We start from the raw sequence: 57671 nt of genomic DNA, 5'->3' as shown, positions 1-57671 counted from the left end.
CGTCGCCTCGTTCATCGGAAGCCCACAAATTGAACTGCTCGATGGCCTTATCGAGGAGGCAAACGGCGCAACGTTCGTTCGTGCCGGACAAAAGGCGCTGCCGGTGAGTATCGGCCCCAGCAGTTTGAAGGCCGGCAGGGCCGTCGAGTTCGGCGTCCGGCCAGAACACGTCCGCTTGGGCGTCAATGGCATTGAAGGCCGGGTGCGAATTCTCCAGCCGATTGGGCCGGCGACCCATGTCACCATCGATACAGCGGCCGGAACGTTCATTGCGAGCGTGCCTGGTTTTCTGCGGGTCAAGCCAGGCGATGCCGTCAATATCGAGATCCAGGCGGCGAACCTGCACATGTTCGACAAGGAAACGGGATTGCGCGTTTGACGGCTCGGCCTTCAGGCGCCACGCCGGCAGTCAATCAAATTTCTCGTCGGTGTAAAAAAGAGGAACAACACTAATGTCCCACGACAGCAATCCATTCCCCTCATCTGATCAGGATAAACATGCGATTTGGGAAATGCTCGTACGCGAAGACGTCGACGGCTTCGTGAACGAGGACTGGTCTGTTTTTGGCAAATCGTTCAGACGCGGCGGCTTTTGTGGGTTGGATGCCAAGGGCTCGTTTGGTCCAGCCGATTGGCAGATCGGCTTTCCGACGGTTGAAGCCTATCGAGACGCCTGGCTCGACGATGCCCGCCGTTCTGCTGCAACGGCCTATGCGGAAGACCGTCGAGATGCTCTTTTCCGGGCTACGAACATGCTCGACATCCGGCGTGCAAGGGCACACGGCAACGGCACGAAAGACCTTTGATGACGCGATAGCACTCGAAGGCGGCGGTTTTCAGAAACTGAACTGGCAGTCGGTATTCTTCTGCACGAAGGAGGACGGGACGTGGAAGATCACGGGGTTCGTGGGCTTCCTGCCTTCTACGTCTCCCTCCTAGTGAGCCGATATGCAGGCGGTCGCCTACAACGCGCCCGCGGCCGGGATGCGATGACGCGCATCTCGCGTGCGCTCGGTACGGAAGATGCAACGATTGGTCCCCACGAACTGGCAAAATCGATCGGTGCCCCGACAGCGTTGAAGGACATTGGCATGCCCGAAGATGGACTGGACCGCGTCGCCAACATTGCCGTTTTGAATCCCTATGCCAATCCGCGTCCGCTTGACCGCAACCTGATACGCGCGCTGCTCGAAAACGCCTATCACGGCCATGTGCCGGCTTGAACTAAACAGATCCGGCATCATCCTGAGCCGGCACCATTTTTTCCTCCCAAGCAACAGCCGGCCAAAGTCTGCTGTGAAGGAACAGCCTGCTAAGTGATTTGACTTGAACTTCGGGAATCAGAGGCCAGGCGCAATTGTCAGTTGGACGCTCCTGAAGAATCTTCTGACTTCAACTTAGCGCCGTGCATGGCCGACGCTGCCGACGACGCCTTGTCGGACCAAGCCTGCGGCCAGTGCTTAAACGCTCTCCACGTTCCGCTTGCAGTTCACCGACAAGGGCATCGCGGCGTTCAATCAGGGCCAGGCCCGCGGCATTGAGATGACACTTCCAGCCTGGCGCGGAGACCTCCGCCAAAGCGGCCGCCTGCTCATCCAAGCCTCATCTTGAATAGGGGATTGACGGAGGCCGATCCGAATGCTTCTATTCTCGATATTTAATAAGGCGTCTCGATAATCGAGAACAACGAGAATGGGACATACGACTAAAGCCATGGTTCAGCCCACGATGCATGTCGGCATGACCGGCATATCCAAAACCTATGATGGCCATAGCTTCGTGGTTCGCGATCTCAACCTTGACATCGCGAAGGGCGAATTCCTGACACTTCTTGGTCCTTCGGGATCTGGCAAGACGACGACGTTGATGATGCTCGCCGGCTTCGAATATCCCTCAGGCGGTGAAATCACGCTGGACGGGCGGCCGATTCAGGACAAGCCGCCGGAAAAACGGAACATCGGCATGGTGTTTCAGAACTATGCCCTCTTCCCGCATATGACGGTCGCCGAGAATGTTGGCTATTCGTTGCGGGTGCGCGGCTCCTCCAGGCAGCAGATCGCCACGCGCGTCGGCGAAGCGCTGGCGATGGTCCAACTTTCGGACCTGGCGCAGCGCAAGCCCACGGCCTTGTCGGGCGGTCAGCAACAAAGGGTCGCGCTTGCCCGAGCGCTTGTCTTTGAACCCAGCCTGGTGCTGATGGATGAGCCGCTCGGCGCCCTGGACAAGAAGCTGCGCGAGGACTTGCAGCTCGAAATCCGCCTTATCGCCGATCGGCTTGACCTGACAGTCGTCTACGTGACGCACGATCAGCACGAAGCGCTGACGATGTCCGACCGGATCGCCATTTTCAACGACGGCCGCATCCAGCAAATCGGTTCGGCGCAAGATATCTACGGACACCCCGCGAGCCGCTTCGTGGCGGAGTTCGTTGGCGACAACAACTGCCTTGACGCGAAAGTCGTCTCGATCGAAGGCGACCTGGCGCGCGCAAGGCTCGCCGGCGGCCAGGAAATTTGGGCGCGCAGCAGCGTTCACACGAAGGTTGATCAACGAGCGACGATCGCCATCAGGCCGGAGAGCGTCCGCATTACCGGACAAAACCGCGCCGGGACGCTTAGTGGGCAAGTCAGCGACATCATTTACTGCGGCGACCAGTTCCGGATCCACGTCGAACTGCCGGGCGGGGAACGGTTGATTGCGAAGAGTTCATCATCGTTGGAAGTCCAGATGGAGATGGGCAGCCCTGTCCTTCTCGACTGGGAGCCGCACGATGCCTGGGCGCTTGACGGCAGATAACACAACCGAACATCCAGAGAGGAAGTCACATGTTACGAGCGAATTCGTTCAAGCATTCGTGCCTTGTTGGGCTTGTCCTGACCGCAGCGAGTTTTCCAGCCCTGGCAGACGGACTGACCGTCGTGTCCTGGGGTGGTGCCCTACAGGAGGCACAGACAAAGGCTTTGCTCGATCCATACGCGAAGGCGAAGAACCTCACCGTCACCCAGGACACCTGGAGCGGTGAACTGGCAAAGCTGCGTGCCATGGTCGATAGCGGCAATGTCGCATGGGACGTCATCGACGTCGATCCGCAAACAGGGGCGACCGCTTGCGACCAGGGCTTGCTTGAAAAAATTGGCGGTGATGCTGCCTTCAAGGCCGCTGGCCTTGTGGATGGTGCTCTGACTGAGTGCGCCGTGGGAACCAGCGTCTACGCCACGGTCCTGGCGTTCCAGAAGCAGGCATTCCCGACGGCGCCCACCAAACTGGCGGACATCTTTGACACCACCCACTTCCCAGGCAAACGCGGCTTTCGCAAGAGCCCGGTGGACACACTCGAAGTCGCGCTCATAGCGGATGGCGTCGCGCCATCGGACGTCTACAAGACACTTGCAACTCCGGCCGGTGTCGATCAAGCGTTCAAGAAGCTCGACACTATCAAAAAAGACATCGTCTGGTGGGAGGCTGGCGCACAACCGCCGCAGCTTCTCAAATCAGGCGAAGTCAAGTTGACCCTGGCCTGGAATGGCCGCATCGCCGACGCCAATACGAAGGAAAACGCCGATCTGGGGATTGCCTGGACCAATCAGATCCGTGGCTTTGATATGTGGGTTATCCCAACCGGCTCCAAGAACCTTGAAACTGCCAAGGACTTCGTCGCTTTCAGCGTCAAGCCAGACATCAACGCTGCCCTGAGCAATTACATCGCGTACGGGCCAACCGTAAAGGCAGCCAGCGCTCTGGTCGCCAAGGACGTGCTGCCGAACTTGCCGTCTGCCCCGCAAAACAGTGAGGGCGCCTTGGCCCAAGACGGATCTTTCTGGGCCAAGAATGGTGACGCGCTGAACGCCCGCTTCGCCAGCTGGGTTTCCCAGTAAACCGAGCAGCGGGGAGTTGTTTGATGACACTACCGTACGGCGACGTTGGCTTGGTAATGACGCAGACCGATACCTCTGCGCCAAAGGTTGCGTCGCCGACGGCTCATGTCGTTCACTCGACGATCAGGAGGGACAACAATCGGAGGGCAGTCATGGCTGCTCTTCCAGCGGCGCCCCTCCTGATTTTCCTACTTCTGTTCCTGGTGATCCCGATAGGCTCAATTCTTCATACGGCGGTATCGGACGGAGAGATCGCCAGAGCGCTGCCGCTGACAACGCAGGCGCTGAAGGCCTGGGACGAAGATAACCTTCCGGCCCCTGCTCTCTACATGACGCTTGGACAGGAACTCGAAGCCCCAGGACATGCTGGGTCGGTGCGCCCGCTAGGTCGTCGGGTGGGCTACGAATTGTCCCGCGGGATGAACGTCATCCTTAACGCGCAGCGGACGCTTTCGGAGGATTTCGATCGTGCCGACCCGCAGGCTTGGAAGGCCCAATTGATCAAGGCAGACCCGGCGTGGGACCAGAGCGGTGTATGGAGCATTATCAAGCACTATGATAGTCGCTACAGCGCCTTTTATTTGCGCTGGGCCATGGGCTTTTCCGTAAAGATCGAAGCCGATGGTCGACCGTCGCAGGAAACGAGCTATGATTTCCGGTCGATCTATCTCAGGACGATCCTGATCAGCCTTGTCGTGACGGGCCTCACAATCGTTATTGGATACCCGGTCGCGTATGTCATAGCCAATTCCAGTGGGCGGACAGCGGCAGTCCTCTTGTTCTTTATTCTCCTGCCGTTCTGGACCTCGCTCCTCGTGCGGACAATGTCGTGGATCGTTTTCCTTCAGACCAACGGTGTTCTCAACAATGCACTGGCGGGAACGGGGCTAATATCCGAGCCACTGCCCCTTCTTTACACGCGCATGGCGACGATCATCGCCATGATCCAGATCCAGCTGCCGTTCACCGTGTTGCCCATGATCAGCGTGATGCGGGCGATTCCGGCGAACCAGGTAAAGGCCGCCCGCAGCCTCGGCGCCGGCCCGCTGCTGGCACATGCGACGATTTTTCTTCCGCAGGCGGTTCCGGGCATTGCCGCCGGCGGACTTCTCACGTTCGTGCTATGCCTTGGCTTCTATTTGACGCCGGCATTGGTGGGTGGACCGTCCGATCAGATGGTGAGTTTCTTCATTGCCAGGTTTACCAATGAGGATCTGAATTGGGGGCTCGCTTCGGCGCTCAGCACCATCCTTATTTTCGGGGCAGGCCTCGTTGCTCTCCCGCTTGCGAGGCACGTCGCGCGTCACTCATCGGATCGGATATGAACATGGGGCACCGCGTCTATTCCGAGTTTCCGACTTACATTCGCATACCGCTCTATGTGTTTGTAGGGGTCGTTCTTCTGCTGCTGATGCTGCCGCTGGCGGTCGCTCTTCCGATCTCGTTCAATGCCGATCCCTGGTTCACCTACCCGTTCCGTGGGTTATCTCTTCGCTGGTTCGTACAGCTCTTTTCCTCGCCCCAATGGACCGGGGCAATGGTCAACAGTCTGGTGATTGCTACATCGACCACCGTCGTGGCCACGACCTTGGGTACGCTCGCAGCCATCGGGCTTGTCAATTCACGGTTTCCTTTCCGGACGGCCGTGATGGCGCTTGCCATCTCGCCGATGATCGTTCCCGTCGTCGTGCTGGGTCTCGGACTGTTCATTTTCTTTTCGCCGCTCGGCCTCAACTATTCCTACGCTGGCGTCGTTATTGCCCACACCATTCTGGCATCGCCCTTCGTTGTCATCACTGTCACGGCGACACTGACGCGCTTCGACTTCAACCTGATGCGGGCTGCGGCAGGTCTGGGCGCCGGCCGCGTGACGGCATTTCGAACCGTGATGCTTCCAATCATCGCGCCAGGCGTGGCTGCGGGGGCGGTCTTCGCCTTTGCCTCGTCATTCGACGAAGTGGTGATGGTGCTTTTCATTGCCGGACCTCAGCAGCGCACGCTGCCGAAGCAAATGTTCACGGGACTGCGTGAGCAACTCGATCCCACGATCCTCGCTGCGGCCGCGGTGATGATCATACTGACGAGTTGCCTGATGGCTGCAGTCTACAACGCCAACAAGAATAGGTAACGTGATGCTGCACATCATGTCGCAAGAGACCGGGACGATCGGGGCGGGGCAAGCCGGATTGTTCGCTGACGATTATCTTGAAGAGCCCTATTGGTGGTCGGCGGCGCCGCTGCCGGCAGCCGACGAGAATACGGAACCAGTCAGCCTTGGCGGCAGGGCTGATGTCGTCATCGTTGGCAGTGGCATTACGGGTCTGGTCGCCGCTCTGCATCTGGCCCGTGCGGGTTGTGACGTCGCCGTGGTCGATGCGCAGAGGATCGGCGAGGGCGCCGCACGCCGCAACGCCGGTTTCGTTGGCCGCACGCTCAAGCGGTCCGTTGAATGGCTGGCGGCAAAATCCGGGCGCGACCACGCGGTGCGGGTCTATCGCGAGCTTGATACGGCTCTCCGCGGCGTCCAGGCCTTCGTCGAGCGCGAGCGCATCGATTGCCACTACCAGACCTGTGGCCGATTCATTGCCGCCAATTCGAAAGCCCATTTTCAAGCTTTGATTGGGGAACTCGAACAGACGCGGCAAGCCGTGGGGTTCGACTATTCCGTTGTCGAGAAGCAGGACGTCCGTACGGAGATCGCCTCCGACGGCTACCATGGCGGCGCCGTCATTCCAGATCTCGGTTCGATCCATCCCGGGCTTTATCACGCAGGCCTTGTCCGCAAAGCGCTCGATGCCGGCGTCAGGCTGCACCCCCTCACGAATGTCTTGGGCGTCGCTCACGATACGAGTGGGAAGACCGTTCGAACGTCCAGGGGCGACATTGCGGCCCGTCATGTCATTGTCGTCACCAATGGTTATACAAGCCGCAATCTGAAATGGCTTGCGAGGCGGGTCATTCCTTTTCGCGGCTTTGTTATTGCAACCGAGCTGTTGCCCGTGGAAACGATCGACAAGGTGATGCCGCGCCGCCGCACCTATCTCGACACCAGGATGAACATCGATTTTATTCGCCCGGCACCTGACTCAAGCCGCATTCTGTTTGGCGGCATGACTGGTACGGCGAGCCCGACGGCGACGCCGCTCGCAGGCACGCTGCGCGATCGCCTTGTGAGAATTCTGCCCGACCTTGAGGGCGTCCGCCTCAGTCGTGCGTGGACTGGGCACTGCGCGGGAACTTTCGATTTCATGCCCCATATCGGCACGAAGGACGGCGTGCACTTCGCGCTTGGCTACAACTTCGCCGGCATTCCTCTTGGAACACATTTCGGGGAGAAGCTCGCTGCCCGCATTCTTCAACGGGGAGACATGTCTTCGGCCTTCGATATCGAAAAATTTCCGACGGCGCCATTCTTTAACGGCTCGCCGTGGTTCGTGCCCTTGGCTATGCGCTATTTCGACTGGCATGATGATCGAATCGCAAAAGGCTAGAGCGCATACATCATGGCAAAAACTCCGACGGACAAACCGGCCACTGAAAAGCCTCTCGAGCGTTACGTGCGTATTCTTGAGATCGTCGCCGGCTTTCCCGGCGGTATCTCAGGAACCTCCGTGGGCGAGATGCTCGATCTGCCGAAAGCCTCGGCCTATAGGCTGATGAAGAGCTTGGCTGATGTTGAATTGATCGAGCAGAGCGGCCCGAGCGCGGCCAATTTCAAGCTCGGGCGGCGGTTGGAGAGACTGCTCTTTTCAGGTGCGAGCGACGACTGGTTCAAGGCCGTTGCGCGCCCGACGTTGCAAGAGCTCTCAGAAGAAACCGGCCAGGCCTGCTTCATCGCGCGACTATCGGGCGACAGCGTTCGCAGCCTCGACATGGTTGCGCCCGGCGATCTGGTCAGGGCCTACATCGTTCCGGGGCACGAAATCCCAGCGCACGCCGGTGCCTCCGCCAAGGCGATCCTCGCCTTTCAGGATTCGAACTTCATCGCTTCGGTCCTCGACAGGCCGCTTAAGCGGTTCACGGCTGCGACCAAAGTCGACTTCGCCGCCCTCGTGGAAGAGCTGCAACTCGTACGCAAAACCGGCGTGGCCTACTGCATCGGAGAAGATGTTGACGGATTTGCAGCGATTGCCGCACCGATCAGAATCGATGGGCAGCGAACGCAGCATAGCCTGTGCGTGACGGGCACGATCAAGGGAATTATCGACACCAACCGAGAAATCAACGTCGCAGTGGTCAAGCGCCTGGCGGAGAAGCTTTCCAAGGTCCTGGAGAAAAAATTTCGGCATACGTTAAAAAGTACAGCCTGAATCCAGAAATCCTTGTTTGCGCGGCAGCGTTCGGTAGTAACCGACGCGCTCTTATGGCGTGTGTTATTATAAAAACCCTCTTTTTTGCGCAACGTCTGTCAAAGCCTTCGCGAGAGATATCTGACGAATATCATCACGGGCGCTCTTTTCAAAGAAATCAACGTGGAGCATGGAGATCTTGTGTTGACAGCAAGCGGCCGTCAGGTCTATTTTCTCGTTAATTGAATATTGGTATCGATTATCGAGAAAGGCAACCTCATGAGTGCGATCGACTGGCGGCAGGCCGCGTCAAATCTCAATCTCCGCAAACAGGCATTCATCGGCGGAAAATTTGTCGACGCGGTATCGGGTGGAGTGTTCGACGCGATCAATCCCGCCAATGGAACAACGCTTGCCCAGATAGCATCATGCGACGCGGCGGATGTCGACCTGGCGGTGCGCTCCGCACGCAACGCCTTCGACTCTGGTTCCTGGTCGCGGCGTTCGCCGAGCGAACGCAAGAAAGTGCTGCAGCGGTTCGCGGAGCTGATGCATCAACACGGCGATGAGCTCGCCCTGCTCGAGACCTTGAACATGGGCAAGCCGATCTCTGACGCACGCTCTGTCGACGTCCCGGCATCGGCCAATACGATCGCCTGGTACGCCGAGGCGATCGACAAGATCTACGACGAGATTGCTCCGACCGGCAGCGGTGCTCTGGGTATGATTACGCGTGAGCCTGTCGGCGTCGTGGCGGCCGTCGTCCCATGGAATTTTCCTTTGCTGATGGCATGCTGGAAACTCGGGCCAGCGCTGGCAGCAGGCAACTCAGTCATTCTCAAGCCTGCCGAGCAGTCACCGCTCTCCGCGATCAGGCTTGCGGAACTCGCGGCGGAGGCCGGCATCCCGGATGGCGTGTTCAACGTCGTCACCGGCCTTGGAGAGATTGCGGGCAAGGCGCTCGGCCTGCACATGGATGTGGATGCGGTCACGTTCACCGGCTCCACAGAAGTCGGCAAGCTTTTCATGAGCTATTCTGCCCAGTCGAACATGAAGCGCGTCGCGCTCGAATGCGGCGGCAAGACCCCACATATCGTCATGGCCGATTGTGGTAACCTGGATGAAGCCGCAACGGCGGCGGCCTATGGCATCTTCTTCAATCAGGGCGAAGTCTGTAACGCCGGCTCGCGTCTTTTGGTCGACGCCAAGATCAAGGACGTTTTTCTCGACAAGGTGATCGCGGTAGGGAAAACCCTCACGGTTGGCGATCCTCTCGCTCCCGCCACCAAACTTGGCGCGATGGTCAGTCAGGTCCAGATGGACCGCGTCCTCGATTACATCGATATCGGCTCCAAGGAAGGCGCGCAGCTCAGATCCGGCGGCAAGCGTGTCCTTCGCGAGACCGGCGGCTACTACATCGAGCCGACCGTTTTCGACAATGTCAGCAACAAGATGCGGATTGCACAGGAGGAGATTTTCGGCCCCGTCCTCGCCACCATCTCCTTTACCGGGGCGGAGGAGGCGGTCGCGCTCGCCAACGACACCATCTATGGCCTCGCCGCCGCGGTATGGACCGACAACATCGACGTCGCGCTGTCCACCGCTCGCCGGCTGAGAGCGGGCTCTGTCTGGGTCAACAACTTCGATGAGAGCAACATTACGATGCCCTTTGGCGGGTACAAGCAATCGGGCTTCGGACGGGACAAATCGCTACATGCGATCGACAAATACACCGAGCTAAAGGCAACCTGGATCAAGATCCGCGCCTAGCGATCGTCCTGGCTTCATCCCCTGACCGAGCACGCCCTTCCTCGTCCTTTGAGACGAGGGCACAGAAAGAGCCATGCATGCGCGATCCACGCTTCGACATCCTGTTCCAGCCAGTGCGGATCGGACCTGTTGTCGCTCGCAATCGATTCTATCAGGCGCCGCACTGCAACGGCATGGGCAATTTGCGACCGCAAGCCCATGCCGCGATGCGCGGTATCAAGGCCGAGGGCGGATGGGCGGTGGTCAACACCGAGCATTGTTCGGTTCATCCCTCTGGCGATCTTATGCCGGAGGTTCTGCAGATGCTGTGGGATGACGGCGACATTCCACCGCTTGCATTGATGGTCGAAGCGGTCCACGAGCACGGCTCACTCGCCGGCGTGCAACTCGCCTATCCCGCCTACTACAATGCCAATCGCATGACCCGCGACGTGCCGCTCGGCCCGATGGACCGACCGGTCAGCGGACACCATCCGGTCCAGGTTCGCGCCATGGACAAGTCCGACATCAAGGCACTGCTCGGATGGTGGAAGGCGGCCGCGCAGCGTGCGCGCAAGGCCGGCTTCGACATACTCAATGTCGACGGCAATTTTTCCACCATCGCCTTCCAGTTCATTTCGCCTCGCAATCAGCGCACCGACGAATATGGTGGCTCGCTGAAAAACCGGGTTCGTCTGCTGAAGGAATTGATCGAGGCGACGCGAGAGGGCGGCGGCGATGCCTGCGCGGTGAGCGTACGTCTGATCATTGATGAGATGTTTGGTCCCGATGGCCTTCGCGCTGCGGAGGAAGGGATAGAGGCCATCAGCCTGCTCGCCGAGCTGCCCGATCTATGGGATCTCGTGGTGGGAACCTGGGCCGACGATTCGCCAACCTCGCGCTTCGCATCGGAGAACGACCACGAGCCGTTCATGACCGGGATCAAGGGTGTCACCACCAAGCCGGTCGTCGGTGTCGGGCGCTTCACCTCACCCGACACCATGGCAAGTCTGATCCGTCGTGGCGTGCTTGACATGATTGGCGCGGCGCGCCCGTCGATCGCGGACCCCTTCCTGCCGAAGAAGATCGAGGAGGGACGTTACGAGGATATCCGCGAATGCATCGGTTGCAACATCTGCGTGTCGAGCCACTTTGCCATGACGAACCTGCGCTGCACGCAGAACCCGACCATGGGCGAGGAATGGCGCCGCAGCTGGCACCCCGAACGAATTTCCACCAGATCAAGCGATGCGACCGTGCTCGTGGTCGGCGGTGGGCCGGCGGGACTCGAATGCGCCCGGGCACTGGGTCAGCGCGGCTACCAGGTAACCTTGGCCGAGCGGCGGAGCCGTCTCGGTGGCCGCGTGACCCTCGAGGGCGAGCTGCCGGGCCTGCGCGAATGGCTGAGGGTTCGCGACTGGCGCGTCACCCAGCTCGACAAACTCACAAATGTCGGTGTCTACCTCGAAAGCGACCTCGGAGTGGCCGAAATTCTCGAATTCGATGCCGATGAGGTTGTGCTGGCGACAGGATCGCAATGGCGCGCCGATGGCGTGGGGCGCGCGGCGTTCAAGCCGCTTGCATTGTCGCCCAGCGTGCCCGTGTTCACACCGGACGACATCATGGGCGGCAATATCCCTTCAGGCCACATCATCGTCTATGACGACGATCACTACTACATGGGCGCTGTGATCGCTGAAAAACTGGCGCTTGCCGGCAGCAACGTCACATTGGTCACACCGGCGGCCGACGTCTCCTCCTTCACCATCAACACGCTGGAGAATATCCGGACGGCCAAACGGCTATATGAGCGAGGCGTCAGGATGGTTACGCACATGGCTCTCATCGGCACGCATGAAGGCCAGGCCCTCTTCGTCGATGCGAGAACCGGGGCCACGGAGAATCGAGAGGCCGACGCCCTTGTTCTCGTCACAGCTAGGCTGCCTCGCAACGAACTCTTTGCCGCGCTGACCGCGCGTCTTGTCGAGGGCAAGGCAGGTCGCTTACGCCGCGTCTCACGCATCGGGGATTGCGAAGCCCCGGCCGCCATTTACGCCGCCGTCTACTCAGGCCACCGTTTTGCTCAAGAATTCGAGAACGGCGACCCGATGTTGCGTCGCGAGCGGATCAACCTTGCCATCTAGAACCAAGTGATGAGCGACCTCATGTCAGCACCAGCGACACCAAATTCCGAAAAGCTCTATGCCCGTGCCCGCGAGGTCATGCCTGGCGGAAACACGCGCACGACCGTCTATCGCAAACCGCATCAGATCTATGCCTGGCGCGGCGACGGCTGCCGTATCACCGATGTCGATTGCCATGTCCGGATCGACGCCTTGGGGAACTTCACCTCTCTGATCCATGGCTATGGCAATCGCCAAATCGTTGAGGCGGCCACACGGCAGCTTGAAGCCGGGACGTGTTTCGGCATGCCCACCGAGAGCGAGATCCGACTGTCGGAAATCCTGTGCGAACGTCTGCCGTCCGTCGAGCAGCTTCGCTACACCAATTCCGGCACTGAAGCGGTGATGAACGCGATCAAGGCCGCGCGCGCCTATACCGGCCGACCGAAGATCGCAAAATGCGAGGGCGCCTACCACGGGACCTACGATCCGGCCGAGACAAGCCAGGACGCCAGCCCCGCCACCTGGGGTGATATCGACAGGCCAGGATCCGTGCCGACCGCCAAGGGGACACCCCAAGGTGTGCTTGATGATGTCGTCGTCATTCCCTTCAACAACACGCCTGTAGCCGAGGCAATCCTTCGCGCCAGCGGCAACAGCCTCGCGGCCGTCCTCGTCGATGTCATGCCCAATCGCGCGGGCCTGGTGCCGGCAAAGCCCGAATATCTGGCGATGCTGCGGCGGGTTACGCGCGAGCTTGGGGCGCTGCTGATCCTTGACGAGGTCATCACCTTTCGCCTTGGCTATCATGGTGCGCAGGGCCGGTTCGACATCGATCCGGATTTCACCACACTCGGCAAGATTATCGGTGGCGGCTTCGCGATCGGCGCCATTGGCGGCCGTGCGGAAGTGATGTCGGTGTTTGATCCGAGCAAGGGCCAGCCCGCGGTGCCGCATGGCGGCACCTTCAGTGCCAATCCCATGTCGATGTCTGCCGGGATAGCCGCTCTTGAAGAATTGACGCCTCCTGTATTCGAGAAGCTCGAGGCGCTCGGCGATCGCTTCGACGAGGGTCTTCATGCGTGTTTCACCCGTCATGGAATCAAGGGACAGGTTACCGGACTGGGCTCACTGCGCCGTGTCCACCTGACGGACGCACCGCTGAGCGACTACCGTTCCACTTTCGCCTCAGCAGATGGCGCCGCGCGGGTTTCGGCTCTCGCCAAGGCGTTGTTCGACGAAGGCGTGATCATTGCAGGCAATGGGTTGATGGCGTTCTCCGCCGCCATGGACGATGCGGATATCGACGAAATAGTGCGGGCCTTCGACCGAGCATTGCGGTCTGTCGCATGATGACGGCGGCAGGGAAACCTGGGACAATTAAGGAGCGGCACGTGAAAAGGCAAAAGGTCACCGTGACCAACAAGTGGGGGGCCGCGATCGGCTATTCCCGGGCCGTCCGCGCCGGAAACATCATTGTTGTATCGGGCACTTCCGCCTCTGGACCCGATGGGGCTCTTCACCCCGGCGACGCGGAACGGCAAACCATCGTGGTTCTGGAGCGCATCGGCGCCGCGCTGCGCGAACTCAACGCCTCGATCGAGGATGTCGTCGAGACGCGCATTTTCTTGCGCAACATGAGCGATTGGGAAGCGGTCGCCAAAGCCCACGGCTCCGTCTTCGGCGACATTCGGCCGGCAACGACGATGGTGCAGGCGGGAGCCCTTATCGACGATGGCCTTCTCGTCGAGATCGCCGCCACTGCCATCCTCGCAAGCTGAGAGAGAAGCCTATGTCGAAGGACACCATCATCACCTGCGCCGTGACCGGTAGCCTGACAAGGCCGCAAGACAACGCAAATCTGCCGGTGACGCCCGAACAAATCGCTATCTCGGCCCTGGAGGCCGCCGAAGCAGGCGCGGCGATTCTGCATCTTCACGTTCGCCATCCCGACGGTCGGCCGTCGATGGAACTCGATCACTACCGCGAACTCGTTCGTTTGATCCGCACCAAGAATACGGAGGTCATCCTGAATATCACCACCGGACCTGGCGGCCGGTTCCAGCCCGGTGAGGAGGACCCAAAGATTGCCGGCCCCCGGACGAATTTCGTGACGGCCGAACGTCGCGTCGAGCACATTCGCGATCTGCGGCCCGACATCTGCACCTTGGACCTTAACACGATGACGTTCGGCAGCGAGGTCGTCATCAACACTCCGCCCAACGTCAAGAAGATGGCTGAGATCATCTACGACTGTGGAGTCCGGCCCGAGTTCGAGCTTTTCGACAGCGGAGACATCAATCTCCTCAACGACTTTCTCGCAAGCGGCGTGTTTCGCGGCCCGCCGCTCGTAAGCCTTGTGCTTGGTGTGAAATACGGTTTCGCGACGACGCCGGAGACCATGATGTTCGCCCGCAACATGTTGCCCCGAGACGCCATCTGGACAGGCTTTGGCATCGGCCGCGCCGCTTACCCAATGCTCATGCAATCCTACCTGCTCGGTGGGCATGTGCGGATAGGCATGGAGGACACGATCCGGATGTCGCGGACTGAACTCGTGAAGAGCAATGCCGAGCTCGTCGAGAAAGCGAAATGGCTCCTGGAAAGGCTCGGCGCCACCATTGCCAGCCCGGCGTCAGCGCGCTCTCAGCTCGCATTGAAGGCTTAGCGTTCTGAAACGATGCCAATAACGGGAACAGGGAGGATCTAATATGAGGTCGAGATTTGCTTTTGTAGCGCTTGGGGTCGCCACGGCGGCCATCACCATGTCTGCTGGTGACCTAAAGGCGTCGCCGATTTCGGTCCAGGATGTGACTTCTACTGCAACGCTGCAGCTTCGCTCCAACGACGACTTTGTTTCCTCAAATTCATCGAGCGCAGCCAAGCCGTTCAGCGGGCATCTGGCTTTTGCCGAGGCAAGCATGGTGAGCGGCGATAAGCTTGCACCGGTGAATGGCAAGGACCTGCATGCATTTCCTGCTTTCGAAGTCAGTTTCACGACGGTCGGAAGCACTCTGGTACCCTCGTCCCAAGACATCCTGGGTGACTTCAAACCGATGGGAGGCGGGACTTATTGGCAGATATTGGTGCAGCCTGGAAAAGTGTGGTCGGAGCCGAGTGATCCACCGGGCTGGACGCGCGCGTCGTTCCCACTTGCAATTATGAATCCGGTGGAAGGCGGCGAGAGCCATAATGGCGTTGCTTTGTTCATGTACAAGGATGCGGATGTCACGCCTTTGCATATTCAAATAACCACCGGAACGACGCCCTTCCAGGCGGGCTCGGTTTTCAAGGCGGCAGCAACGTCTGTTTCCACGATGAAACCGATCTCGGCAGAGGACGTCCATTCCATTGAACAGGCCTTCAGCCTGCGAGAGGCCAGCCGCCTGCCGGTAAAATCCTGGGACAGCCTGCCGGTCAGCCTTAGCATAGCTCAAAGCGCTGAGTTCGGCGGCCGCATGCGAGATGACTGGAAGCTTGCGACCGCGGTTTTTGTGGATGGAACCATCTACATGAAAGGTTGCCAAACATCGGAGGGTCCGCTGCCTTACTGCGACAGGCAACGCTTCGGCGTGTGGTCGGCGACAAAATCCGCGGTTACGCGCATGGCCATGCTTCGTATGGCCGCCAAATATGGCGATCAGATCTTCACGACGAAGATCGACGATCTGCTACCCGCAGCAAAACGCTATCCGGCGTGGAAAGACGTCACCTTAGGCAGTGCCCTCAATATGGCGACCGGTGTCGGAAACGGCGCAGGGAAGCCAGAAGCGAATATCGGTGACGAGCCTTACGATGATTCATACATGGCATTTTACAACGACGGCGATTTCGAATCGAAACTAGAGAAAGCACTCGCACGCCCCCGATCCTACGGGTGGGGCGTCGACAAATTTGTTCGCTACAGGGACGAGGATTACTTCGTCCTCGGTGCGGCTTTGGACAGTCTACTTAAGGATAAGCAAGGCGCCGACAAAGACATCACTTCGATGTTGAGGCACGAAGTTTATCAAAAGATCAAGGTCTATGACTTGCCGGTCGCGACGACATTCGGTGCAAAAAAACAGCCGCTTGCGTTCGAGGGATTGTACGCAACCATCGACGACCTTGTTAAAATTGCCAAGCTGTTTAAAGACGGTGGCGCGGTCGCGGGCGACCAACTCCTTACCCCTCAGAAGACCCAAGAAGGCTTGACCAACCATAAGAAGTGGGGATTGCCGACCGGCCGGCCGAGAGGCTCGGGCGAGAGATACTTTAGTTCTTTCTGGATCGACGACTTCTCGTTTGATGGATGCGACGGAAATTTTGCGCGCTTCATGGGTTATGGGGGGCAAATCGTGGCTATGCTCCCCAACAACCTGATTGCTGTCCGGCTTTCATCGGCACCAACAGACGACGAGACCGTGAGTGACTTTTCTGGCTTAGTTCAGGCGTCGAATGCTATCGAAAAAATCTGCAACAACTGACAAGTGTGGCGGGCAGGGCGCTCAGCGCCCTGCCTTGAACGAGCGCTCCGTGCAGCGGTGATGTTGTTGGCTGGTCCACTAGATCGTCTCCTTGGTGGCCGACAAATCCAGGTGCTCAATGGAGCAGCGGCAAGCCTTCGGCAAGCTGCGTCTGCCGGAGGACATTGCACCGGCCGTACCCCACTCATGATAACGACCAGCCGTATGACGAGCTATTTCAAGCGCCTCGGGATCGGGGGCAAGGATATCGGTGACGAGCTTGATCGACTTGCCCAAAAAATCCCATCCCGCATGGACAGCTGGAGTAGATGAATGCCGAAAACAGCAAGTCAAGTCATGATGCTTCGCCGCCAGATTCTCTCGAGCGGCGAGCCCCTGCCAGTCCTGGCAGCCCCTGCCAGTCCTGGGATGCGGCACTTGGCAGACCTTCGATGTCACGTCACCGCAGACAGTACGAGTCGCCCGCCGCGGAAACGCCGTCGTGGGCGAGTGCATTGGCCGCTTCGCCACACGGATATATGCTTCTCCGTCCTATCTTGAGAAATACGGAACCCCCGAAGGCAAAGAGGACCTCCAAAGACATCATTTTGTCGCTACATCGAGGAACTGGTTCAGCTCGAAGCGGTCCGCTGTCCCGAAGATTTCATCCCAGCCAAAAACTTGCATTCGCCTCCAACAGCATGATTGCCCAATGTTTGCGGCCTCGGGCGGCGCGGGGATCGTCGCGCTTCCAGAATTCGCTCTCCGCGTGAACACGGGTCTGATCAACGTCCTGCCGGCCCTGGCAGGGGCACAGAGACGTTTGGCTTTCCGTTCATCAGGATATGGCGAATCTCTCCCGATTCGCGTGGCGAGCAGGTTTTTAAAGGAACTCATGACTAGCGATGAGGCAAAACTCGGCGACCGCTAGATGTGAAAAGCAGACCCAAAGTCATTGGGTCAAGCTCGCTCATGCGAAGTCGGGCGGTGAATGCTGGTCGCTTCTCGTGCCGCTGACGATGACAACCGCCGACTCTGAAGACGGGCGGGCTTTCAGGCCCACGTACCTTAACGGTCGTTGCGAAGCTCCGTGAGCCGCGAACGCGGCGATTGCTCCGCCTTGCTCTTCGTCGGGCGATTTGCGATATCGAGGGGCGAAGTGACCCCAGACCGTGCTGAAGACCCTAGGACCAATATCCGCACCTGCTGATCCAAGGAACGGCTCGAACGCGCAAACCCAATCCCCCTGCCGGGTCTGTTTTGAAATCTTCTCGCTCATTTAATTCTACATAATCGGTAGGCTTAATGCAGATAGTGCGTTTGCGAGAAGGAGTTTCGGATGTCAAAAAAGCTGGTGGTGGGACTATCGGGCAACCTGACCCGTCCGTCAAAGACCAAAGCCTTCGTCAGCCACATCGCCGGTGAAGTGGCGAGCCGCGCGGGTGCTGCTTTGAGCATTTTCGACATCGAGGACCTCGGCCCGTCTTTCCCGCTCGCAAAGAAACATGACGATCTCGATCCGGCGGCCCGCGCCATCGTCGAACAGGTACTGGGCGCCGATGCACTGGTGGTCGGCTCGCCGACCTTCAAGGGCAGCTATACCGGTCTGTTCAAGCATTTCTTCGACCTGCTCGACCCATCATCGCTGCGCGGCAAGCCGGTCATCCTCGCGGCGACCGGTGGCGGCGAGCGGCATTCGCTTGTTGTCGAGCACCAGTTGCGGCCGCTGTTCGGCTTCTTCGAGGCGCAGACCTTGCCGACCGCGATCTACGCCTCGGACAAGGACTTCGCCGATGGGGTGCTGGTGTCGGAGGCCGTCCAGGCGCGAGCCCGGCAGGCGGTGGCCGAGGCATGCCGCGTGGCCGGCGTGCCCTACAGCGTCGTCCGAGCCGCCTGAAACCACCGATCCGGGACGCAACATTCCTCCCGCATAGACCAGAAGGACGCCTGCAATGACCCGAGCCAGCAAGTCCGATAGCAAGCCGCGGCAGATCAAACTGGGCGCTTTCCTGCCTGGCGGCGGACAACATATCGCCGCCTGGCGCCATCCCGATGCGCCGGCCGACGGCGCCACCAATTTCGAGTTCCACAAGCAATTGGCGCTGACCGCCGAGCGCGGTCTGTTCGACGCCTACTTCCTGGCCGACAATCTGACCGTCGGCCTCGGCGCCCGCGAAGGCGGCAATGCCAAGATCGCCGGCTTCGAGCCGGTGACGCTGTTTGCCGCACTGGCGCCGCTGACCACGCATCTCGGCTTCATCGCCACGGCGTCCACCACCTATGAAGAGCCCTACACGCTGGCGCGCAAATTCGCTTCGCTCGATCTGTTGTCGAACGGCCGCGCCGGCTGGAACGTGGTGACCTCGGCCGGCGACGAAACCGCGCGCAATTTCAACCGCGACGTCCAGCCCAACCATGCCGAGCGCTATGCGCGGGCGCATGAGCATGTCGAGACTGTCAAGGCGCTGTGGGACAGCTGGGAGGATGACGCCTTCATCCGCGACAAGCAGTCGGGCCGCTTCTACGACAAGGACAAGTTGCACGACATCGACCACCAGGGCGAACATTTCAGCGTCAAGGGCCCACTCAATGTGCCGCGCCCGGTGCAAGGTCATCCGGTTGTCGTACAAGCCGGACAGTCAGAAGACGGACGCGGGCTTGCCGCGCATTCGGCCGAAGTGATCTTCACCGCCCATCAGAAGCTCGAGACGGCGCAGGAATTCTACCGCGATATCAAGGCGCGCGTGGCGGAAGTCGGCCGCGATCCCGACCAGGTGCTGATCATGCCCGGCGTCGCGCCCTTCGTCGGCCGCACCGAGGAAGAAGCCCGCGCCAAATACCAGCTGCTCAACGACCTCATCCTGCCCGAGGACGGTGTCGCGCTCCTCAACGGGCTCGCCGGCCAGACGCTCGACATCAGGGGTTATCCGCTCGATGGCCCGCTGCCGCCGAGCAAGGAAACCGAAGGCATGAAGAGCCGCCAGGCGCTGATCCGGCAGATTGCCGACGAGCACAACTTCACCATCCGCCAGCTTTACCAATGGGTGGCGACGGCGCGTGGCCACTACACCATCGTCGGCAGCGCGGTGCAGGTCGCCGACCAGCTGGAGGAATGGTTCACCAGCGAAGCGGCCGACGGCTTCAACATCCTGCCCCCCTGGCTGCCCGGCGCGCTCGACGATTTCGTCGACCTTGTCATTCCCGAATTGCAGCGGCGCGGCCTGTTCCGCACGGCCTACGAAGGCCGCACGTTGCGCGAAAACCTCGGTCTCAGGCGCCCGGAAAACCCATGGACCGTCGCTCGCTCGACCGTCCTTGCCGCCGAATGATCCTCCTAGCCGAAGGGTAGAACGATGACATTGCAACACATCGATCGGCCGATCGCGATCCGCTCCAGCCGCGGCGAAACCAGGCTTGGTCAGGATTTTCTGCACCTCGGCGGCCGAACGGCTGTCCGCCTTCTGAAGCGCTACGGCGTGCTCGTCGGCTTCCTGGCGCTCTGGCAGGTGGCGAGCAGTGTCGGGTGGGTCAACGCGGCGGTGCTGCCGCCGATCGACATGATCGTCGTTGCGCTCTGGAAGGGGCTCGCCGGCGGCAGCCTGCTCGGCGACATCGCCATCAGCCTGCAGCGCGCCGGCATTGCCTTTGCCGCGGCCGTCGCGGTCGCCATTCCGCTCGGCCTGTTCATGGGCCAGGTGCGCTCGGTCGAAACCGCGCTCGATCCAATCCTGCAGGTGTTCCGGCAGACTTCGGCGCTGGCGCTGTACCCGGTGTTCATCCTGCTCCTGGGGCTGGGCGAAACCTCCAAGATCTTCGTCATCTTCTGGGCGACCCTGTTTCCGCTGCTGCTCAACACCACCAGCGGCGTCAAGGAAGTCGATCCCAAGCTGCTCGAAATGGCGCGCGTCTATGGCGCAACCCGGCTCACCGTGTTTCGCCGCGTCGTGCTGCCAGGCGCCGTGCCGTCGATCTTCGTCGGCTTGCGGCTGAGCGCCACCACGGCGCTGCTGCTTTTGATCGCGTCCGAGATGATCGGTGCCAACAAGGGCATCGGCTTCCAGGTGATGAACGCGCAGTACAATTTCCAGATCCCGCTGATGTTTGCGGCAATCGTCATCCTCGCCGGTCTTGGCCTGATCGCCAACCAGGCATTGGTCACCCTGCAGCGGCGGCTCTGTCGCTGGAGCAATCCTGTCAACTGAGCAGTCCGCCCCTCACCGTTTACCTCCAGGAAGGACCCGACCATGAAAATCACTCGCCGTTCGCTGCTTGCCGGCGCGCCGCTTGCCGCAGGCCTCATCGCCGCCGGCCTGCCGCGCCTGGTCTTTGCGCAAGCCGCAGCCGTCAAGTTCCGCTACCTCGCCAGCCGTGGCAGCATCTCCCCGCATGAGCTGGCCGACGAGCTCGGCTACTTCAAAGCGCTCGGCGTCGAGCTGGAGAATGTCGGCTATTCCTCGGGCGGACCGGAATCGCTGTTTGCGCTGTCTTCCGGCAGCGTCGACATCGGCTCGGCCGCCACCGCGGCGGTGATCAACTCGATCTCGGGCGGCAACGACTTCGTCGCGGCGTATCCGAGCAACGGCATCAACAAGGATGTGAAGAGCGTCTTTTACGTGCTGGAAGACAGCCCGATCAAATCGATCGCCGACATTGCCGGCAAGACCATCTCGGTCAACACGCTCGGCGCCCATCTCGATTATACGGTGCGCGAAGCCCTGCACAGCGTCGGCCTGCCACCGGATGCCGCCAATCTCGTCGTCGTGCCCGGCCCGCAGCTCGAGCAGACCTTGCGCTCTCGCCAGGTTGATATTGCCGGGCTCGGCTATTGGCAGGCGACGTTCGCCGGCGCGCTGGTCGCCAATGGCGGCGTGCGCGGCGTGTTCGACGACACCCAGGTGCTCGGCGAACTCGCCGGCGGCTTCGTCGTGCTCAGGCGCGACTTCATTGCCGCCAACCCGGATGCGGCGCGCAACTTCGTCGAACAGTCGGCGCGCGCTTCAGACTGGTCGCGCCAGAACCCGGAGGAAGCTCGCAAGGTGCTGGCCAACATCCTCAACAAGCGCGGCGAAAACGGCGATCTCGCCCGCTACTGGACCGGCTTTGGCTTGCGTGAAGGTGCGAAGGCGAACGATCGCGACATCGATTTCTGGGTCGCCGTGCTGGAGCGCGACGGCCGTCTGGCGAAGGGCAAGCTGAAAGCTGCCGACATTCTGTACCGGCCCGGCGAAACCAAGACGAACTGAGCTGAGACCAGGAGCTGAAATGACTGGCGCCAACCGCGGCGGAGAGGTTTCGATCCGCGACCTCTCAAAATCCTTCAGCCTCGGCGGGCGCCAGCTTGCCGTGCTGCGGACGCTCAACCTCGACATTCGTTCGGGGGAATGCCTGGTCATTGTCGGCGCCAGCGGCTCCGGCAAGACCACGCTGCTGCGCATTCTTGCCGGGCTCGAGGCGGCCGACAGCGGCGGTGTCGTGATCGACGGCCAGCCGGTGCATGGTGTTGGCGCCGAGCGTGCCGTGATTTTCCAGGAACCGCGCCTCCTGCCCTGGCTGAGCGTGCTCGGCAACGTCGCCTTTGGCCTCGAAGTGCGCGGCGTGCCCAAGAGGCAAGCTGAGGAACGCGCACGCTTCTACGTCGCGCTGGTCGGCCTTGCCGAATTCGCCGATGCTTTTCCGAACCAGCTTTCAGGCGGCATGGCGCAGCGCGTCGGCATTGCCCGGGCACTCACCGTGCAGCCCGAGATCCTTCTGCTCGACGAGCCGCTGGGGGCGCTCGACGCCATGACCAAGATCGGCATGCAGGAGGAACTGGCGCGCATCTGGAGCGAGGAGAACGTCACCATGGTGATGGTCACCCACGATCTCGAAGAGGCGATCTATCTTGCCGACCGGGTGCTGATCCTGCCCAAGGAGAAGGGCGGCGCGGCAAGGCTGATCGACATCGACCTGCCACGCCCGCGCGAGCGCAGCCAAAGCCGCTTCGTGCGCTATCGCGAAGAATTGCTGCGGGAATTCGGCCTGCGTTGATCGAACAGCGGTTGGCGGATCCCCGCGCGGATTATCGCAAGGCAACACGACCGTCGTTGATCCACTCGCGGGGCCTGTTGCGCGTAAGAGCGGGATAAGCGGGATACCTTGGCGGGTTCGAGCCGCTTCAAGTTCGGCTGCCTTGGTGGCGGCGTCTGCGGGCGCACAAATCTCGCAAGAAAACAATAGCATCGACGGCACGAGCGATTTTTGCAGCAATTGCTGCAACGGATCGCTCCGCCGGCATCGTCGCCTGCAACAACTCATCAGAAAGCACCGCCAATTGGTAACCGCATCTGAGGGGCACATAGCGATGGACCACGCATGGCGGAAAACAAATTACGGCTGCCGCTTCGCACCCTCAGGCGCCCGAATTCGACGTGAGGTTCGCGGTCGAAGATAACGAAGCGTTGCCCGAGCGGAAGTACTGATTTTTCTCCAATCTGGCTGATATTGAAGAGCCATTTCCTGGATGTTGATGATCAATGGATACGTTGACGAGCATGCGGGTGTTTTGCACCGTCGCCGACCTGAAAAGCTTCACCGCTGCCGCGGATCGCCTCGGCATTTCGCCGGCAATGCCCAGCAAACACGTAATGCAGCTGGAGAGCCGCCTGGGCATCCGGTTGGTCAACCGGGAAGAGCCGAAGGGGCAGCCTCACAGAGTCTGGTGCACTTTATTTCAATCAAATCAAACAGATGCTTGAAGGGGCTTGCATCCCTTCAAGCAAAAGGTCTATCCCGTGGATGTAGTGATGACCTTCCCCGTCGCCGGGCGCGGTCCCCCACGAAAACGCCCTATCCCGGACGTCGCGTCGACGAGCGCGGCACCTGATTGACCTCGCATTAGGGAACTCTGCGTCCCGATTCAGCCGTTGTAACAAAACCCGCAACAGCGGTGCGACATGGTCGAGCGCCAACATATCACTTGGGCGCCGGTCCGGATCCGCTCGACGACGTTGGCGATATTGAAGTGCCCGTTCGCCGACTGCCGGACTTTCCTCCGGCGCGCCTCAGAAGGCGGCTCACGTCGAGAGGCTGGTCCAATATCGACGTATAAGGTTTGAACTCAACCGATGACCATGGCATCGCCAGATTGCGCAGGATGAGATCGGCACCGCTGAAGTCCTCGTGAGACGTAAACAGGCTGGCCGTGATAACCGTGCGCATCCCAACCCCACGAGCGGCCATAAGCCCGTTCCTTGAATCCTCGATACAAAGACACTCGGAGCCCCCTAGACCAAGGTCAGATAGCACCAGCCTATAAACTTCAGGATCAGGTTTTTTGGCGCGCACGTCCTCGCCCGTACGGATACTGGAAAACAGATCCAAGGATCGTGAGCCAAGCGTGCTATGAAGGAGCGACACCACATTTTGCCTGCTAGTCGTCGTCCCGATCGCGAGCATAACCCCTTCCTGCGTGGCATGCTCAATCAGCTCCGCCACGCCGGGCCTGAGGCTGACCAGGCCTTCCTTGAGCTTGACGTTATAGATTTCCGTTTTTCGTGCGTGCAGAAGATCTGGGTCGACATTGTGCCCCGCCATCTGCGCATACGAAACAATGCGCTCGCGGCCTCCTGTAGTGCCGAGCAAGTCCGTGTACAAGCTACGGTCCCAGACCCAGCCAAGCCCGGCCTCGGCGAAAGTCTGGTTGAAAGATTGACGGTGCAGCTCTTCAGTCTGTCAATCGGCCCGCAATTGGGACCCTGGATCGGCTCGCAAAAGGGACCCCTTTTTGAGGCACAAATGGTCAGCGCTCGCCGGGCGGAGCTGGTCAGGGTTGCGCAGCCCGGCGAGTGCGGATCGGCGTTATGGGGTGATCAGGCGCGGTTCTTGAAGCGCCAGGATTCCTTTCCGGTCTCGATGATCTCGCAGTGATGGGTGAGACGGTCGAGCAGCGCGGTGGTCATCTTGGGGTCGCCGAAGACGGCGGGCCATTCGCCGAATGCCAGGTTGGTGGTGACGATGATCGAGGTGCGCTCGTAGAGCCGGCTGATCAGATGGAAGAGCAACTGCCCACCGGCTTGTGCGAACGGGAGATAGCCGAGCTCGTCGAGCACGACGAAGTCGAGCCGGGTGAGGTAGTCGGCGATGCGGCCTTGCTTGCCACCGCGGTGCTCGGTCTCCAATCGATTGACCATATCGACGACGTTGAAGAAGCGGCCACGTGAGCCGTTGCGGATCAAGGCCCGGGCAATGGCGATGGCCAGATGCGACTTGCCGGTTCCTGTGCCGCCGATGAGGACGGCGTTGCGCTGATCGGCGACGAAGGTGCCGTTGGCAAGGTCGCGGACCAGCACCTCGTTGACCGGCGTGCCGTCGAAGTCGAACTCCTCGATGTCCTTGGCGAGCGGCAGCTTGGCGACGGTAAGCTGGTATTTGATAGAGCGGGCCTGCTTCTCGGCGATCTCGGCCGAGAGCAGATCGCCGACGATCTTCGGCGGCTCGTGCTGGCGCTTGATGCCTGTCGCCATGATCTCGTCGTAGGCGCTGCGCATGCCATAGAGCTTCAGCGTCCCCATAAGATCCAGAACCTGGGTGCGTTCCATCAGCTTGCCCTCCTGAGGCTGTCGTAGCGGGCGCAGTCGGCCTGCGGCTCATGCTGCAGGCGGAGCGCGTCCGGGGTGAGGATGGTGACGGCCGGCGCCGGATCGCGCCGACGCGTCAGGATATTGATGATGACGGCTGACGAGCAGACGTTCTGGTCGAGTGCCTCTTGGCAGGCCACCTCGACGGCATCGAGACCGTCGCTGAGAACGGCGGCCAGGATCGCCACCATCTGCCGATCGCCGTCGTCCGCGGACTTCAATCTGCGCCGGACCCGCTCCATTGCCCATGGCAGAACCCAGCCCTGGAACGGCGCGCCATTGCGCAACGCTCCGGGCTTGCGGGCAAGCACGGGGACATAGTGCCAGGGGTCGTAGATCGTCTCGCCGCGCCCGAACGAGCGGACATGTTCGGCGACGAGGCTGCCGTCCTGACGGATGACGATGCGATCGGCATAGGCCTGGACCTCGACGGGGCGGCCGACGGCCGTCGAGAGCACCGAGTATTTGTTGTTGTCGAAGCGCACCGTGCAGGTCTTCGACGCTGAGGCGGGGACCGTGTGGAATCCATCGAAGGGCCCACGATACTCGACAAGCTTGCCGCGCTCTTCCTCGAACACGTTCCAGATCGTGCGCTCCGGCTGGTCAATATGACGGTGCGCTTTCGTGTAGGCGATGCATTTGTCGAGGAGCCAAGCGTTGAGTTCCTCATAGGATTTGAAGCGCAGGCGCGGCGTGAAGAAGCGCTCCCGCACCAGGCCGACCTGGTTCTCGACCTGACTCTTCTCCCAGCCCGACGCCCGCGTGCAGGCGACCGGCTGCACCAGATAGTGGCTGCACATCTGCAAGAAGCGGCGATTATATTGCCGGTCCTTGCCGACGAACACCGTCTCCACCGCCGTCTTCATGTTGTCGTAGATGCCGCGCGTGCAGGCGCCACCGAAGAAGGCGAAGGCCCGATCGTGGGCGTCGAACACCATCTCCTGCGTCTCGCGCGGATAGGCCCTCACGAACATCATGCGGCTGTGGCAGAGTCGGACATGGGCGACCTTCACGGTCATCGTCACGCCGTTGATCAGAACGATCTCGTGGCTCCAGTCGAACTGGTAGGCCTCGCCCGGCGGGAAGAACAATGGCACATAGGCTTCCGCCGTCGCTGATCCCTGCGCCTTCGCCCAGCTCTTGGCGTATCGGCGAACCGCATCGTAGCTGCCGTCGTATCCGAGACCGCGAAGCTCCTCAAAGATCCGGATCAGCGTTAGCCGCTCGCGCCCAAACTTGCTGTGATTGCCGTTCAAAAATCCATCGAGCTGACCCTGCCAGGGACCGATCTTCGGCATCGGCTGCCGCTCGCGCTCGTAGCGGAACTCAGTCGCATCAGATCGCAGAACCTTGCGGACGACCTTCCGGGAGATCCGCAATTCGCGGCAAATCTCCTTGATCGACTTCCCATGAACCAGCGACAGCCGGCGTATCTTTGCAATCGTCTCCACAACCAACATCCAAAACAAATGCCTCCGATGAACCCGGAGGCAGTGTGACAACCCTGCGTTACAGGGGTCCTTTTTGGACGCCGATCACCCCTGAAACGGGGTCCTTATTCCACGCCGAAACACAACAGAACCGTTCACGATCATGCTACGGGACGGGGCATTGGTCCCTGTCGCAGCCGATACGACAGCGCTGGCAGCATTGCGGCGGGCGGGCGTGCTGCTCATGGCTTCATGCGAAAACGGCGTTTGCGGGACCTGCGAATGCGGGATGCTGGAAGGTCAACCGATCCACCGCGATGCTTTCTTGTCCAAGCAGGCTCGGGACAGCCGATTTATCCCATGCGTGTCTCGCGCGAAAGGTGTGCTCAAGCTCGATCTTTGAAGGCAAGGACCTCAGTCGCTGCGTAAGATTTTCGCTTCTAACGCCGCTACCACGAAGGCCCGTCTCGCTACCGGCGTCTGGGCTTCACCACGCAGAACCTGAAGACATGCATCCATCGCCAGTTTTCGCTTCTTCGTCTGATGAATGAAACTCCGCAGCAGGATCGTGGCTGCGTCGTTCACATCGAATATGACGCGCTCACGGTCATGCCGGCCAACTTGCACCACCACGGGCCGGACGAACCTGCTCGACATGCAATTACACTCTCAGTTCTGACCATGACACGATTTTCGCGTATCATGACGTTGGGACAATTTATACATTTCTGACTAGGGCCAGAACAGAACTAGCAGTTGCCCAATCAAGCAGGCCGCTATGTTCCGGCCTTGTTGCGCAAGAAAGCACCGCGGAATTCTGNGCTCACGGTCATGCCGGCCAACTTGCACCACCACGGGCCGGACGAACCTGCTCGACATGCAATTACACTCTCAGTTCCGACCTCGACACGGTCTTCGCGTATCATGACGTAGGATCAATTTATACATGTATTGGCTGGTGCCCGAAGAGAACCTGCAGTTGCTCAATCTCAGTACAAATTGCCTGTCCAATTTCAGCCGGTCGCCATATCCCGATGGGTTCCGGTCTTCTTGTGCAACAAAGCACAGCGGAGTTCTGTCGCGTCCGGAGGTGAAATGGCGCTTGGTCCCATGGGCGGGCTTTCCTGAAGCCCGCGCCTTCCCTCCTGGGTGTCAGCCTTGACGCGGCCGCTGCCGCAATGCCGACGCTTATGGGGCGCTGCGCGCGGATGCCGGAAGGAAGAGGGCGGGCGGGCCGCAGGGGCGGGGGAAGATCCGGGAGAGAGACCCGCAACGCCCGCCGAGCAGCTCGGGTCGGGAATAGGCCGACGGACCTGCGCGCAATCCCGTCTAATCCCTTGCAAAAAGAGCTTCCATCCTGGAACGACGGCTACTTGCTGACAAGGCGCATGATGGTATCGATATTGAACTGCAGCCTTGTATCGAGAGCTTCGCGCGACATCAGATCACGCTCGTAGATGATGGAGCCGGTAAAGCGATTGGTGAAGTAGTAGTAGCCGATGGCGGCGATCGTGATGTTCAATTGAACCGGATCGACGCCGTCCCGAAACACGCCCTGCTTTGCGCCGCGCTCCAGAAGCGTCTCGACCATCGTGACCAGACGTCGGCTGATGTCCTGAACGACCTTGGACTTCTTGAGGTGGCGCGCCTTGTGCAGGTTTTCGCTGTTCACCATGGTGAGGAATTCCGGATTGTCGAGATAATACTTCCAGGTGAAGCGCACCAGCCTTTCCAGCGCTTCCTTGGGGTCGAGATGATCGAGTTCCAGCTTTTGCTCGGCTGTTCGAATGTCGACATAGGCGTCTTCGAGCACGCGCTGGAACAGGCTCTCCTTGCTGTCGAAATAATGGTAGATCATGCGTTTGTTGGCTTTTGCGCGCGCGGCTATGTCGTCCACCCTGGCGCCGCCCAAACCCTTCTTGGCGAATTCCTGCTTGGCGGCCGCGAGTATCCGCTTCTGGGTTGCCTCCGCATCGCGAATTCTTGGCTTCCTTGTCTTCGCGGCCAACATCTTTTTTCCTAACTGGTCCGTTTCGAATCCGACATTTGACCATCGATATGGCGCACTAACTAGATTGTGACCAGAGCGACCAGCGAATTGTCAAAAGGCACTCCGCGGCGGCCAGGAGCCGGCCGGCAGCATTGGTCTGGTTCACGACGACCATCGGCGATCTGCTGCATTTTTCGAAGGCTTCCGGTTCCCGCCTGCCTCTGAAGTCAAAGGCCAGTTCAACTAACTCAATAGTTACATAGAGGCACCCCGCAGCGCAATCGGGCGTGTCACCAATGTCCCGAGGCAAGGCCGCCACCGCGGCAGGAGTCCTGTTGACAAGGCAGTTCTAAAAAAGTAACTAGATAGTGCGTAAAGGTTCAATTAGGTGCGCGTCTTGGGAGGGCGCTCGCTCGAATTCAGGTCAGCAGGGAGAGAGAAAATGTCGTTCATCAAGAAATTCATCGAGCAGGAAACCATCAATCGTCGCAATCTGCTTCTTGCGTCGGCGTTCGGGCTTGGCGGTGCTGCGGCACTTCGCGCCCTGGGTGCGACCCCGGCGCGGGCGGCGGCCACGGACCCGGCGATCGCCTGGAGCTACCGCGATCGTACCAATCCGTACTGGAACTCAATCGTGTCGGGCGGCGAAGCCTTTGTCGAAAGCATCGGCAAGCCCAAGAGCGCACTCGTCAACCTCATCAATGAAGGGTCGAGCGAGAAGTCGCTTGCAGACGTGAAGGCACTTCTTGGCAAGGAGGGCAGCAACCTCGCGCTTGCCATCGACGCGAACGATGCGCCGAACTGCCGCCCCGTAGTCGAGGCGGTCGCCGCGGCCGGTGCCTATGTCTCCACCATCTGGAACAAGACCGACGACCTGCACCCATGGGATTTCGGCGACAATTACGTGTCGCACATGACCTGGTCGGACGAGGGGCCGGCTGAAAAGACCGCCCGCATCCTGTTTGACGCCATGGGCGGCAAGGGTGGCGTCGTTCATCTCGGCGGCATCGCGTCCAACAATCCTGCGATCGAGCGCCTGAACGGTTTGAAGAATGCGCTCAAGGACTATCCGAATATTCAGCTGCTCGACGCCCAGCCTGCCGACTGGGACACGCAGAAGGCAAACCAGATCATGGCCAGCTTCCTGACCCGATACGGCGACTCTATCAAGGGCGTGCATTGCGCCAACGACACGATCGCCTACGGCGTCATAGAGGCGCTGCGTGCCGAAGGCATCGAAGGCATGCCGATCGTTTCCTATGATGGCAACCAGCAGGCTGTGGAACTCGTGGCCAAGGGCGAGATCTTGGCCACCGTCTTCACCAATCCCCATTGGGGCGGCGGCATCACGGCGGCGCTTGCCTATTATGCGGCGACCGGCGCGTTCAAGCCTTCGGCCGAACCCAAGGAGCATCGCGAATTCTACGGCCCGACCGTCCTCATTACGCGCAAGGACGCGGCGGAGTTCAAGGCGAAGTACCTCGACAGCACGCCGAAATACGACTGGAAGGACTTCTGGGGTCCGGGCAACGGCCAGATTAAATACAAATAATCAGCCCGCAGGCGGACGCGCGCCGACCACGGTGCGCGTTCCGATCCGGCGGCCTGCCATTTGCTTGCGACGGCGATCCGTTTCACCGTCCCTTGCCTGCGGGAGACGTGCGTGGACAATTTCTTGACCAGGGACAATCTGCAGAAATGGGCACCGCTTCTGGTGCTGCTTGCGCTCGTCCTGTTTTTCTCGCTCGCCAATCCGAACTTCCTCTCCATGCGCAATTTCGCGCGCATTTCCATTCTGTCGACGCCGTCGCTGATGATCGGCGTCGGCGTGACCTTCATCATCCTCATGGGATCGATCGACCTCTCCATGGAAGGGGCCGTGGCCGTCTGCGCCGTGCTGTTCGCGACAATGTTCACGGCATTGGGCGGAAGCCTGGCAGGATGGGGATGGCTGGCGATCGTTGGGGCGCTGTTCGTTGGAGCCCTGTTCGGCCTGATCAATGGGCTGGTGCATGTCGGTCTGAAAATACCCTCCTTCATGGCGAGCCTGTCGATGGGCTTCGTCGGCATCGGCCTGTCACTGCTGATTACCGGCGGCGACAGGATCCGCGTCGAAGATCCGCTCTTTCGCTCGCTGCTTACCTATCGGCTGGGTGGCTTTCCGCTAATGGTCTATGTCGCGCTGGCGGCGCTGGCCATTGCCGGCTTTATCCAGGGGCGCACCAAGATCGGACGCAATTTCTATGCCGTCGGTGGCGGCGAGGACCTCGCCCACGCATCCGGCCTGAACGTGGCCAGGGTGCGCGTCATCGGCTTCGCCATTGCCGGGGTTTTCTACGCACTCGGCGCGATGCTGGCTGTGGCGCAGATCGGCATTGCCGAGACAGTTACCGGACGCAACCTGATGTTCGTCTCCATCACGTCAGTCGTGGTGGGCGGCACCGCGCTTTGGGGAGGCGCCGGCGGCGTTTGGAACACACTCGTCGGTGTCCTCATCGTCAATGTCATCGGCAACGGCATGGTGGTCATGGGATTGCCAAGCTACATCCAGGACGGTGTGCTCGGCCTGCTGGTCATCATCGCGGTCTATCTGTCGACCGACCGTCGCTTTCTGTCTTTCGTGAAGTGACGCGCCAATGTTCGAGCTTCAGAAAGTCGAGAAGAAATTCCCCGGCGTGCACGCGCTGAAAAGCATCGACTTCACCATCAAGCGCGGCGAGATCGTCGGCCTTGTCGGCGAGAACGGTGCCGGCAAATCGACGCTGATGAAAGTAATCTACGGCGCCTATCAGCATGATGGTGGGCAGGTGCTCGTGGATGGACGGGCGGTGCGCTTCCACAACCCGCGCCAGGCCATGGATATGGGCGTCGGCATGGTGTTCCAGGAGCAGTCGCTGATCCCTAACCTGACCGTCATGGAAAACATCTTCCTCGGGTTCGAGCAGCAGTTCGTGCGCCTGGGCGTCGTCAACTGGAAGAAAATGGCGACGGCGGCGCGTCAGCAGCTCGACAAGGTCAAGCTTTCGATCGATCCGGCAACGGTCACCTCGAAATTGTCCTTCGCACAGCGCCAGCTGGTGGAGCTCGCCAAGGTGCTGACACTGGAAGAGCGTGTGCAGGGCGATCTCGTCNCAAGGAGGAAATCGAACTTCTGTTCAGCCTCGTCAGGGACCTGCGCAACCGCGCCTCATTCATCTTCGTCTCGCATCGGCTGGACGAGGTCATCGAGCTATCTGACCGCATCTATGTGATGAAGGACGGCGCCGTGGTCGACGTCGTCGATGGCAAGGATGCTGACGTCGCGTCGATCCAGCACAAGATGGTCGGGCGCAACATCAGCAAGGAATATTACCGCGAGGAGAAACAGAAGCCCTTCGATGCCGCAAAGGCTCTGCTCGAAGTCGATGCGATCAGCCTTGCCGGTCGCTACAAGGACATTTCGCTCAAGCTGCATGCAGGCGAGGTTCTCTGTCTGGTCGGTGTCGAGGGTTCGGGGCGCGAAGCGATCTTGCGCACCATCTTCGGCCTGCAGAAGCCGCATCTCGGCCACGTCACCATCAAGGGCAGGCGGGTCGAGACCTTCAGTGCCGCGCACGGGGTGGAGTGCGGTGTCGGCTATGTGCCGCGCGAGCGCAAGGTCGAGGGCATGGTCGGTGGCATGACCGTCTACGAGAACATCACGCTGTCGCAGATGCGCAACTATTCGAATGCAGGCGTGTTGGAGATCGCCAGGGAGAGGGAGCTTGCCCGCGACTGGATCAAGCGGCTTTCGATCAAGGCATCTTCAGAGAATGTCGATTGCGCCAACCTCTCTGGCGGCAATCAGCAGAAGGTGGTGCTCGCCAAGTGGCGGAGCGGCGGGTCCGACATCATCCTTCTCGACCATCCGACGCGCGGCCTGGACATCGGCGCCAAGGAGGACGTCTACGATATGGTGCGCGACATGTGCGGTGCCGGCGTCGGCATCATCCTGGTCGCAGATACGCTCGAGGAGGCAATCGGCCTCAGCCACACCATTGCCGTCATCAGGGATGGCGAGATCCGCAAATGGTACGACAGCCCACCCGGTGGCAAGCCGTCTCTCTACGATCTCATCCACTACATGACATGACCCAGGAGCGCGCAATGTCATTTGGTCGCCTCAAGCGACACTTTCCGTGGATCACGCTGGTGGTTCTGGTGCTCATCGTCGGTATCATCCACCCGAGTTTCCTGCGGCCGCAAAACCTGATCGAGCTCGCCGGAGACATCGTGCCGCTGTTCATCATGGCGCTTGGCATGACGCTCGTCATCTATATCGGCGGCATCGATCTTTCCGCCCAGTCGGTGGCGAACATGACGACCGTGCTCGCGACCATATCGCTGCCAATGTTCGGCGTGTTCAGCGGTGTGCTCGTCATCCTGGCGGGGTTGGCGTTCGGCGCCCTTTCCGGCTTTGTGACAACACGGCTCAAAGTGCCGTCCTTCATTGCCACGCTCGCGGTAGGGGGCCTGGCGTTGTCCGTCGGGCAATATGCTTCCAGCCAGCGCGCGCTCTACATGGATGCCGGCGAACGCGACCGCGCCTTCGGCTGGATGGTCGGCAGCGGATGGAGTGGCGTGCCCCATGAACTGATCCTGGCTCTGGTTCTGGTCGTGCTCGCCTGGTTCCTGCAGAACCGCACCACGACGGGGCGTGCCCTAAAGGCGATCGGCGCCGGCGAGCCTGCCGCCGTCGCTTCCGGCCTAAAGGTCGAGCGCTACAAGATCCTGGCTTTTGCCTTCTCCGGCATGCTCGCCGCGATTGCCGGGCTGCTCTTTTCCGTCAAGCTTTCTGGCGGTTCGCCGACGCTTGCCGAAGGTTTTCTGCTGCCGGCGATCGTCGCCGTCCTGGTCGGTGGCACCCCGCTGACCGGCGGCGTCGGCGGTGTGCTGGGCGGATTCAAGCGATCGTCGCAACACCGATTGTGTTCACTCATGGCAACAACTCGTCAAGCGCTTCTGCCGGCGTTTTCCAACNGCATTGAGGGCCGCTGCCACGGCGGCGATCTCGTCGGCGCTGTGAATGCTCAGGTCGGTGCCTTTCGGGAAGTACTGACGCAGCAGCCCATTGGTGTTCTCGTTGGTGCCGCGCTGCCATGGGCTTTGCGGATCGCAGAAGTAGACCCGCACACCCGCATCGATCGTGAGACGATCGTGCTGGGCCATTTCGGCTCCCTGATCCCAGGTCAGCGAACGGCGTAGCTCTTCGGGCAAGGTGATGATGGTGCGCGTAATCGCGTCACGCACGGCCTCAGCTCCATGTCCCGCGAGCGCAGGTCCGTTCTTCGTGCGCGGAGCTTCGCCATGCCCCACGAGCCGGGGAAGATGCAGTAGCATCGTGAAGCGCGTCGTGCGCTCGACCAACGTGCCGATCGCCGAGCTGCCAAGACCGAGGATGAGGTCTCCCTCCCAATGTCCCGGCACCGCTCGATCGGCCGCTTCGGCGGGACGCTGACTGATCATGATCTCCGGTGAGACAAAGCCCTTGCCTCGCCTACGTACGCGCGCCCTGGGGACCCGTAATACACGTCCTGTTCGCAAGCAGGCCGTCAGCTCGCGGCGCAGCACTCCACGGCCTTGAACGAAGAGGGCCTGATAGATGGCTTCGTGGCTGATGCGCATCGTCTTGTCGTCCGGGAAGTCGATCGGCAAGCGTCGGGCAATCTGCTCCGGGCTCCAGGCCCTGGCCCATCGCCGATCCTTTCGCGGGCCATGCCGGCGGCCCTTCCACGTAACGGTGGGACCATGAACGAGAGCGCCGCTCGGGGCCACGACAACGCCAGCAAGTCTCTCCTCCACATAAGTGCGCAAGGTTGCGTTGAACGCAAGCTTGGTCGGCTTGGGCCGACGGGCCGATCGATCCGCATGCCACTGAGCAGTCGTCGCCCGATACTCCAACCCGCCGCTGCGGGTGGCCGCGTTGCGCCGCAGTTCACGGGAAATTGTCGAGGCGGACCGACCGAGCCGGCGCCCAATCTCCTGCATGGAATGGCCCTGTACCCTGAGAAGTGCGATCTCTTCGCGCTCCACCAATGACAGGTACCGCCCAGAGAGCGGCTTCGCCGAGGATCTGAACATCGCTGGTGGCATACCGCCCGCCTTTCGGAACCATCTGGTTCCTACAGGCTGCGACACTCCGGCTTCGAGCGCAGCATCTTCGCTGCCCAGCCCCGCGGCGATCGCCCGCCAGAATCTAATCTGTTCATCGCGCCCCGCCACAGGCGGCCGTCCTGGTGAAGGCAATGGCGCTCGTCCAGACCGTGCCGATCGCCGCTTTCGAATGCTCATCGCAACCTCCAACTTCAGAGTGTTGCGACGACCGCTTGAATCCGCCCNTGCCGATCGCCGCTTTCGAATGCTCATCGCAACCTCCAACTTCAGAGTGTTGCGACGACCGCTTGAATCCGCCCTGAACACCTTGGTCGGTGTGTTGATCGTGGCGGTCGTGCGCGCCAGCATGCTGTATTTCGGGGTTCCGGCGACGAGCCAGCAGATCGTCTTCGGCATCGTGCTGATTGCCGCGATCGCGCTGACGATCGACCGTTCCAAAATGCGCATCGTGAAGTAGGATCGACCATGGCAACTATGACGGCGGCGGTCCTGGTCGCGCCGCGACGCTTCGAGATCAGGGAACTGCCTGTCCCGGTTTGTGGACCAGATGATGTCCTCATCAAGGTCGATCGCTGTGGGATCTGCGGCACCGACATCCACATGTTCAATGGCCATTATGCCACTGAGCGGCTACCCATCGTCCCTGGCCACGAATTCACCGGCACGATCAGCCGGATGGGCGACAGGGCAGGCCCATTTGTCCTCGGCCAGCGGGTGGTGGCCGACATCAATATTGGCTGCGGCGGATGTTACTACTGCCGCAGGAACGAGGTGCTCAACTGCGCCGAGGTTCGCCAGGTCGGCATCTCGCGCGACGGTGCGTTCGCGCAATATGTCTCGATACCAGGTCGTCTGGTCATTCCTGCGCCCGACGATGCTGCGCCGTCCATGCTGGCGCTGACCGAGCCGGTCGCCTGCGTCGTGCGCGCAGCGCGCAAGGCCGATGTGCGATTTGGCCAGTCCGTCGTTATTCTCGGCGCCGGGCCGATAGGCAACCTTCACATCCAGATGATGCGGCTGGTCGGAGCTGCGCCAATCATCGTGGTTGAACTTTCTCCGGAGCGTGCTCGGCTCGCCGTGGAGGCAGGCGCCGACGCCGTTGTGAGCGATCCCTCCCGGGTCAAGGAGACCGTGCTCGCCATGACCGGCGGACGTGGTGCAGACATCGTCATCGAAAGCGTCGGACTGCCGCAACTCTACGCTCAAGCCTTTGACCTTATTCGACCTGGCGGCCACGTTGCCGCTTTCGGCATAACTGGTCCTGGTGACAGCATTCCGCTCGCGCTGCTCGACACCGTGCTCAAGGAAAACTCGGTCAAGGGATCGGTTGCAGGCATGGGAGTGGACATGCACGACGCCTTGACCCTGCTGCTGCATGGTCGGTTCGATGTCGCGCCTTTCGTGGGCGCCACCTACGAACTCAGTGCGATCCAGGAGGCGTTCGAGACGCTGAAGGACCGGCCGGATGTTCTCAAGACGCAAATCGCGATCTGAGCGGCAGGGAGCGCACGGCGGCGACGCTTGAAATAACCAAATAGTTACTTATAGTGTGATCGCGGCGACGACCGGAGGACAAAACCATGGAAAATCGACCCGCCAATTCTTTGCTGCCTCCTGAGCCACGGACGTTCGGTTTCTTCGTCGACGGCAAAGTCGTGGAGGCAGGGTCGCGTCCATATTTCGAGCGGCAGAGCCCAGGGCATAGCGTTGCGGTCACCCGCATCCCGAAATGCACCAGGGATGATCTCGATCTGGCGGTTGCCGCGGCGCGGCGGGCCTTCGAGGACGGGCGCTGGTCGCGCATCCCCTCGGTTGAACGGGCGAGCGTGCTGCTACGGGCCGCGCAGATCATTCGGCGGCGCGCCGAGGAGATCGCCCTTTGGGAAACGCTGGAGAATGGCAAACCGATCAGCCAGGCCCGCGCCGAGGTCGACGGTTGCGCCGGCATCTTCGAATACGCGGCAGGTGCCGCCCGCGCACTGCATGGCGATGCTTTCAACAATCTGGGCGACCGCCTGTTTGGGCTGGTCACGCGGGAGCCTATTGGGGTTGTCGGTCTGATCACGCCCTGGAATTTTCCCTTCCTCATCCTGTGCGAGCGCGTGCCGTTCATTCTTGCAGCCGGCTGCACCATCGTCGCCAAGCCATCCGAAGTAACCTCGGCGACGACGCTGATCCTCGCCGAAGTGTTGGCGGAAGCCGGCCTGCCGGCGGGCTGTTACAATGTGGTCACCGGGTCGGGCAGCACGATCGGCCAGGCGATGACGGAGCATATGGACATCGACATGCTGTCATTCACGGGCTCGACCTCGGTTGGCCGGCGCTGCGTCCAGGCGGCCACCGGAAACTTCAAGAAACTCGGTCTGGAACTCGGCGGCAAGAATCCGCAGATCGTCTTTGCCGACGCCGATCTCGAGGATGCCGCCGATGGCGTCGCCTTCGGCATCGGCTTCAACACCGGCCAGTGCTGCGTCAGCGGCAGTCGGCTCATCGTCGAGCGCTCGGTGGCGCGCGCGTTCGAAGAGATGGTCGCGGCGAAATTCGCCAAGGTAAAGGTCGGCGACCCGCTCGATCCGGAAACACAGGTCGGCGCCATCACCACGGCCGCGCAGAACGACACCATCATGACCTATATCGCCAAGGGCAGGGCGGAGGGCGCAAGGCTGGTCTGCGGTGGCGATCAGCTTGACTTCGGCCGCGGCCATTACATCGCGCCGACTCTGTTCGGCGATGTTACCGGCGACATGGCGATCGCGCGCGACGAAATCTTCGGGCCGGTGCTCAGCATCATGCCGTTCGATACGGTCGAGGAGGCGATTGCCATCGCCAACGACACCGTCTACGGGCTGGCGGCCAGCGTGTGGACCAAGAACATAGACAAGGCGCTGACGGTGACGCGGCGCGTGCGCGCGGGGCGCTTCTGGGTTAACACGACGCTTGCCGGCGGACCGGAATTGCCGCTTGGTGGCTTCAAACAGTCCGGCTGGGGTCGCGAAGCCGGGATATACGGTGTCGAGGAATACACCCAGATCAAGTCCGTGCACATCGAACTCGGCAAGCGTGAGCCTTGGGTGTCGTGACAAGCGAACGCGGATACGACTTCGTGATCGTTGGCGGCGGCTCGGCGGGCTGCGTGCTGGCTGCGCGCCTCTCGGAAAATGCGGATGCACGCGTGCTTCTGCTTGAGGCCGGCGGCCGCGACACCAATCCTTACATTCACATGCCAGTCGGCTTTGCCAAGATGACCTCCGGCCCTTTGACCTGGGGATTGAAGACCGCGCCGCAGAAGCATGCCAACCAGCGCGAGATTCCCTATGCCCAGGCCAAGGTGATCGGCGGTGGATCGTCCATCAACGCCGAGGTTTATACACGCGGTCATCCCGCCGACTACGACCGCTGGGCGCGCGACGAAGGGGCCGAGGCATGGTCGTTCTCCGACGTGCAGCCCTATTTCCTGCGTTCGGAAGGCAACACCGTGTTTTCGGGCGAGATGCACGGCACTGACGGTCCGCTCGGCGTTTCGAACATCCCGGACCCGCAGCCGACGACCCGCGCCTTCGTGCAGGCGTGCCAGGAATTTGGCATGCCCTACAATCCTGATTTCAACGGCACGGCCCAGGAAGGCGCCGGCATCTACCAGACGACCACCAGGAACGCGCGTCGCTGTTCCGCGGCGGTCGGCTATCTCAAGCCAGCTGAGAGCCGCTCCAATTTGACCGTCGAGACCGGATGCCTTGTCGACCGTATCCTGTTCAAGGGGGTTCGTGCGATCGGGGTGGCGTACCGCCGTGGCGGCGAGGCGCGAATTGCGCGCGCCGACAGCGAGGTGCTGGTCACTGCTGGGGCAATCGGCTCGCCAAAGATCATGATGCTGTCGGGAGTTGGCCCGGCGGCGCACCTGAAGCACCACGGCATCGAGGTGGTCCATGACTTGCCCGGTGTGGGCGAGAACCTCACCGATCACTATGGCGTCGACATTGTCGCGGAACTGAAGGGCCCGACCAGTCTGGACAAGTACAACAAGCTTCATTGGATGGTTTGGGCCGGTCTCCAGTACCTGCTGTTCAAGAGCGGGCCGGTGACGTCAAACGTCGTCGAGGGCGGCGCGTTCTGGCATAGTGACCGATCGTCCGCCATTCCTGACCTACAGTTTCATTTCCTCGCTGGCGCTGGCGCCGAGGATGGCGTTCCGAGCGTCCCGTCGGGTTCCGGCATAACGCTCAATTCCTATACGCTGCGGCCGAAAAGCCGTGGCACTGTCCGGTTGCGCTCGTCCGATCCTGCCGACAAGCCGATCGTCGATCCGAACTTTCTTGCCGATCCCGACGATCTGAAAATCTCGGCGGAAGGCGTGCGCATCAGCCGCGAGATTTTCCAGCAGCCTTCGCTGCAGAAATACATCGAGCGCCTGCATCTGCCGGGCGACAATGTTAAAACGCAGAAGGATTATGAAGACTATGCGCGCCGCTATGGCCGCACATCCTACCATCCGACCTGTACCTGCAGGATGGGCCTCGATGCCATGGCAGTGGTGGACCCGAAACTTCGCGTGCGGGGGATGGAAAACATCCGCATCTGCGATTCGTCGGTCATGCCCAGCCTGGTCGGCTCGAACACCAATGCCGCGACAATCATGATTGGCGAAAGGGCAGCCGACCTCATCCGCGGCAACAGGTAAGTTCCCCGGAAATCTGGTGACGACCGCCCAGGTCGCCGCTTTCTTACCGAAGCTGCCATGGCAGTGGACGTCCCTGCGCGAAGCGGTCGAACGTCCAAAGGAATCGGGGGCGCGATCAATCCCAGACGGGTGCCCACGGCACCAAATCAGAGCCTATGATGCGCTTGTTCGTATGGGTGAGTGCATCGATGCGCGCCATGTCGACGCTGGATAGCGTGAAATCCATGATGTCGAAATTCGACCGGATATTCTCCGGCTTGGTCGACATGGTGTTCACCGAAACGCCTTTCTGCAGGATCCAGCGCAGCACCACCTGGCCGGCGGATTTGCCATAGGCTTTGCCGATTTCAGCGAACTGCGGATATTTGAAGACTTCGCCGCGGGCAACGGAGGTGAATGACGACAGCGGAATGCCGGTCTCGTTAGCCGCCCGAAGTAGGATGTCCTGGTTGAGAAGTGGGTGGAACTCGACCTGATTGGTGACGATCGGGCCGTCGAGGATGGCGCGTGCATCGCGCATCATGACGGCAGTGAAATTCGACAGGCCGATATGGCGTGCTAGGCCCTTGTCCTGCGCGCTCCGAAGCAGCCTTAGGGGGGACGCAAGGTCGCCGTCGAGCGGCGGCCAGTGCAGGAGCAGCGCATCGACATAGTCCAGCCGCAGATCCTTCAAGCTCTTTTCGACGGAGGTCAGGAAGAGAGCTTCGCCGTAATTGTCGGGGTGGACCTTTGTGGTGATGCATAGATCCTGGCGCGGCAGGTCGGTCTGGGCGAGGCCTTCTCCGACCTCGGCTTCGTTGCCGTACATCTGGGCAGTGTCGAACGCCCGGTAACCGGCATTGAGCGCAATGGCGATCGCAGCCATGCAGGCGTCATCGCGCAGCGGGAACGTGCCGAAAGCCCGCTGATGCGTCTTCTGAAAAAAGATGTTCACGGCTTGGTCTCCGGCATCGTCAGCGCCTCCAATAAATAACCGAATAGTTACTTGTACCATTTTTGATCCCTTTGGCAAGACGCGTGCGTGCCGGCCTCGGGGCGATTTTGCTGCGTGCCTTGCGCGACCGGCGGATATCGATCTTGACCAAGTCTGACGATATGATAATAACTAAATAGTTACTTGATATAGCACAGGCAGGCGGATCATGTCCAAGGTTACAAGTGCAGCAAACGCGGCGAAGGCGGTCATGGATGGCGCGATTGTCGCTGTCAATTCGTCGAGCGGGCTGTGCTGTCCCGATCTGGTGCTGAAGGCGCTTGGCGAGCGCTATCGTGATGAGCGCCATCCGACCGGACTGACGATGGTCCACCCGATCGCAGCAGGCGATATGTTCGGCACCAAAGGCATCGACCATCTGGCGCAGGACGGCATGATCGACACCATCATCGGTGGGTCCTACCCGTCGGGACCGTCCTCGTCCGAGCCGCCGCTGATCTGGCAGATGCTCGGCGAAGACCGGATCGCTGCCTACAACGTCCCAAGTGGCATCATCTTCGACATCCTGCGTGAAGCGGCCGGACATCGGCCGGGCGTTATAACCAAGGTCGGCCTCGAAACATTTGTCGATCCCAGCCTGGACGGCTGCGCCATGAACGCACGCGCGCGGGCACGGCCAATCGTGCGCAAGATCGAATTCGAGGGCGACGAGTGGCTGTATTTCCCGTCGATCAAGCCGGATGTCGCGATCATTCGAGCCACGACTGCCGACGAACGCGGCAACCTGACGTTCGAGCATGAAGGTGCCTATCTTGGCGCGATGGAGCTTGCGCTTGCCGCCCACAATTGTGGCGGGGTGGTGATTGCCCAGGTCAAGAACGTCGCCCAGGCCGGCACACTGCGCCCGCATGACGTGCGTGTGCCGGGCGTTCTGGTCGACATGATCGTCGAGGACCCCGAGCAGATGCAGACCACCGCGACATCTTACGATCCGGCCATTTCAGGCGAATTGTTCAGGCCGCTCGATACGTTCCGGCTGCCAGCCTTCGATGCGGCCAAGACGATGGCGCGCCGGGTTGCGATGGAGCTGCAACGGGGATGGGTCGTCAATATCGGCTTCGGCATTTCGGCCAACGTGCCGCGTATCTTCCTTGAGGAGGGCCGCCACGGCGAAGTGACCTGGGTGATCGAGCAGGGCGCCGTCGGCGGTATTCCTCTGCTCGATTTCAAGTTCGGCTGCTCGGCAAATGCCGAGGCGTTCGTCGCCTCACCGCACCAGTTCACCTATTTTCAGGCAGCGGGCTTCGACGCGTCCTTGCTCTCATTTCTGCAAATCGGTGCCGACGGATCGGTCAATGTCTCGAAACTGTCGGCGCGGCCGCACGTAACCGCAGGCGCCGGCGGCTTCGTGGACATCACCGCACGGGCGAAGAAGATCGTCTTTTGCGGCTATTTCAATGCCGGAGCAAAGCTCTCGGTCAGCAACGGAAAACTCTCCATCGACAAGGAAGGCAAGGTGCCCAAGCTGGTGCCCTCCGTCGAGCAGGTGTCTTTTTCCGGAAAGCGCGCAACAGCGCAGGGGCAGGATGTGACCTATGTCACCGAGCGCTGCGTGCTTCGGCTGATCGACGGCAAGGTCACGGTGACCGAGGTCGCACCTGGAATTGATCTGAACCGGGACATCCTTGCCCAGGCAGCGTTTCCGCTGGCGGTTGCCGACACCATTCGCCCGATGTCGGGACATCTTTTCATGCCCGATCGCATGGATGGCCATTTTCGTCTCGCTGCGGCTGCCGAGTGATGCCGGATAGCCGGATCGGTCTTGAGATCGATAGCCGTGTCGCGGTGGTGACGCTCGACCGTGCCGAAAAGCGCAACGCGCTGGATGCGGCGATGATCGAGGGGCTTGCAGCAGCCTGCAGGACCATCGAGCACCATGCGGCGGTCAGGGTCGTGATCCTGACCGGCGCGGGCAACAGGGCCTTTTCGGCGGGCGGCGACATCCAGGCCTGGAGCGACAAGGCGCCGGATGATTTCGGTCGCTTCTGGCTGCGCGAAGGGCATGATGCCTTCGCGGCCGTCGCCCGGCTTAGGCAGCCGGTGATTGCCGTCCTCAACGGCGATGTGTTCGGCGGCGGACTGGAATTGGCGGCTTGCGCGGACCTGCGGATTGCCGAACAGCATGTCAGGATCGCGCTGCCGGAAACCGGGCTCGGGATCATTCCGGGCTGGTCGGGCACGCAACGCGCATCCCGCCGTTTCGGCGCGCAACTGGTGCGGCGAATGGCGCTGTTCGGCGAGGTCTTCGATGCGGACGTAGCGCTTCGTCTCGGCATCGTCGATCATATCGTGGAGAGTGGTGCGGGAATTGTCGCGGCACGACAGATCGCCGCGCAGGTCTGCGGTCGCGCGCCGCTGGCGACCGAACTGACAAAGATGCTCGTCAACGCCGCCGAAGGTGAGGAAACTGAACGCGTTCTCGAAGCGATTGCCGGCATTGCGGCGGCGCGATCGGAGGACCTCCAGGAAGGATTGGCTGCCTTTCGCGATAAACGGCCTGCGCGTTTTTGAGGACGGCCAATTTGCCGGGCGGCAAATGCCTGGCCGAGACCTAGAAAATATCGTGACAGGGGGACGAGTTCCGATGATCCGCCATTTTGTGCTGCTGCGTTTTCGCGCCGATGTGAGCGCCGAAACCAAATCCGGGCTCTATGGGCAATTGCGCGGCTTGCAGGACCATCTGCCGGGCATCGTCGCGTTTCACGGCGGACCGAATGTCAGCGTGGAAACGGATCTGATCCGCGGCAACCTCGACGCATTCTGGGTCGACTTCGCAGATGAGTATGCGCGTGATGAATATCTTCGCGACCAAAAGCATCAGGAGGTCGGTGCACGAATCGTGGCCCACACCGAAGGCGGCATTGACGGCGTGACGGTGGTCGATCTTCGATTCTAATGATAGGTCGACTGACCGGCGCGATGCGACCTAGCGATAGACCATCAGCTTGTTCTCTCCGGACTGGACCGTTTCGCCGCGCTGGTTTGTGACGACAAAGCGCAGCGCCAGGATCCCTCGCGCTAAGTGCCGGGTCTCCCGTTTGTTCGCAACGACAATGCGTGTGCGTATCTCATCGCCGGCAAGGACGGGTGCCACGAACGTCCAGTCCCAGCCCAGCGAAGCGATCGCCCGAAACCCGGCCTGTGCCCGGTTCTTCAATCCGTCCACCAGCGACAGCACCAGCAATCCATGCGCAACGCGAGCCCGGAAGCCGTGGCGTTGCGCGCCAGCCGTGCTCAGGTGGATTTCGAAACGATCGCCTGTCAGCTCAGCGAAAGCGTCGATCATCTGCTCTGTGACGGCCACCGCACCGGTCTCGAACCAATCGCCGACGGCGACCTCCCCATAGGACAGGCCTCGGGCTGTGAGCTGGCGGCTCGGCGCGCTCTCGGCTGTCATGTCGGCACCGGGGCATCCTCCCGGATAAGCTTGCGCTGCTTTAGGTCGGCCCAGAACGCGGTCGGGATTGGATGGCTGAACCAAGCGAGGTTCTGGGACAACTGCTCCACCGTTCGTGTGCCGGCGCAGAAGGAGGGAATTGCGGGGTGGGCCACGACGAATTGCAGTGCGGCTGCGGGGAGGGGCACGTTGTGGTCGCGGCAGACGGCCTCGATCCTGGCGACCTTGTCCATGACCGCCAAGGGCGCCGGTGCGTAATTATATTTGGCGCCGTCGACCGCGCCTGTGGCCAGGATGCCGGAGTTGAAGCCGCCGCCAACGATCACCGCGACATTGCGCTCTTCGCAAAGCGGCAGGAACTCGTTGAGCGCATCCTGCTCCAGGAGCGTATACCGCCCTGCCAGCAGGAAGCAGTCGAAGTCGCGTTGCCTGAGCGCTTCGAGGCAAACCTCCCACTCGTTGACCCCAACGCCGATCGCCTTGACCAGGCCTTCCCCGCGCAGTTTTTCCAGCGCGCGCCAGCAGCCGTCCATTGCTTGCCTGAACACTTCGGGCTGGGCGTCGCCACGCGTAAAGCGATCGATGTCATGGATGAACAGCATGTCGATATGCTCCAGCCCCAGGCGCTGAAGCGAATCCTCGAACGACCGCATCGTTCCATCATAGCTATAGTCGAAGATCATCTTGTTGGCCGCGGCGTTCTTCCATGGCGAAAAGTCGATCTCGGATCGCTTCTTCGCCTTCAGCAAGCGTCCGACCTTCGACGCGAGTACGAAATCCGAACGGTTCTTCCAACGCAGTGAATGGCCGACGCGCAGTTCTGAAAGTCCGTGGCCGTACATGGGGGCGGTGTCGTAAAATCGGACACCGGCGTTCCAGGCATGCTGGACCATGACATCGGCCGTGGTTTCGTCGATTTCCCTAAGAAAGTTCCCGATCGGCGCGGTGCCGAAGGCGAACGCCGTGACATCGAGATCGACCCGGCCGAACCTGCGCCTGTCTGAAGGCTTCATCTAATTCCTCCCGTTAGTAACCATCTGGTTATTTTTTATCGTAACTTTATACGCCGGGCAAGTCGTTGTTGCGAAGGTTGATTGGACGCTTCGATTTTCCGCGCTTGACGGGGAAGCCGCATCCGCGTTAGGAGTAACTAGATAGTTACAAATGATGGACGCGATGCTTATCACAGACACCCAGCGCCAGGTGCGGGACATGGCCCGCCAGTTTGCCGACGAGGTCATCAGACCGGCGGCCGAGGCACTCGATCGTGACGAACGATACCCGGTGGAAATCTACGAGCAGATGGGCGCGCTTGGCCTGTTTGGCATCGGCGTTCCCGAGGAGATGGGTGGCCCTGGTTTCGATACGCTCACCTACGCGCTGGTGATGGAAGAGCTGTCGCGGGGGTACGCGTCGGTCGCCGACCAGTGCGGTCTGGTCGAACTGATCAGCACGCTGCTGGTGCGCCACGGCACGCCGTCCCAGCGCGAGCAATGGCTGGGTTCGGTGATGCGCGCCGAAACCAAGGTCGCCTACTGCATCACCGAGCCTGAAGCCGGCACCGATGTCTCCGGCATCCGCACCACGGCAACGCGTGATGGAGGCGGCTGGCGGCTGAACGGTGGAAAAATCTGGATCCACAACGCCCCGGTCGCCGATGTCGGGTTCGTGCTGGCCCGCACCGACAAAACCGCCGGGCATCGCGGCATGAGCATCTTCATCGTCGACCTGCATGCCAAGGGCATCGAGCGCGGCCCGAAGGAGCACAAGATGGGCCAGCGGGCCAGCCAGGTCGGCGCGCTCAATTTCGCTGATGTCATGCTTGGCGAAGAGACCCTGCTCGGCGAGGAGGGCAAGGGCTTCCACATGATGATGAGCGTGCTCGACAAAGGGCGTGTCGGCATTGCTTCGCTTGCGGTGGGCATCGGTCAGGCGGGATTGGAAGCGGCCGTCGATTATGCACAGCAGCGCAGACAATTCGGCAAGGCCATCGTCGAGTTTCAAGGCGTCCAGTGGCTTTTGGCCGACATGGCCAAGGACATCGAGGCAGCGCGCCTTCTGGTGCAAAGTGCGGCCGCCAAGATCGACGCCGGCGAGAACGCGACCAAGGCCTGCTCGATTGCCAAGTGCTTCGCCGGCGACATGGCCGTTGCCCGCACCGCGGATGCGGTGCAGGTCTTCGGTGGCTCAGGCTATATCAGGGGTTTCGAAGTCGAGCGGCTCTATCGCGACGCCAAAATCACGCAGATATACGAAGGCACCAACCAGATTCAGCGCATGATCATCGCGCGTGAACTGATGAAACACGGGGCGCGGGGATGAGTGCAGCGCCGCGCCATGCGGTCCTGATCACCGGTTCGAGCCGCGGCATCGGGCTTGCCGCCGCGCTTGAGCTGGCCAGGATCGGATTCGCCATCGCGCTCAACGGTCCGGTCGACGATGACGAATTGCGCGAGGCCGAGGCGACGGTCGCCGCGACTGGCGTTCCGGTGGTCCGGGTGGCTGGCGATGTCGGCGATCTTTCATCACACGATACGCTGCTCGACCAGGCCGAGAATGCAATCGGCTCGCTGTCGACCTTGATCAACAATGCCGGTGTGTCGGTGATGGATCGTGGCGATCCGCTCGACGTTTCGGAAGCGAGCTATGACCGCTGCCAAACGGTGAACGCCAAGGCGCAGTTCTTCCTCGGCCAGCGCTGGGCCCGGCGGCTGCTGACGCGCCCGCGCGACGATGGCCGCTTCTANAAGGCGCAGTTCTTCCTCGGCCAGCGCTGGGCCCGGCGGCTGCTGACGCGCCCGCGCGACGATGGCCGCTTCTACAGCCTCATCAACGTGTCGTCGTCCAACGCCTCCGCGGTGGCCGAGCCGCGCGCCGAGTACTGCGTCTCCAAGGCCGCCTCCGCTATGATCAGCAAGGTGTTCGCCGTGCGCCTCGGGCGCGAGAACATCGCGGTTTACGACATCCAGCCCGGTTTGATCGAGACAGCGATGACCAGACCCGTCTCGCAGACCTATCAGCGGCGGATCAATGAGGAAGGCCTGACCCTGATCCGCAGGCTCGGGCAGCCGCAGGATGTCGGTCGCATCATGGCGACCCTGGCGTCGGGCGCGCTGCCCTATACGACCGGTCATGTCATCTCGGCCGATGCCGGGATGCTGGTGCCGCGTTTCTGAGCTCCCGAGACCCTTGTGAGACAGGAGACGACCCGATGATGATCAGTCTTCCCGATGCAAAGGGCGCCTTTTCCGACTATCGCCTGAGTGGAAAGACCGTTCCGGTGGCCAGGCTCCCGGAGCGTCCCGCACGCGTCGTCTTTTCGGCCGCCCATGTCGTCGCCGACCCATTCACCGACAATGATCCGATGGGGCTGGCCACCGTGGACTGGGAGGCCACCATGGCATTCCGGCGCTATCTTGCCGATATGGGTTTGGGCATCGCGGAAGCGATGGACACGGCGCAGCGCGGCATGGGCCTCGACTGGCCTGGCGCGCTCGAACTGATCCGTCGCACCAGACAAGAGCTTCCTGGAGCCCTGGTATTCAATGGTTGCGGTACCGATCATCTCGATCCCGCCGCCACGCGTTCGCTTGACGATGTGCGGCGTGCCTATTTCGAACAGGTCGAGGCCATCCAGGCGCTTGGCGGGCGGCTGATCCTGATGGCGAGTCGCGCGCTGACGGCGGTCGCCTCCGGTCCGGACGACTATGTGTCGGTCTATCGCGATGTGCTTGGCCGATGCGACAATCCAGTGATCCTGCATTGGCTCGGCGACATGTTCGATCCGGCACTCGCTGGCTACTGGGGAACGGATAGCTTCGATCAGGCGATGGAAACGGTGCTTGCCATCATCGCCGAGAACGAAAGCAAGGTCGACGGCATCAAGATCTCGCTGCTCGACAAGGACAAGGAGATCCAGATGCGCCGCCGGCTGCCGGCGGGCGTCAAGATGTATACGGGCGATGACTTCAACTATCCCGAGCTGATCGCCGGCGACGAGCACGGTTTTTCGCATGCGCTGCTCGGCATTTTCGACCCGTTGGCGCCGGCGGCGGCCCATGCAGTGGCAAAGCTTGGCGATGGCGACGTCAAGGCGTTCCGCGACAGGCTCGATCCCACCGTGCCGCTGGCGCGGCTGATCTTCCGGGCGCCGACGCAACACTACAAAACCGGCGTGGTCTTTCTCGCCTGGCTCAACGGCTTCCAGGATCATTTCGTCATGCTCGGCGGTGCCCAGGCGAAGCGCCCGCTGCCCTATTTCGTCGAAGCCTTCAAGCTCGCCGATGACTGCGGGCTGCTGCGCGATCCCGACATGGCGGCGGACCGGATGCGCCGGCTGCTGGCGCTCTACGGTGCCTGAACCAAACCGATGCGCGATTTTTCAAACGATCATTCCGCATTGGCCCTCAACACGGCCACGCTCGGCCACAATGTCGACGGGCACGGAGCCGGCTGGCCGGTCGAGCGGGTCATTGATAGCTGTGCCGAGCGGGGGTTCGGCGGCATCGTCTTCTGGCGGCGCGAGATCGGCAGGCGGGCTGTCGAGATCGGCGATCGTGCCCGCGCAGCCGGGCTCGCCGTGGCGGGCCTCTGCCGGGCGCCGTTCCTCGTGGGTCCGCTGGCGCTACCGACACGATCCGCGATCATGGACGATTTCCGCGCCTCCATCGATATGGCGGCGGAACTCGGAGCTCCAGTCCTGACCATCGTGGCCGGCGGGGTTGAGCCCGGTACGCTAGGCGTTCTCGAAAGTCTGAAGCGTGTCGCAGATCGCGTCGCCGAGGCTGCCCCCTATGCAGCCAGACACAAGGTGAAACTGGCGCTCGAGCCTCTGCACCCAGTCTATGGCGGTGACCGCTCCTGCCTGGTGACCATGCGCGACGCGGTCGATCTCTGCGATGCCATTGGGCACGCCAGTGTCGGTGTGGCTGTAGACATCTACCATGTCTGGTGGGACACCACTCTCGGCGTCGAATTGGAACGTGCCGGTGCCGGACGGATCCTTGGCTACCATCTCTGTGATTGGCTGTCCGAGACGCGCGACGTTCTTGTCGATCGCGGTATGATGGGTGAGGGCGTCGCCGATCTAAAGAGGATCCGGACCGCCGTCGAAACGGCCGGCTACCAGGGTTTGTGCGAAGTGGAAGTTTTCTCTGCCGCCAACTGGTGGAAGCGCGATCCGGCCGATGTGCTCGATGCCTGCGTCGAGCGCTTTCGAACAGTTTGCTGAGAACGGAAGCGAGCGCGAGTGGAGGCGCAGCTATGAAGATCCTTGTGCCCGTGAAGCGGGTTGTGGATGCGAATGTGAAGGTTCGCGTGAAGGCTGACGGTTCGGCGGTTGAGCTCGCCAACGTGAAGATGGCGATGAACCCGTTCGACGAGATCGCGGTCGAAGAAGCGATCCGGCTGAAGGAAGCCGGCAAGGCGGAAGAGATCATCGTCGTGTCGATCGGACCGCAGCAGGCGCAGGAAACCTTGCGCACCGCGCTCGCCATGGGCGCCGACCGCGCCATTGTGGTCAAGACCGATGAGCAGACCGAGCCGCTCGGCGTCGCCAAGGTGCTGAAGGGCGTCGTCGACGCCGAGCAGCCCGGCCTCGTCATCCTGGGCAAGCAGGCGATCGACGACGATTCCAACCAGACCGGCCAGATGCTGGCGGCTCTGCTCGGCTGGGCGCAGGGCACCTTCGCCTCCAAGGTGGTGATCGAGGGCGACAAGGCCAAGGTGACGCGCGAGGTCGACGGCGGCCTGCAGACGGTGGAACTGAAGATGCCGGCGATCGTCACCGCCGACCTTCGCCTCAACCAGCCGCGCTATGCCTCGCTGCCCAACATCATGAAGGCCAAGAAGAAGCAGCTCGACGAGAAGACCCCGGCCGACTACGGCGCCGACGTCAAGCCGCGGCTGAAGGTCATCAAGACCGAGGAACCGAGTGGCCGCAAGGCAGGCGTCAAGGTCAAGAGCATCGCCGAACTGGTTGACAAGCTGAAGAACGAAGCCGGCGTCTTGTAAGCGATCGGGAAAGGAACAGATAAAAATGGCAATTCTCCTCATCGCCGAACATGACAACGCGACGCTTTCGGACCAGACCGCCAAGGCGCTGTCGGCGGCGCTGCAGATCGGCTCGGACGTGCATGTGCTGGTGGCCGGCAAGGGCGCCAAGCCGGCGGCCGATGCCGCGGCCAAGCTCAAGGGCGTCAGCAAGGTGCTCTTGGCCGAGGCCGACGAGCTCACCGAACGTCTCGCCGAACCGCTAGCGGCGCTGATCGTTTCACTCGCCGGTTCCTATGACACGATCATCGCGCCGGCGACCTCGTCGGGCAAGAACGTCGCGCCGCGCGTGGCGGCCCTGCTCGACGTCGCGCAGGTGTCGGAGATCATCGAAGTGGTTTCGCACGAAACGTTTAAGCGGCCGATCTATGCCGGCAACGCCATCCAGACGGTGCAGTCGACCGACGCCAAGAAAGTCATCACGGTGCGCACCTCTTCCTTTCCAGCAGCCTCCCAAGGCAACGCGGCTGCCGTCGAGATTGTCTCGGCGGCAGCCGACCCGGGTATATCGTCATTTGTGGACAAGAACCTGTCGGAGACCGACCGTCCAGAACTGACCTCGGCCAAGATCATCATCTCGGGTGGCCGCGCGCTGGGTTCGGCGGAGAAGTTCCAGGAAGTCATCCTGCCGGTCGCCGACAAGCTCGGTGCCGCCGTCGGTGCCTCGCGCGCCGCCGTCGACGCCGGCTACGCGCCGAACGACTGGCAGGTCGGCCAGACCGGCAAGGTGGTCGCTCCCGATCTCTACATTGCGGTCGGCATCTCCGGCGCCATTCAGCACCTCGCCGGCATGAAGGATTCCAAGGTCATCGTCGCGATCAACAAGGACGAGGAGGCTCCGATTTTCCAGGCTGCCGACTACGGCCTTGTCGGCGACCTGTTCGTCATTTTGCCGGAACTGCAAAAGGCGCTTTGACATTCGATCGATGTCTTGTGCAAGTGTAAACCAGAACTCTGGACAATCGGCGTCGTTTGTGCGGAACGTGGTGGCTGTGCCATTTCGAACGAAGCCAGGTTTGAAGAAGAAACCCAACATCAAGGACATTGCCAAGGCCGCCGGCCTCTCGACGGCGGCTGTTTCATATGCGTTGACGGGAAAGGGACGCATCTCTGCGCAAACGCAGGAGATCGTGAAAAGAATCGCCGACGAGATCGGGTTCATCCGGAACGATACGGCGGCCCGTCTGAGGACCGGCCAGTCGAACCTTTTGGGCGCGATCGTGCACGACATATCCAACCCTTTCTTTGCCGAATTGCTCAGCGATTTTGAGGCGTTCGCTTATGAGGCTGGCTATCTGACAATTGTCGCGAATGCCAAGGACGACCCAAACCGGCAAGCGGCACTAATCGATGCGATGCTGGCGCAGGGCGTGGCTGGCCTGTTGATAAGTCCGGTGAACGGCACCAAGGCGGCGGCGATGCAGTCGGTGCAGTTGCATGGCAAGCCCTATGTGGTCTGCGTCCGCGATATCGGAGACAAACAGGCCGACTATGTCGGGCTGAACGACTGGCAGGCTGGCTATCTCGCGGCGAGCCACCTGCTGGGCGCAGGACTCCGGCATTTTGCCTTCGTCGGCGGGCTTGATCATACCAAAACATGGCGCGACCGCTTGGACGGCATCTGCGCGGCGACGACGGCGTCTGGCGTGATCTTTCCGGACGAGATGATCTTCACGTCAGCACCGACGCGGGAGGCGGGATCACAAACGTTTGACCGCATTCTCAGCTCACATCCCGACTGCAATGCAGCAATTTGCTTCAACGATTATGTCGCTCTCGGCGCATACACCGCCATTCACGCAACAGGGAAGGTGGTGGGACGGACGTATTCGGTTGTCGGGTTCGACAACGTCCCTCAATCGGCATCGCTGTTACCGCCGCTAACGACCGTCGAGTTGTTTCCACGCGATATTGGACGGAAGTCGGCGGTGCTCATGCTTGGGCGTCTGAAGACCCCGAAACGTCAGCATGAAAGGCTGCTGATTGAGCCCCGGCTGATAGCCCGGGAGTCTGTTGTCAAACTGAGGGCGTAACATCGGCAATCAGATTGACGGTGGTTGCATCGGGAGATTAATCGATTAATCAGAACCGGATAGTTACTTGTGGCCCAAGCCGTGCCTGGCCGTCATTTGGAGGAAGAACTGTCGTGCCAAAATCCTTTGACTACATCATCCCCGGAGCGGGGTCGGCAGGATGTGTCCTTGCATCGCGCCTCACCGAAGACCCGGCAGTCTCGGTCCTCCTACTTGAGGCCGGGGGTAGCGACGACAATTACCTTTTCCACTGGCCGGCGGGCTTCGCCAAGATGACAAAAGGCATCGCCTCGTGGGGCTGGTCTACGGTGCCCCAGAGGCACATGCAGGATAGGGTTCTCTGGTAACCCAAGCAAAGGTGATCGGGGGCGGCTCGACGATAAACGCCCAGATCTATACTCGGGGTAACGCGCTTGACTACGACGCGTGGCGTGACGATGCCGGCTGCGAGGGCTGGGGCTACCGGCATTCTTCCGTACTTCAAGCGCGCAGAAGGCAACGAGCGATTCAGCGATGATTTCCATGGCGCGGAGGGGCCGCTTGGCGTCTCCATGCCGCGGGGGGCATTGCCGATCTGCGATGCTTTCATTCGTGCTGCCCAGGAGGCGGGTATTCCCTATAAGCCTGATTTTAACGGCCGGCGGCAGCGCGGTATCGGCTACTATCAGTTGACCCAGCGCGATGCGCGTCGCTCCTCTACGGCGACAGCTTTTCTGTCGCCTGCGCGGTCGCGGCCAAATCTCACGGTGATGACCGGGGCGCAGGCGATCCGCGTTGCGATTGTGGCGGGGCGGGCTCGCGGTGTCCATGTCGCGCAAGAGGGCAAGGTCGTGCGCATTGAATGTGCGCGAGAGGTCCTGATAACCTCAGGCCCCATCGGTTCACCGCGCCTCCTCCTGTTGTCGGGCATTGGGCCGGCCGACGACATCAATGCCCTTGGCATCGATGTAGCTCATGATCTCCCGGGAGTGGGCGCTAACCTCCAGGATCATGTCGATATCTGCGTGCTTTGTAAATGCACTGGCGACCACTCTTATGACAGCGTACAGAGGCCGCACAGAACGCTCATGGCAGGGCTGCAATACCTGCTGTTCAAGTCTGGACCGGTCGTGTCCTCGCTGTTTGAGACCGGCGGTTTTTGGTACGCGGATCCAGGTGCACGTTCGCCCGATATGCAGTTTCATTTCGGGCAGGGCTCCGGGATCGAGAAAGGCATTGCCCGTCTTGATAACCCGGGTGTGACACTGAACACGGCGTTCATGCGCCCACGCTCCAGGGGAAGTGTTCGGCTGAAGAGCGCCGATCCTGGGGCCATGCCGCTAATCGACCCAAACTACTGGGCCGAGCCGTATGACCGTGAGATGTCGCTACGCGGCCTTGAGATGGCGCGCGAGATCATGTCGCAGCCGGCGCTGAGGCCGTTTATCAGGCGCGAAGCGCTGCCGGGCGCCGCGGTTGCCGAGGATCCGACGGCGCTTCTCGACTACGCGTGCCGCATGGCCAAGACGGACCACCACCCTGTTGGCACTTGCAAGATGGGGCATGACTCGATGGCGGTGGTGGGCACCGACCTGAGGGTGCATGGGCTGGAGGGGCTGCGAGTTTGCGACTCTTCCATCATGCCGTTGATCAATTCCTCCAACACCAACGCACCGACCATAATGATAGGCGAGAAGGCCTCCGACCTGGTCGCCGGGAAACCGTCGCTCGCTCCGACAATCTTCGATTGGGAACGCAACGACAGACGACGCTTCGCCGAAGCATAAGGGGCCCCGCAATCGGGTCTTGTCAATTGACAGGCACATAGCGCTATGAAATAACTAATTAGTTACAAACGAGCTGCCTCAGATAGCTTAATCGAATAAGCACGGCAGACGAGGGAGCAGCGATGATCAAGGTTCACGGCATCCAGCATATCGGTCTGACAGTGCCAAATATGGAGGAGGCAGTACGCTTCTTTCAGACGATGTTCGGTGCCGTGACTGTGATGGAGTGCGGCAGCGTCGATGTCGATGATGTCTTCATGGCCCGTCGGCTCGGAGTGCCCGGTGGTTGCCGCATCAAGGACCAGAGGGTCATTCGATGCGGGAATGGCGGCAACCTTGAACTCTTTGAGTACAGCGGCGAAGCCGAACCTAGCAAAATCAAGCGCAACAGCGAGGTCGGCGCGTTTCATCTTGCTCTTGCCGTCGACGACGTGGTCGCCGCGGCCGAGCGCCTGCGCGCCGCGGGTGTCGATGTCCTGGACGGACCGACATTGATTTCATCGGGTCCCATGGAGGGCCTGACATGGGTCTATCTGCGTTCGCCTTGGGGTCAGTATCTTGAACTGGTGAGCACGACGGGCCCGATGGGGTACGAGGAGGGCGGTGGCCCGAAAATGTGGTCGCCGAGCAGCGAATAGCCAAAGAATGGGCTCTCGCCCCTGTGCCTAGAAGGCCCAAGACTCATCGACGCTTAATCGTATCAGCAAGTTTTTTCTGCAACGCAAGTCAATGGAGGATGAAGCTAATGATGCACTTAAAAACAATGGTCTGGGCAGCCAGCGTGGCGACGCTCTTAGGTGGAAGCGCCCTTGCTGATGACAAACCTTTCGCCGGGGTCGAGCTGAAAATGCTCGGCATAGGGGATACGTCTGTCACCCGTGTCGCGCCAATCGTCGGCGAATTCGAGAAGCAGACGGGGATAAAGGTTCATATCGATCAACTCCCGTATCCCGGCCTCATCGACAAGATTGTCGTCGAGGCGAGCTCGAGCAGTCCGACCTATCAACTGCTTTGGATCGACAGCCCGTGGGTCGGTCTTTTGGGTGAAGCAGGGGCGTTGGAGGACATGACCGCCCGCGCCAAGCGCGATGCCAAGGAGATTGGGCTGGATGACATCATTCCAGTCCAACTGCAGGAAAACACCTGGCAGGGCAAGCTTCTCGCTTTCCCGGCTTCAGGCATGATCTGGATGCAGCAATATCGAGCGGATCTGCTCGAAAATCCTGATGAGCAGGCCAACTTCAAGAAGAAGTATGGTTACGACTTGGCGCCTGCCAAGACATGGGCTCAATACCGCGATATCGCGGAATTCTTCACACGCAAGAAAGGTGAGCTTGCCGGCGGCAAGCCCCTCGATTTCGACCTCTATGGTGCGAGCCAATCCTATAGCCGTGTCCAAGGTGCTATCACGCACGACTACTTTCCGTTCATGCGCTCGTTCGGTGGTGATTACTGGGACCCAAAGACTGGCCTGTGCGCCATGACGAGCGACGCGCATGTCAAGGCTGCGGAGTACATGAAGTCCCTAATTCCGTTCAATCCGCCCGATTATCTCGGCCTGATGTGGGACATTCAGTCGGGTTTCATGGAGCGCGGCGAAGCTGCCGAGGCGGCCTACTGGAGCGTGCGTTCGGTGCGCCTGACGAACCCCAAGGAAGCGACGCTTGCGACGATCGGCAAGGCGGGTTTTGCAGAGAGCCCCGTATCCGACGCGGGTCCCCAGCCGACCTATACCGGCACTCTTGGCTTCGCCATCAACGCCAAGTCTTCCGACAAGGAGAAGGATGCCGCATGGGAGTTCATCAAGTGGGCGACCAGCGAAAAGCTGATGAGGCGGTTCGCTGACGAGGGAAATGGCGTCAGCCAGTTCCGCAAGTCGATCCTGTCTGACCCGGCGCTGCAGAAAAAATATCCCTACTACAAGGTGCTTCTCGACAGCCAGGTCAATGCTCGCCGCCGCATCTTCCATCCCTTTTATCAGGATATGGAAGAGAACTTTGGTGTGGAGCTGAGCAAATACATGGCAGGTGAAACGCCGACGGCTCTGGAGGCGCTCACCAACGCATGCAATGCCGTCAACTCGCGGCTCTCGATCTTCCCGCTGGAGCAGCGTCTGCGCTGGATCCAGGACGTACCGGCCGAAGTTCTCGCGAAGTAATTCTGATCCACCCGCCCCGGCTGTGAAAGGCCGGGGTGGGGTCCTTCAGATGGGAGGAGGAAGGAGCTGTCATGAGCCACACTGCCAGCCGTAACAAAAGCATCGCGCGGATATTTCTGCTGCCGGCGGTCGTCATTCTGTTTGTTACGACCATCTACCCGATGGTCTACGCATTGTGGCTGAGCTTTCGCAACTACGACCTCTCCAAGCCCTTCATCCCGCGGATTTTCGTCGGGCTTACCAATTATTTCGAGATCCTGACGTCGCAGGCTTTCTTCCATGCCCTGCTGACGACGTTCAAGCTGATGGCGATGACGCTTTCCGTGCAGCTTGTGCTTGGCGTGGGGATCGCCCTGCTCGTGACCCAAAAATTGCCCGGCATGGCGGTCGTAAGGACGCTGCTGCTTATCCCCATGATGATTTCGCCGGTCATCGTTGGGTTGGTCTGGCTCTTTCTCTATTTTCCCGAGCTTGGCTATCTCAACTATTTCATCGGTCTTGTTGGACTGGGTCCCATACCTTGGATTACGAGCACCCGCTGGGCGCTCACCGCGATAGCGATCGCCGATATCTGGCAGTGGACGCCCTTCATCATGATGGGTACCGCTGCCGCGTTGCAGAGCCTTTCGCCGGAACCTTATGAGGCCGCACGCATAGACGGCAATTCGCGCTGGGATGTGTTCCGCTATGTGACATTGCCGCAGCTCAAGCCGGTTCTCATAAGCTTGCTGTTCCTGCGTGCCATCGACGCCTTCAAGATTTACGATGTGATCTACGTGTTGACGAAGGGCGGGCCGGGCGACGCGACCGAGGTCATATCGCTTTACATCTATCGGCAGAGTTTCACTTTTTGGCGCATGGGCGTCGGGGCGGCTGCGTCCTTCGTGTCGCTGGTTATCATCACGGTACTGATCACTTTCTTTTTCAAGTCGATGCAGCGCAGCCAGGCCACCCAGGCGCGGTGAGGGGGAAATCGCCATGACATCGAGTGCTCGCGAAAAGACTTTCATCTACCTGCTGCTTGGCGTCGTGCTGATTATTTTCATGACGCCGATCTATCTGATCCTGGTGTCCTCGCTGAAGCCGGCGGCGCTTATGTTCTCCAGGCCGCCAGCCTTCATCTTCACGCCGACACTCGACAACTACTATGACCTGTTCACGATGCGGCCGTTTGACCTGCAAATCCTGAACAGTCTGATCGTGGCGCTCGGTTCTACCGCTTTCAGTCTGACGGTTGGGACGCTCGCCGCCTATGCGATCTCGCGCATCAAGAGCAAATGGATCAACGATGTAGCATTCTGGATCCTGTCAATGCGCATGTTTCCGCCCATCGCAGTCGTAGTTCCCTACTACATCATCTTCCAGTCGCTTGGCCTGCTCGACACGCCGCTAGCGCTCATAATTGTCTACTCAACTTTCAACATCCCGCTCACAGTTTGGCTGATGAAAGGCTTCTTCGACGAGGTGCCGGAGGCGCTGGAGGAGGCAGCGCAGGTTGACGGTCACGGCGTCTTCGCGACCTTTCTTCACGTGACCCTTCCGCTAACGGCTCCCGGCCTCGCTGTATCCGCGGTGTTCTGTTTCATCTTCTCATGGAACGAGTTCCTGTTTGCGCTGATGCTCACAGGATCGAAAGCCCAGACGGTGACGGTGGCGGTCATGTCCTTCTGGTCGAGCGATGCGGTCCAGTGGGGCCGCATCATGGCGGGATCCTTGGTCGTCCTGATTCCGGGTGTGATCTTTGTGCTCACCTGCCAGCGCTGGCTTGTAAAGGGCCTGACCATGGGGTCGGTCAAGGGATGAGCGCGATCCCAAAAATTAATTCTAGAGGAGGACGTCAATGTCGTCGGTGACGTTGCGAAATGTGGTCAAGCGCTATGGCCAAGTCGAAGTTGTGCACGGTATCGACCTAGCCGTCGAGGAGGGGGAGTTCGTTGTCCTGCTTG

The 57671-nt window shown here is 60.8% G+C and carries 52 protein-coding genes and 5 pseudogenes (2 of these 57 cut by a window edge); 47 read left to right on the top strand and 10 right to left on the bottom strand.

Translation table 11 applies throughout. From position 1 onward, the window contains the following. The 15 genes from ugpC (X742_RS145405) to X742_RS145470 all read left to right on the top strand — a co-directional run. Nucleotides 1–379, top strand: partial view of a sn-glycerol-3-phosphate ABC transporter ATP-binding protein UgpC gene (gene ugpC / locus X742_RS145405; protein ID WP_031248299.1) — the 3' end only. 686 nt of this gene lie to the left of the window's left edge; 379 of the gene's 1065 nt are visible here — the last part of the coding sequence; its start codon lies off the left edge, out of view; its stop codon occupies nucleotides 377–379. Between the two features lie 73 nt (nucleotides 380–452). After that, nucleotides 453–806, top strand: a complete 354-nt coding sequence (locus X742_RS01000000170545; protein ID WP_245275602.1) for a hypothetical protein — start codon at nucleotides 453–455, stop codon at nucleotides 804–806. 81 nt (nucleotides 807–887) lie between these two features. After that, nucleotides 888–1223 carry a hypothetical protein gene (locus tag X742_RS145410; RefSeq protein WP_156939427.1) on the top strand — a complete coding sequence of 112 codons (336 nt, stop codon included), beginning with the start codon at nucleotides 888–890 and terminating at the stop codon, nucleotides 1221–1223. Nucleotides 1224–1740: 517 nt separating this feature from the next. After that, the gene (locus X742_RS145415; RefSeq protein ID WP_245275601.1) at nucleotides 1741–2796 is read left to right on the top strand and encodes an ABC transporter ATP-binding protein; all 1056 of its coding nucleotides are present in this window, start codon (nucleotides 1741–1743) and stop codon (nucleotides 2794–2796) included. 29 nt (nucleotides 2797–2825) lie between these two features. Then, nucleotides 2826–3875, top strand: coding sequence for an ABC transporter substrate-binding protein (locus X742_RS145420; RefSeq protein WP_031248298.1), 1050 nt, complete (start codon nucleotides 2826–2828; stop codon nucleotides 3873–3875). Nucleotides 3876–4027: 152 nt separating this feature from the next. Continuing rightward, the gene (locus X742_RS145425) at nucleotides 4028–5200 is read left to right on the top strand and encodes an ABC transporter permease (protein WP_245275600.1); all 1173 of its coding nucleotides are present in this window, start codon (nucleotides 4028–4030) and stop codon (nucleotides 5198–5200) included. Further along, nucleotides 5197–6003 carry an ABC transporter permease gene (locus X742_RS145430; RefSeq protein WP_023774291.1) on the top strand — a complete coding sequence of 269 codons (807 nt, stop codon included), beginning with the start codon at nucleotides 5197–5199 and terminating at the stop codon, nucleotides 6001–6003. Before X742_RS145425 ends, X742_RS145430 begins: the two co-directional genes overlap by 4 nt. Nucleotides 6004–6007: 4 nt before the next feature. Beyond that, nucleotides 6008–7366, top strand: coding sequence for an FAD-binding oxidoreductase (locus X742_RS145435; RefSeq protein ID WP_031248294.1), 1359 nt, complete (start codon nucleotides 6008–6010; stop codon nucleotides 7364–7366). Between the two features lie 12 nt (nucleotides 7367–7378). Next, nucleotides 7379–8185: an IclR family transcriptional regulator gene (locus tag X742_RS145440; protein ID WP_023774289.1), complete on the top strand. Its 807-nt coding sequence runs from the start codon at nucleotides 7379–7381 to the stop codon at nucleotides 8183–8185. A 258-nt stretch (nucleotides 8186–8443) separates the two neighbouring features. Beyond that, entirely contained in the window at nucleotides 8444–9934 is a 1491-nt protein-coding gene (locus X742_RS145445; protein WP_031248293.1) for an aldehyde dehydrogenase, read from the top strand. A 77-nt stretch (nucleotides 9935–10011) separates the two neighbouring features. Then, complete coding sequence (locus X742_RS145450; protein ID WP_023774287.1) at nucleotides 10012–12057, top strand: FAD-dependent oxidoreductase; 2046 nt, start codon at nucleotides 10012–10014, stop codon at nucleotides 12055–12057. A gap of 9 nt (nucleotides 12058–12066) precedes the next feature. After that, nucleotides 12067–13389 (top strand): aspartate aminotransferase family protein, encoded by a 1323-nt coding sequence (locus X742_RS145455; protein WP_023774286.1) that lies wholly within the window; start codon nucleotides 12067–12069, stop codon nucleotides 13387–13389. A gap of 41 nt (nucleotides 13390–13430) precedes the next feature. Next, nucleotides 13431–13817 (top strand): RidA family protein, encoded by a 387-nt coding sequence (locus X742_RS145460; protein WP_031248290.1) that lies wholly within the window; start codon nucleotides 13431–13433, stop codon nucleotides 13815–13817. Between the two features lie 11 nt (nucleotides 13818–13828). Further along, nucleotides 13829–14704 carry a 3-keto-5-aminohexanoate cleavage protein gene (locus X742_RS145465; RefSeq protein ID WP_023774284.1) on the top strand — a complete coding sequence of 292 codons (876 nt, stop codon included), beginning with the start codon at nucleotides 13829–13831 and terminating at the stop codon, nucleotides 14702–14704. A 43-nt stretch (nucleotides 14705–14747) separates the two neighbouring features. After that, entirely contained in the window at nucleotides 14748–16502 is a 1755-nt protein-coding gene (locus tag X742_RS145470) for a serine hydrolase (RefSeq protein ID WP_023774283.1), read from the top strand. Nucleotides 16503–16580: 78 nt separating this feature from the next. Here the strand turns inward: X742_RS145470 and X742_RS1000000174195 are convergent, their stop codons facing one another. Continuing rightward, entirely contained in the window at nucleotides 16581–16778 is a 198-nt protein-coding gene (locus X742_RS1000000174195; protein ID WP_156939426.1) for a hypothetical protein, read from the bottom strand. Between the two features lie 1042 nt (nucleotides 16779–17820). Between X742_RS1000000174195 and msuE the strand changes: the two genes are divergently transcribed. From msuE to X742_RS145500, 6 genes and pseudogenes are all read left to right on the top strand, one after another. Continuing rightward, a complete protein-coding gene (gene msuE / locus X742_RS145475) occupies nucleotides 17821–18378 on the top strand; it encodes an FMN reductase (protein WP_023774280.1) in 558 nt (185 codons plus the stop codon). A 55-nt stretch (nucleotides 18379–18433) separates the two neighbouring features. After that, complete coding sequence (locus X742_RS145480) at nucleotides 18434–19810, top strand: LLM class flavin-dependent oxidoreductase (RefSeq protein WP_023774279.1); 1377 nt, start codon at nucleotides 18434–18436, stop codon at nucleotides 19808–19810. 24 nt (nucleotides 19811–19834) lie between these two features. Continuing rightward, nucleotides 19835–20683, top strand: a complete 849-nt coding sequence (locus X742_RS145485) for an ABC transporter permease (protein ID WP_023774278.1) — start codon at nucleotides 19835–19837, stop codon at nucleotides 20681–20683. Nucleotides 20684–20725: 42 nt separating this feature from the next. Beyond that, on the top strand, nucleotides 20726–21724 hold the full coding sequence (locus X742_RS145490) for an ABC transporter substrate-binding protein (RefSeq protein ID WP_023774277.1): 999 nt from the start codon (nucleotides 20726–20728) through the stop codon (nucleotides 21722–21724). Nucleotides 21725–21743: 19 nt separating this feature from the next. Next, the gene (locus X742_RS145495; protein WP_023774276.1) at nucleotides 21744–22508 is read left to right on the top strand and encodes an ABC transporter ATP-binding protein; all 765 of its coding nucleotides are present in this window, start codon (nucleotides 21744–21746) and stop codon (nucleotides 22506–22508) included. A gap of 485 nt (nucleotides 22509–22993) precedes the next feature. Continuing rightward, nucleotides 22994–23219 (top strand): annotated as a pseudogene (locus tag X742_RS145500) (LysR family transcriptional regulator); the annotation flags it as partial. Between the two features lie 213 nt (nucleotides 23220–23432). Here X742_RS145500 and X742_RS01000000170535 read toward each other — a convergent pair. From X742_RS01000000170535 to istA, 3 genes and pseudogenes are all read right to left on the bottom strand, one after another. Then, the gene (locus tag X742_RS01000000170535; RefSeq protein ID WP_084569616.1) at nucleotides 23433–24179 is read right to left on the bottom strand and encodes an HAD-IA family hydrolase; all 747 of its coding nucleotides are present in this window, start codon (nucleotides 24177–24179) and stop codon (nucleotides 23433–23435) included. 149 nt (nucleotides 24180–24328) lie between these two features. Further along, nucleotides 24329–25057 carry an IS21-like element helper ATPase IstB gene (gene istB, locus X742_RS145505; RefSeq protein WP_031248288.1) on the bottom strand — a complete coding sequence of 243 codons (729 nt, stop codon included), beginning with the start codon at nucleotides 25055–25057 and terminating at the stop codon, nucleotides 24329–24331. Between the two features lie 5 nt (nucleotides 25058–25062). Further along, a pseudogene (gene istA / locus X742_RS145510) lies at nucleotides 25063–26556 on the bottom strand (IS21 family transposase); the annotation flags it as partial. A gap of 133 nt (nucleotides 26557–26689) precedes the next feature. Between istA and X742_RS1000000172950 the strand changes: the two are divergent. Then, the gene (locus X742_RS1000000172950; protein WP_084569614.1) at nucleotides 26690–26929 is read left to right on the top strand and encodes a 2Fe-2S iron-sulfur cluster binding domain-containing protein; all 240 of its coding nucleotides are present in this window, start codon (nucleotides 26690–26692) and stop codon (nucleotides 26927–26929) included. 11 nt (nucleotides 26930–26940) lie between these two features. Here the strand turns inward: X742_RS1000000172950 and X742_RS145515 are convergent, their stop codons facing one another. Both X742_RS145515 and X742_RS145520 read right to left on the bottom strand, forming a co-directional pair. Beyond that, a complete protein-coding gene (locus tag X742_RS145515; RefSeq protein WP_023774271.1) occupies nucleotides 26941–27183 on the bottom strand; it encodes a DUF982 domain-containing protein in 243 nt (80 codons plus the stop codon). 712 nt (nucleotides 27184–27895) lie between these two features. Continuing rightward, the gene (locus X742_RS145520; RefSeq protein ID WP_245275599.1) at nucleotides 27896–28534 is read right to left on the bottom strand and encodes a TetR/AcrR family transcriptional regulator; all 639 of its coding nucleotides are present in this window, start codon (nucleotides 28532–28534) and stop codon (nucleotides 27896–27898) included. A gap of 424 nt (nucleotides 28535–28958) precedes the next feature. On the opposite strand from X742_RS145520, the gene X742_RS145525 reads away from it, so the two are divergent. From X742_RS145525 to X742_RS0138000, 5 genes and pseudogenes are all read left to right on the top strand, one after another. Continuing rightward, nucleotides 28959–30068 carry a sugar ABC transporter substrate-binding protein gene (locus X742_RS145525; protein ID WP_023774269.1) on the top strand — a complete coding sequence of 370 codons (1110 nt, stop codon included), beginning with the start codon at nucleotides 28959–28961 and terminating at the stop codon, nucleotides 30066–30068. 111 nt (nucleotides 30069–30179) lie between these two features. Then, nucleotides 30180–31145, top strand: a complete 966-nt coding sequence (locus tag X742_RS145530; RefSeq protein WP_023774268.1) for an ABC transporter permease — start codon at nucleotides 30180–30182, stop codon at nucleotides 31143–31145. A 7-nt stretch (nucleotides 31146–31152) separates the two neighbouring features. Further along, nucleotides 31153–31767, top strand: coding sequence for an ATP-binding cassette domain-containing protein (locus X742_RS1000000175935; protein WP_023774267.1), 615 nt, complete (start codon nucleotides 31153–31155; stop codon nucleotides 31765–31767). Continuing rightward, entirely contained in the window at nucleotides 31767–32627 is an 861-nt protein-coding gene (locus X742_RS1000000175930) for an ATP-binding cassette domain-containing protein (RefSeq protein WP_023774266.1), read from the top strand. The genes X742_RS1000000175935 and X742_RS1000000175930 overlap by 1 nt, the downstream gene beginning before the upstream one ends. Further along, nucleotides 32564–33412, top strand: a pseudogene (locus tag X742_RS0138000) (ABC transporter permease); the annotation flags it as partial. The gene X742_RS1000000175930 and the pseudogene X742_RS0138000, both read left to right, overlap by 64 nt. A gap of 58 nt (nucleotides 33413–33470) precedes the next feature. Here X742_RS0138000 and X742_RS1000000172945 read toward each other — a convergent pair. Beyond that, nucleotides 33471–34825: pseudogene (locus tag X742_RS1000000172945) on the bottom strand (IS30 family transposase). A 67-nt stretch (nucleotides 34826–34892) separates the two neighbouring features. Here X742_RS1000000172945 and X742_RS1000000174190 point away from each other — a divergent pair. The 4 genes from X742_RS1000000174190 (at nucleotide 34893) to X742_RS145545 (ending at nucleotide 39326) form a co-directional block, all read left to right on the top strand. Continuing rightward, a complete protein-coding gene (locus X742_RS1000000174190; RefSeq protein WP_023774264.1) occupies nucleotides 34893–35105 on the top strand; it encodes a hypothetical protein in 213 nt (70 codons plus the stop codon). A gap of 8 nt (nucleotides 35106–35113) precedes the next feature. Then, on the top strand, nucleotides 35114–36142 hold the full coding sequence (locus X742_RS145535; RefSeq protein WP_031248284.1) for an alcohol dehydrogenase catalytic domain-containing protein: 1029 nt from the start codon (nucleotides 35114–35116) through the stop codon (nucleotides 36140–36142). Between the two features lie 86 nt (nucleotides 36143–36228). Beyond that, a complete protein-coding gene (locus X742_RS145540; RefSeq protein ID WP_023774262.1) occupies nucleotides 36229–37728 on the top strand; it encodes an aldehyde dehydrogenase family protein in 1500 nt (499 codons plus the stop codon). Next, a complete protein-coding gene (locus X742_RS145545) occupies nucleotides 37716–39326 on the top strand; it encodes a GMC family oxidoreductase N-terminal domain-containing protein (RefSeq protein WP_023774261.1) in 1611 nt (536 codons plus the stop codon). Before X742_RS145540 ends, X742_RS145545 begins: the two co-directional genes overlap by 13 nt. A 115-nt stretch (nucleotides 39327–39441) precedes the next feature. Here X742_RS145545 and X742_RS145550 read toward each other — a convergent pair whose 3' ends face one another. Continuing rightward, on the bottom strand, nucleotides 39442–40260 hold the full coding sequence (locus X742_RS145550; protein ID WP_023774260.1) for an aldo/keto reductase: 819 nt from the start codon (nucleotides 40258–40260) through the stop codon (nucleotides 39442–39444). Between the two features lie 208 nt (nucleotides 40261–40468). Here X742_RS145550 and X742_RS145555 point away from each other — a divergent pair, with 208 nt between their 5' ends. From X742_RS145555 to X742_RS145565, 3 genes are all read left to right on the top strand, one after another. Beyond that, nucleotides 40469–42061: a CoA-transferase gene (locus tag X742_RS145555; RefSeq protein WP_023774259.1), complete on the top strand. Its 1593-nt coding sequence runs from the start codon at nucleotides 40469–40471 to the stop codon at nucleotides 42059–42061. Continuing rightward, a complete protein-coding gene (locus X742_RS145560; RefSeq protein ID WP_023774258.1) occupies nucleotides 42061–42831 on the top strand; it encodes an enoyl-CoA hydratase/isomerase family protein in 771 nt (256 codons plus the stop codon). Before X742_RS145555 ends, X742_RS145560 begins: the two co-directional genes overlap by 1 nt. Nucleotides 42832–42904: 73 nt before the next feature. After that, nucleotides 42905–43216: a Dabb family protein gene (locus tag X742_RS145565; RefSeq protein ID WP_023774257.1), complete on the top strand. Its 312-nt coding sequence runs from the start codon at nucleotides 42905–42907 to the stop codon at nucleotides 43214–43216. Between the two features lie 30 nt (nucleotides 43217–43246). Here the strand turns inward: X742_RS145565 and X742_RS145570 are convergent, their stop codons facing one another. Then, a complete protein-coding gene (locus X742_RS145570; RefSeq protein WP_023774256.1) occupies nucleotides 43247–43717 on the bottom strand; it encodes a MaoC family dehydratase in 471 nt (156 codons plus the stop codon). Further along, nucleotides 43714–44730 carry an aldo/keto reductase gene (locus X742_RS145575; RefSeq protein ID WP_023774255.1) on the bottom strand — a complete coding sequence of 339 codons (1017 nt, stop codon included), beginning with the start codon at nucleotides 44728–44730 and terminating at the stop codon, nucleotides 43714–43716. The genes X742_RS145570 and X742_RS145575 overlap by 4 nt, the downstream gene beginning before the upstream one ends. Nucleotides 44731–44893: 163 nt before the next feature. On the opposite strand from X742_RS145575, the gene X742_RS145580 reads away from it, so the two are divergent. The 13 genes and pseudogenes from X742_RS145580 to ugpC (X742_RS145635) form a co-directional block, all read left to right on the top strand. Further along, entirely contained in the window at nucleotides 44894–46039 is a 1146-nt protein-coding gene (locus X742_RS145580; RefSeq protein ID WP_031248282.1) for an acyl-CoA dehydrogenase family protein, read from the top strand. Next, the gene (locus X742_RS145585) at nucleotides 46036–46893 is read left to right on the top strand and encodes a 3-ketoacyl-ACP reductase (RefSeq protein WP_023774253.1); all 858 of its coding nucleotides are present in this window, start codon (nucleotides 46036–46038) and stop codon (nucleotides 46891–46893) included. The genes X742_RS145580 and X742_RS145585 overlap by 4 nt, the downstream gene beginning before the upstream one ends. 35 nt (nucleotides 46894–46928) lie before the next feature. Next, nucleotides 46929–48077 (top strand): dihydrodipicolinate synthase family protein, encoded by a 1149-nt coding sequence (locus tag X742_RS145590; RefSeq protein WP_023774252.1) that lies wholly within the window; start codon nucleotides 46929–46931, stop codon nucleotides 48075–48077. 9 nt (nucleotides 48078–48086) lie between these two features. Continuing rightward, complete coding sequence (locus tag X742_RS145595; RefSeq protein ID WP_023774251.1) at nucleotides 48087–48947, top strand: sugar phosphate isomerase/epimerase family protein; 861 nt, start codon at nucleotides 48087–48089, stop codon at nucleotides 48945–48947. 32 nt (nucleotides 48948–48979) lie between these two features. Then, nucleotides 48980–49729, top strand: a complete 750-nt coding sequence (locus tag X742_RS145600) for an electron transfer flavoprotein subunit beta/FixA family protein (RefSeq protein WP_023774250.1) — start codon at nucleotides 48980–48982, stop codon at nucleotides 49727–49729. A gap of 25 nt (nucleotides 49730–49754) precedes the next feature. Further along, nucleotides 49755–50684 carry an electron transfer flavoprotein subunit alpha/FixB family protein gene (locus X742_RS145605; protein WP_023774249.1) on the top strand — a complete coding sequence of 310 codons (930 nt, stop codon included), beginning with the start codon at nucleotides 49755–49757 and terminating at the stop codon, nucleotides 50682–50684. Between the two features lie 100 nt (nucleotides 50685–50784). Then, a complete protein-coding gene (locus X742_RS145610) occupies nucleotides 50785–51801 on the top strand; it encodes a LacI family DNA-binding transcriptional regulator (protein WP_023774248.1) in 1017 nt (338 codons plus the stop codon). 272 nt (nucleotides 51802–52073) lie between these two features. After that, nucleotides 52074–53567 (top strand): annotated as a pseudogene (locus X742_RS05730) (GMC family oxidoreductase N-terminal domain-containing protein). A 122-nt stretch (nucleotides 53568–53689) separates the two neighbouring features. After that, on the top strand, nucleotides 53690–54205 hold the full coding sequence (locus X742_RS145615) for a VOC family protein (RefSeq protein WP_023774245.1): 516 nt from the start codon (nucleotides 53690–53692) through the stop codon (nucleotides 54203–54205). Between the two features lie 107 nt (nucleotides 54206–54312). Beyond that, a complete protein-coding gene (locus X742_RS145620; RefSeq protein WP_245275598.1) occupies nucleotides 54313–55725 on the top strand; it encodes an extracellular solute-binding protein in 1413 nt (470 codons plus the stop codon). 71 nt (nucleotides 55726–55796) lie between these two features. Then, the gene (locus X742_RS145625) at nucleotides 55797–56690 is read left to right on the top strand and encodes a sugar ABC transporter permease (RefSeq protein ID WP_023774243.1); all 894 of its coding nucleotides are present in this window, start codon (nucleotides 55797–55799) and stop codon (nucleotides 56688–56690) included. Between the two features lie 13 nt (nucleotides 56691–56703). Then, nucleotides 56704–57528, top strand: a complete 825-nt coding sequence (locus X742_RS145630; protein WP_023774242.1) for a carbohydrate ABC transporter permease — start codon at nucleotides 56704–56706, stop codon at nucleotides 57526–57528. Nucleotides 57529–57565: 37 nt separating this feature from the next. Next, nucleotides 57566–57671, top strand: the 5' portion of a protein-coding gene (gene ugpC, locus X742_RS145635) for a sn-glycerol-3-phosphate ABC transporter ATP-binding protein UgpC (protein ID WP_023774241.1). The gene runs 986 nt beyond the window's last position; the window shows 106 of its 1092 coding nt (coding positions 1–106); its start codon is at nucleotides 57566–57568; the stop codon falls past the right edge of the window.

Origin of the sequence: Mesorhizobium sp. LNHC229A00 (assembly GCF_000502415.1) — a bacterium.
GTDB lineage: Bacteria > Pseudomonadota > Alphaproteobacteria > Rhizobiales > Rhizobiaceae > Mesorhizobium.
This window is presented reverse-complemented; position numbering and strand designations above follow the sequence as displayed.

Excerpts from the sequence above, each read along its gene's own strand:
- X742_RS01000000170545 (WP_245275602.1), top strand. The coding sequence starts at position 453 with ATGTCCCACGACAGCAATCCATTCCCCTCATCTGATCAGGATAAACAT.
- X742_RS145415 (WP_245275601.1), top strand. The coding sequence starts at position 1,741 with ATGACCGGCATATCCAAAACCTATGATGGCCATAGCTTCGTGGTTCGC.
- X742_RS145420 (WP_031248298.1), top strand. The coding sequence starts at position 2,826 with ATGTTACGAGCGAATTCGTTCAAGCATTCGTGCCTTGTTGGGCTTGTC.
- X742_RS145425 (WP_245275600.1), top strand. The coding sequence starts at position 4,028 with ATGGCTGCTCTTCCAGCGGCGCCCCTCCTGATTTTCCTACTTCTGTTC.
- X742_RS145430 (WP_023774291.1), top strand. The coding sequence starts at position 5,197 with ATGAACATGGGGCACCGCGTCTATTCCGAGTTTCCGACTTACATTCGC.
- X742_RS145435 (WP_031248294.1), top strand. The coding sequence starts at position 6,008 with ATGCTGCACATCATGTCGCAAGAGACCGGGACGATCGGGGCGGGGCAA.
- X742_RS145440 (WP_023774289.1), top strand. The coding sequence starts at position 7,379 with ATGGCAAAAACTCCGACGGACAAACCGGCCACTGAAAAGCCTCTCGAG.
- X742_RS145445 (WP_031248293.1), top strand. The coding sequence starts at position 8,444 with ATGAGTGCGATCGACTGGCGGCAGGCCGCGTCAAATCTCAATCTCCGC.
- X742_RS145450 (WP_023774287.1), top strand. The coding sequence starts at position 10,012 with ATGCGCGATCCACGCTTCGACATCCTGTTCCAGCCAGTGCGGATCGGA.
- X742_RS145455 (WP_023774286.1), top strand. The coding sequence starts at position 12,067 with ATGAGCGACCTCATGTCAGCACCAGCGACACCAAATTCCGAAAAGCTC.
- X742_RS145465 (WP_023774284.1), top strand. The coding sequence starts at position 13,829 with ATGTCGAAGGACACCATCATCACCTGCGCCGTGACCGGTAGCCTGACA.
- X742_RS145470 (WP_023774283.1), top strand. The coding sequence starts at position 14,748 with ATGAGGTCGAGATTTGCTTTTGTAGCGCTTGGGGTCGCCACGGCGGCC.
- msuE (WP_023774280.1), top strand. The coding sequence starts at position 17,821 with ATGTCAAAAAAGCTGGTGGTGGGACTATCGGGCAACCTGACCCGTCCG.
- X742_RS145480 (WP_023774279.1), top strand. The coding sequence starts at position 18,434 with ATGACCCGAGCCAGCAAGTCCGATAGCAAGCCGCGGCAGATCAAACTG.
- X742_RS145485 (WP_023774278.1), top strand. The coding sequence starts at position 19,835 with ATGACATTGCAACACATCGATCGGCCGATCGCGATCCGCTCCAGCCGC.
- X742_RS145490 (WP_023774277.1), top strand. The coding sequence starts at position 20,726 with ATGAAAATCACTCGCCGTTCGCTGCTTGCCGGCGCGCCGCTTGCCGCA.
- X742_RS145495 (WP_023774276.1), top strand. The coding sequence starts at position 21,744 with ATGACTGGCGCCAACCGCGGCGGAGAGGTTTCGATCCGCGACCTCTCA.
- istB (WP_031248288.1), bottom strand. The coding sequence starts at position 25,057 with ATGGAACGCACCCAGGTTCTGGATCTTATGGGGACGCTGAAGCTCTAT.
- X742_RS1000000172950 (WP_084569614.1), top strand. The coding sequence starts at position 26,690 with ATGCTACGGGACGGGGCATTGGTCCCTGTCGCAGCCGATACGACAGCG.
- X742_RS145515 (WP_023774271.1), bottom strand. The coding sequence starts at position 27,183 with ATGTCGAGCAGGTTCGTCCGGCCCGTGGTGGTGCAAGTTGGCCGGCAT.
- X742_RS145525 (WP_023774269.1), top strand. The coding sequence starts at position 28,959 with ATGTCGTTCATCAAGAAATTCATCGAGCAGGAAACCATCAATCGTCGC.
- X742_RS1000000175930 (WP_023774266.1), top strand. The coding sequence starts at position 31,767 with ATGAAGGACGGCGCCGTGGTCGACGTCGTCGATGGCAAGGATGCTGAC.
- X742_RS1000000174190 (WP_023774264.1), top strand. The coding sequence starts at position 34,893 with ATGCTCATCGCAACCTCCAACTTCAGAGTGTTGCGACGACCGCTTGAA.
- X742_RS145535 (WP_031248284.1), top strand. The coding sequence starts at position 35,114 with ATGGCAACTATGACGGCGGCGGTCCTGGTCGCGCCGCGACGCTTCGAG.
- X742_RS145540 (WP_023774262.1), top strand. The coding sequence starts at position 36,229 with ATGGAAAATCGACCCGCCAATTCTTTGCTGCCTCCTGAGCCACGGACG.
- X742_RS145555 (WP_023774259.1), top strand. The coding sequence starts at position 40,469 with ATGTCCAAGGTTACAAGTGCAGCAAACGCGGCGAAGGCGGTCATGGAT.
- X742_RS145560 (WP_023774258.1), top strand. The coding sequence starts at position 42,061 with ATGCCGGATAGCCGGATCGGTCTTGAGATCGATAGCCGTGTCGCGGTG.
- X742_RS145565 (WP_023774257.1), top strand. The coding sequence starts at position 42,905 with ATGATCCGCCATTTTGTGCTGCTGCGTTTTCGCGCCGATGTGAGCGCC.
- X742_RS145570 (WP_023774256.1), bottom strand. The coding sequence starts at position 43,717 with ATGACAGCCGAGAGCGCGCCGAGCCGCCAGCTCACAGCCCGAGGCCTG.
- X742_RS145575 (WP_023774255.1), bottom strand. The coding sequence starts at position 44,730 with ATGAAGCCTTCAGACAGGCGCAGGTTCGGCCGGGTCGATCTCGATGTC.
- X742_RS145580 (WP_031248282.1), top strand. The coding sequence starts at position 44,894 with ATGCTTATCACAGACACCCAGCGCCAGGTGCGGGACATGGCCCGCCAG.
- X742_RS145590 (WP_023774252.1), top strand. The coding sequence starts at position 46,929 with ATGATGATCAGTCTTCCCGATGCAAAGGGCGCCTTTTCCGACTATCGC.
- X742_RS145595 (WP_023774251.1), top strand. The coding sequence starts at position 48,087 with ATGCGCGATTTTTCAAACGATCATTCCGCATTGGCCCTCAACACGGCC.
- X742_RS145600 (WP_023774250.1), top strand. The coding sequence starts at position 48,980 with ATGAAGATCCTTGTGCCCGTGAAGCGGGTTGTGGATGCGAATGTGAAG.
- X742_RS145605 (WP_023774249.1), top strand. The coding sequence starts at position 49,755 with ATGGCAATTCTCCTCATCGCCGAACATGACAACGCGACGCTTTCGGAC.
- X742_RS145615 (WP_023774245.1), top strand. The coding sequence starts at position 53,690 with ATGATCAAGGTTCACGGCATCCAGCATATCGGTCTGACAGTGCCAAAT.
- X742_RS145620 (WP_245275598.1), top strand. The coding sequence starts at position 54,313 with ATGATGCACTTAAAAACAATGGTCTGGGCAGCCAGCGTGGCGACGCTC.
- X742_RS145625 (WP_023774243.1), top strand. The coding sequence starts at position 55,797 with ATGAGCCACACTGCCAGCCGTAACAAAAGCATCGCGCGGATATTTCTG.
- X742_RS145630 (WP_023774242.1), top strand. The coding sequence starts at position 56,704 with ATGACATCGAGTGCTCGCGAAAAGACTTTCATCTACCTGCTGCTTGGC.